The organism is Stenotrophomonas sp. YIM B06876 (assembly GCF_030711595.1).
Taxonomy (GTDB): Bacteria; Pseudomonadota; Gammaproteobacteria; order Xanthomonadales; family Xanthomonadaceae; genus Stenotrophomonas.
The window spans coordinates 1-54,847 of the sequence record NZ_JAUJUJ010000012.1 but is presented as its reverse complement, the minus strand read 5'-3'; the positions used below and the strand labels follow the sequence as shown (position 1 = coordinate 54,847).

Sequence of the window (54,847 nt, the reverse complement as noted above, 5' to 3'; positions counted from 1 at the left end):
CACCGGCGCAGTGCTGCCGGCACCGGCGCAGCCGCTGATCACCCGCAGCAGCGCGCCCCCGGACCCGGCCGCCGATGCGGCAGCCGACAACGGCCAACGCAGCCGGCCGCCGGCCGCGCAACCGGAGCCGGCGTTGCCGGCAATCCTGCTGCTGGCGCTGCTGGGCGGACTGGTGCTGAACCTGATGCCGTGCGTGCTGCCGATCCTGTCGTTGAAGGTGCTGGGCGTGGCGCAGAGTGGCGAAAGCCGGCAACGCGCGCGCCGCCATGCGCTCTGGTACACCCTTGGCGTGCTGGTGGCGTTCACCGCCATCGGCGCGGCGGTGATCGCGCTGCGTGCCGCCGGCCAGGCCGCCGGGTGGGGCTTCCAGTTGCAACAGCCGTGGTTTATCGCCGCGCTGGTGTACCTGATGTTCGCCGTGGGCCTGAGCCTGTCGGGCGTGTTCACCCTGGGCGGCAACCTGGGCGGGGTCGGCCAGTCGCTGGCCGGCCGCAGCGGTCCGCTCGGCGACTTCTTCACCGGAGTACTGGCCTGCGTGGTCGCCAGCCCGTGCATCGCCCCGTTCATGGGTCCGGCACTGGCGTACGCCTTCACCGCGCCGGCGGCACTGGCGATGCTGGTGTTCCTGGGGCTGGGGCTGGGACTGGCGCTGCCGTTCCTGCTGATCGGCTTCATGCCGGCGCTGGCCAGGCGCCTGCCCAAGCCGGGCGCGTGGATGGAAACACTCAAACAGGTGCTGGCATTCCCGATGTACCTCACCGCCATCTGGCTGCTGTGGGTGCTGGGCAAGCAGCGCGGCGTGGATGCGATCGCGATGCTGCTGGTCGGCGCCACCGCGCTGGCACTGGGCCTGTGGTGCTTCGAGCGCAGCCGCTGGCGCAACCAGCGTCCCGGCATGCTGTTCGGCGCGGTGCTGGTCGCGCTGGCGCTGGTGCCGGCCTGGGGCGTCACCCGGCTGGAAGCGCCCAGCGCCCGCGGCAGCGAAGGCGCGGTGCTGTATTCGCCGCAGATGCTGGACCGGCTGCGCGCCGACAACCGCGTGGTGTTCGTCAACATGACCGCCGACTGGTGTGTGACCTGCAAGGCCAACGAGCGCAGCGTGCTGGGCAGCGCCACCTTCCAGGACACGCTCAAGCGGGTCGATGCGGTGTATATGCGCGGCGACTGGACCAACGTCGACCCGCAGATCAGCGCCTTCCTCGAAGAGCACAAGGCGGTCGGCGTGCCGCTGTATGTGGTGTATGGCCCCGGCACGTCGCCCAAGGTGCTGCCGACGGTGCTCAACCAGGCCATCGTCGAGGACGCGCTGCTGCGCGCGGCGCGCTGACATGGCGGGCGGACGCAGGCTGTGGACGGTGGTGGTGCTCGCCGCGGCCGCCGGACTGGGCGCCGGCCTGTGGCTGTCGCAACCGCCGTGGCGCAGCAGCCCGCTGCCGGCACCGGCCGGCATGCCGACGGTGCACGCCGCCCAACCGGGCGAGCCGATGCCGGCGCTGACCCTGCCCGATCTGGACGGCACGCCCCTTGCGCTGCCGGGCCGGTTTGCCGGGCGTCCGCTGTTGATCAATGTGTGGGCCAGCTGGTGCGGCCCGTGCGTGGAGGAAATGCCGGAACTTGCCCGCTTCTCCGCCCAACAGGGCGACAACGGAATCCAGGTGGTTGGGCTGGCCCTGGACAGCGCCGAGGCCGTGCGTGAATTCCTGCAGCAGGTGCCGGTGGATTATCCGGTCGTGCTCGAGACGCCCGGTCCGGCCGATGCCAGCGTGGCGCTGGGCAATACCCGCGGCCTGCTGCCCTACAGCGTGCTGGTCGGTGCCGACGGCCGCATCGTGCGGCAGAAGCTGGGGGCGTTCGCGCCGGGCGAACTGGACCACTGGGCGCAGCCGGCACCGTAGCCGCGATCGCGTTGCGACGCCCGGCACAATTCAAACAATCGATTAAAACAGCGGCAACTTCGCCGAACTGGACAGCATCGCCAGCTTCCTTCAGACTGCCGCCCTTTCCTGCCAACCCTGCGGCACATGGCGAAACTGCTGGTCCTCCACGGCCCCAACCTCAATCTGCTCGGCAGCCGCGAACCGGACGTCTACGGGCACGCGACGCTGGCGCAGATCGACGCCGGCCTGCAGACCCAGGCGGCCGCGGCCGGCCATACCCTTGAGTGCCTGCAATCCAACGCCGAGCACACCCTGGTGGACCGCATCCAGGCCGCGCGCGAGGACGGCACCGGCTTCATCCTGATCAACCCGGCCGCGTTCACCCACACCTCGGTGGCGCTGCGTGACGCATTGGCCGCGGTGGCGATCCCGTTCATCGAAATCCACCTGTCCAATCCGCACCGCCGCGAACCGTTCCGCCACCACAGCTATCTCAGCGACAAGGCGGTGGGCGTGATCTGCGGCTTCGGCGCGGACAGCTACCGCTATGCCATGGACGCCGCACTGCAGCGGCTCTGACTCCCCGCACCCGGGCCGGCCGCACTGCGGCCGGTCATTCCAGACAACACCAAGAGGCACCTATGGACCTGCGCAAAATCAAGAAGCTCATCGACCTGCTCGAAGAATCGAACCTGACCGAGATCGAGATCAAGGAAGGCGAAGAATCCGTGCGTCTGTCGCGCAATCCGGTCGGCGGCTATGCCATGCCCGCGCCGGCCCCGGCCCACGCCGCGCCGGCCGCCGCGGCGATGCCGATGAGCTCGCCCACCGAGGCCTCCACCGGCGGCAGCGCCAAGCCGGGCAATGCCCTGCCCGAAGGCCACGTGCAGCGCGCGCCGATGGTCGGCACGTTCTATGCCTCCTCGTCCCCGGACAAGCCGGCCTTCGCCAGCGTCGGCCAGGCGGTCAAGGCCGGCGATACGCTGGCGATCATCGAGGCGATGAAGATGTTCAACCCGATCGAGGCCGAAGTGTCCGGCACCGTGGTGGCGATCCTCGGCGAGAACGGCCAGCCGGTCGAATTCGACCAGCCGCTGTTCGTGATCGCCTGAGGCGCCGGCCATGCTCGACAAGGTCGTTATCGCCAACCGCGGTGAGATCGCGCTGCGCATCCTGCGCGCGTGCCACACCCTGGGCATCCGTACGGTCGCGGTGCATTCCACCGTGGACCGCAACCTCAAGCACGTGGCCATGGCCGACGAGTCGGTCTGCATCGGCCCGGCACCGTCGGCGGAGAGCTACCTCAATATCCCGGCACTGATCGCCGCGGCCGAGGTCACCGACGCCCAGGCCATCCACCCCGGCTACGGCTTCCTGTCCGAGAACGCCGATTTCGCCGAGCGCGTGGAGCAGTCCGGCTTCATCTTCATCGGCCCGCGCGCGGAAACCATCCGCCTGATGGGCGACAAGGTCGAAGCGATCCGCGCGATGAAGGCCGCCGGCGTGCCGTGCGTGCCCGGCTCGGGCGGCCCGCTGGGCGAGGACATCGTCGCCAACACCAAGATCGCCCGCGAGATCGGCTACCCGGTGATCATCAAGGCCTCCGGTGGTGGCGGTGGCCGCGGCATGCGCGTGGTGCATACCGAAGGCTCGCTGAAGGCCTCCATCGAGACCACCAAGTCCGAAGCCAAGGCGGCCTTCGGCAACGGCGAGGTCTATATGGAGAAGTACCTGGAAAATCCGCGCCACGTGGAAATCCAGGTGCTGGCCGACGGCCAGGGCAACGCCATCCACCTGGGCGAGCGCGACTGCTCGATGCAGCGCCGCCACCAGAAGGTGGTGGAAGAAGCGCCGGCCCCGGGCATCTCGGCCGAACTGCGCGAACAGATCGGCAAGGTCTGCGTGGAAGCCTGCATCCGCATCGGCTACCGCGGCGCCGGCACCTTCGAATTCCTGTTCGAGGACGGCCACTTCTACTTCATCGAGATGAACACCCGCGTGCAGGTCGAACACCCGGTCACCGAGATGGTCACCGGCATCGACCTGGTCGCCGAGCAGCTGCGGATCGCCGCCGGGCAGAAGCTGGCCATCAAGCAGAGCGATGTGGTGCTGCACGGCCATGCCATCGAGTGCCGCATCAACGCCGAGGACGCCGAGACTTTCCTGCCCAGTCCGGGCCTGATCACCGGCTTCTACCCGCCGGGCGGCCCGGGCGTGCGTGTGGATACCCACATCTACGCCGGCTACAAGGTGCCGCCGAACTACGACTCGATGATCGGCAAGCTGATCGTGCACGGCCCGGACCGCGACACCGCCATCGCCCGCATGCGCGTGGCGTTGAGCGAGATGGTGGTGGACGGGATCAAGACCAACGTCGCGCTGCAGCAGCGCATCATGCGCGACAAGGGCTTCCAGGCCGGTGGCCAGAACATCCACTACCTGGAAAAGCGCCTGGCCGAACGCAAGAGCAAGTCGATCGCGCTGACCTGATCCCGGCCCGCGACAGACACGAAAAAGGCGGGGAAACCCGCCTTTTTCCATGCCTGCGATGAAACTGCGCGCATCACTCGTCCTGCGCGGTGCCCTGCAGCGGCTCGGTCCCCAGTGCCGAGGTCGGATCGACCACCACCACGGTTTCGCTGGATCCGTCGGGCCACACGATCTGGAAGCTGCTGCCCGGCGGCAGCGTCGAGAACGGCACCCCGCTCTGCGCGCGATAGATGGCCGCCACCTGGCTGGCGCCGGCGCGGCGCACATCGGCATCGGTATGCACACTGGTCAACTTGACCTGGGACAGGTTGCGGTAGCGGGTTTCGTAGGTGTCGATCAGCAGCAGCCCCACCGCGCCAGCCGAGTAGGCGACAAACAGCGCCACCCAGACCCAGAACTTCGCCCCATGCAGCAAACGTCGGTAGTTCATCGAGCAACTCCATGCCTGCGACGCAGGCGACTCACCAGTTCGTTCATTTTTTCTACACCCTGCCGCGGTACCGCAGCGTCAAACACGAAAGTCATGAAATCCTGGCCGGGATCGCGTGAACATACGCCGCCATTGGCGCAGTAGCTGTTCATCAACACACTGTCCGGGCCACACGCCAGGCCCAGTTCGCACGCGGCCAGCTGCCAGGCCAATTGGCTGAACTGGTCGCCGGCCACGAGCCCGCGATAGGCCTCGTCACTGGCGGCGGAGGCGCCCATCGCCGGCGACAGGGCCAGGAACGCTTCGGGGTCTTGCGATGCCACCACCCGTTCCACCAGACCGCGCCGGTAGCCGGCATCGGCATACAGCGGTTGGCCGGCGGCCAGCAGCGACGCTTCCGCGGCCAGGTTGCCGGCATCGGCCGCCTGCTTGCGCTGGGCCAACGTCAATCCACGCCCCAGCCCGTCGGCAGCGGTGAATCCGGCACAGCGGCGCCCGACCCGCGCGCGCGCGCGCGCAAGCCCAGGGACCGCATCCCGCCCCAGCCCGGCCAGCTGCTGGCTGTCCAGCGCATAGCCCGCCGGGTCCCGCGCATAGCCGGCGCAATAGTCGTAGACGCGGCTCAGCAGCCACGTCGCCTCGGCATTTCCCGCGTCCCCGGCCTGGTACAGCTGTTGCGCATACGCGTACAGATCCGACGTCGCTTCAAATCCGGCGCGCAGATCCAGCGGCAAGCCCGGTCCAACCGCCCCGGCCCGTTCGCGCTGCGGCGTGGGCAGTGCGGCGCTCGCGGTCGCCGGCAGACCCGGCGCGGCGTTCACCGCGATCGCGGCCGCAGCGGAATCCTGATCCACCGGCGCACCTCCGCGATCGCCCGCGCGATAGCCGACCGCCCCTAGCAACAGCACGGCAGGCAGGACCAGGTACCAGGATTTTCGGGCAAGCGTGGAGATCATCGAGCCGGGCGGAAAGCCGCAGGGCGGGCGCGGCGCAGTTTAGCAAGGCCGGCGCCGCCATGGCCGGGCCGGTTACCGGCGACGGTGCGAGCAATCCAGTTGCAGCTCGTCTAGCATGCGCGGTCTCTCCTGCGTTGCTGCGCCCGCCATGCCCTTTCTCGAACTGACGGTGCACTGCACCCAAACCACCCAGCCCCGCTACGAAAACGCGCTGGACGACGTCGGCGCCCTGGCGGTGACCCTGCTCGACGCCGATGCCGACACCAGCAACGAGCACGCCATCCTGGAACCGGGCGTGGGCGAGACGCCGTTGTGGAAGGAGCTGGTGCTGACCGCGCTGTTCCCGGCCGAAACCAATGCATTGGCGCTGCTGGCGGCGCTGGAAGCGTTCGATCCGGAGCTGGACTGGGCCGATGCCAGCTTCCGCGCGGTCGCCGACGAGGACTGGGAACGCGCCTGGCTGGACCAGTTCCAGCCGATGCAGTTCGGCCTGCGCACCTGGATCGTGCCGTGGAACCATGAACTGCCCGAAGCTGCCCAGCGCGCCGACGCCGCCATCGTGCGGCTGGACCCGGGCCTGGCGTTCGGCTCGGGCACCCATCCGACCACCGCGCTGTGCCTGCGCTGGCTCGATGAACTGGCCGCGCGCGGCGAGCTGGCCGGCCGCCCGGTGCTGGATTTCGGCTGCGGCTCGGGCATCCTCGCGCTGGCCGCGCTGAAGCTCGGCGCCGGCCGCGCGACCGGCGTGGACAACGATCCGCAGGCGTTGCTGGCCACGGCCGACAATGCCCAGCGCAACGGGCTGGGCAACGAACTGGCGGTGTATCTGCCGCAGGACGAACCGGTTGCCACCTACCCGGTGGTGGTGGCCAACATCCTGGCCTCGGCGCTGGACGCACTGGCCGAACTGCTGGCCGCGCGCGTGGCGCCGGGCGGGCGCATCGCCCTGTCCGGCATCCTCCACGGCCAGGAGGCCGAACTGCTGCAGCGCTACGCGCCGTGGTTCGAGCAGCTCAGCGCGGTGCAGGACGGTGACTGGATGCGCATCGATGGCATCCGCCGTGCTTGAATGGCCGCAGTCCCGCGTCCCGGCTGACAGATGACCGCTGAATCCCGCCCGCCCCGCCGCGCCCTGGCCACCTTCCTGCGTGGCGCCCCCAGCAGCAGCGATCCGGCGGTGCCGGAGCCACCCGCGCCGACGGTGACACCGGCCGACAGCGACAGCGTGGACCTTGCACAGACCGGGCTCGAGGACCTGCCGGCGGCGCACGCCGCCCCCCCGCCGTCGCCGCACGGGCATCGTGCCGCAGACGCGGTTGCGCTGGATGGATCCGCGGCCGTCGGCAGCGACATGCCGCGCCGGGAGCCGACGCCTGAAACCGATGCCGATGCCGATGCCGATGTCGATGTCGATGTCGATGTCGATGTCGATGTCGATGCGGATGCGGATGCGGATGCGGATGCCACCACAGCGGATCACCGCGTGCGGCCGGAACCCGTGTCGGCGGCCGCGCCCAGCTTCCTGCACCGCTCCCGCCACGCCCGTGCGACCCCACGCTGGCAATGGGCGCTGGTCGGCATCCTGGGACTGGCGCTGCTGCTCCAGGTCGCCATTGCCGACCGCGCCAACCTCGCGGCCGACGCCGCGACCCGGCCGCTGATCAGCGGCCTGTGCGCGGCGCTGCGCTGCCATGTGCCGGCCTGGCACGAACCGGCGGCGTTCACGATGCTGAGCCGCGACATCCGCCCGCTGCCGCAGCAACCCGGCGTGCTGCAGGTTCAAGCCAGCTTCCGCAACGATGCGCGCTGGGCGCAGGCGTGGCCGGCGCTGCAGCTGTCGCTGTCCGATGCCGATGGCCGCGTCATCGGCCGGCGTACGCTGGCCGCGGCGGACTATCTGGGCGACCGCTACGACCCCCGGCAGCGGCTGGAACCGCAGCAGAGTGCGCAGGTGTCGTTCCGCATCCGCGAGCCTGCTGCCACAACGGTCGCCTTCAGTTTCGAGTTCCAGTAACCGCCGCGCCAACGGTGGCGGCCGTGGCAGGCCCGGGTTTCACGCGCTAGACTCTGCACCCATCGCCGGATGCGCTCGCCCCCGGCATCGCCGAATCCTGGAATCCCATTGAACGCTGTCATTACCCGTCCTGACTCCAGTCGCGGCGCGCCGAAGCCGCCCCTGCGCGAACATGTCGCCCAGTCCGTGCGGCGCTATCTGCGCGATCTCGATGGCAGTGAAGCCGATGACGTGTACGAGATCGTGCTGCGTGAAATGGAAATTCCGCTGTTCGTGGAAGTGCTCAACCACTGCGAGGGCAACCAGAGCCGGGCGGCGGCAATGCTGGGCATCCACCGCGCCACCCTGCGCAAGAAACTGAAGGAATACGGGCTGGCCTGATCCAGGCCGGCCGTCGCCGGTGCCGGCGTGCCCCCGCGCAACAACCTGCGTCCGACCGCGCAGGCGCATCATTCGGCAAGCGCCTCGGCCTACAATATCGGCCCGCTCCGCTGATCCCCACGCCCCCATGTCTTCCGATTTGCTGCCCGTGCGCCGGGCCCTGCTGTCCGTTTCCGACAAGACCGGCCTGATCGAACTGGCCCGCGCCCTGGCCGCGCGCAACGTCGAACTGCTGTCCACCGGCGGCACTGCCAAGGCGCTCCGCGAGGCCGGCCTGGCGGTCAAGGATGTGTCCGAACTGACCGGTTTTCCGGAGATGATGGATGGCCGGGTCAAGACCCTGCACCCGATCGTGCACGGCGGCCTGCTCGGCCGTGCCGGCACCGACGATGCGGTGATGGCGCAGCACGGCATCGCGCCGATCGACCTGCTGGTGCTGAACCTGTATCCGTTCGAATCGGTGACCGCCAAGGCCGATTGCACCTTGGCCGAGGCGGTGGAAAACATCGACATCGGCGGCCCGGCGATGCTGCGCAGCGCCGCCAAGAACTTCGCCCGCGTCGCCGTAGCCACCCACCCGGACCAGTACGCCGCGCTGCTGGCCGAACTGGCCGCCAACGACGGCCAGCTCTCGGCCGCCAAGCGTTTCGCGCTGTCGGTGGCCGCGTTCAACCGCGTCGCCCAGTACGACGCGGCAATCAGCAACTACCTGTCGGCGGTGACCGACACCCGCGCCGCGGTGCCGGAGCGTGCCGAATTCCCGGCGCAGATGAACTCCACCTTCGTGAAGGTGATGGACCTGCGCTACGGCGAGAACCCGCACCAGAGCGGCGTGTTCTATCGCGACCTGTACCCGGTGGCGGGCACGCTGGCCACCTTCGTGCAGCTGCAGGGCAAGGAGCTGAGCTACAACAACCTGGCCGATGCCGATGCCGCGTGGGAATGCGTGCGCCAGTTCGACGTGCCGGCCTGCGTCATCGTCAAGCACGCCAACCCGTGCGGCGTGGCCGTGGCTGCCGATGTCGGCGCCGCCTACGAGATGGCCTACAACACCGATCCGACCAGCGCCTTCGGCGGCATCCTCGCCTTCAACCGCACGCTGGATGCGGCCACGGCCAAGGCCATCCTCGACCGCCAGTTCGTCGAAGTGCTGATCGCCCCGGACTACGAGCCGGCCGCACTGGAATATGCGACGAAGAAGGCCAACGTGCGCGTGCTGCGCATCCCGGCCGGCGAGGCGCGCAACAACTACGACACCAAGCGCATCGGCTCGGGCCTGCTGGTGCAGAGCGCCGACAACCGCGGCATGAGCATCGACGAGCTCAAAACGGTGACCCGGCGCGCGCCCAGCGCCGCCGAACTGCGCGACCTGCTGTTTGCCTGGCGCGTGGCCAAGTACGTCAAGTCCAACGCGATCGTCTACGCCCGGGACGAGCGCACCATTGGCGTCGGCGCCGGCCAGATGAGCCGCGTGTATTCGGCGCGCATCGCCGGCATCAAGGCCGCCGACGCCGGGCTGGGGGTGCCCGGTTCGGTGATGGCCTCGGACGCGTTCTTCCCGTTCCGCGACGGCCTGGATGCCGCCGCCGAAGCCGGCATCACCGCGGTGATCCAGCCGGGCGGTTCGATGCGCGATGCCGAGGTGATCGCCGCGGCCGACGAACACGGCATCGCCATGGTGTTCACCGGCGTGCGCCATTTCCGTCACTGAGGAACCGGTCCCGATGGCGTCCAGGAATTCCCCGCGGTGGCTGTGGCCGCTGCTCGCGTCGGCCGCACTGGCGGCCTGCAGTTCCGAAACGCCGCCGGCCGCTTCCAGCAAGGCCGTGCGCGTGCTCGACAACCGCGCTGCGCCCGCACCTGCGGCGGTACTGGAAGAGTCCGAGCGCCAGCGCCGGGTGCTGGCGTTCCTTTCCGGACGCTATGGCGCTGCGGCCTCGGGCAGCGACGCCTGGCGCGACCAGTGGCACGACAGCGAGGTCCAGGCGCTGCGACCGGTGCATCGGCACCTGTGCGGCAACCACGCGGTGATGGTGGACGGCGTGCAGCATTCGCTGCTGGCGGTGTGCGCCAATCTCGACGAAGCCGCCAGCCCGGAACCGGGCCGGATCGACTTCATCGTGCTGCGCGCCACTGCCGGCGATGGCCTGGAGGTGGTGATGGAACGCCTCAACGATGCCCATGGCAGCCACGGCGTGCCCGGCGAGGTGTCGGTACTGCAGCTGGGCGCGCAGCGCTACGGCTACCGTATCGACAGCGGCTGGTTCGGCCAGGGCTACTCGCTGCAGACCCAGTCATTGCTGGCGATGACCGGCGACGGCCTGCACGAGGCCGGCTCGCTGCGCCGCCACATCGACAATGGCGGCGCCTATGACTGCGCCAGCGAGGACTGCGCAGGCAAACTGTTCGACGTCGACTTCCGCCTGACTGCCGATGCCAGCCAACCGGACCTGGCGATCTGGCCATTGCAGGTGAGCGAGTCCGGCACCGACTGCGCCGGGCCGCTGGCCCGCGAACACCGGCTGGCGTTCGATCCGGTGCAGGGTCGCTATCGGATTCCCGAAACGCTGCAACGCGAGGGCTGTCTGTGATCCGTCATTTTCCGCGTCCGCTGTGGATGGTGGCGCTGCTGCCACTGCTGGCCGCCTGCGGCACCGGCGTACTGGCCGATGCCCAGCGCCAGGCCATCACCGTCCTTGGCAAGGACCTGCCCACGCCCTATCGCGACGGCCTGATCACCGATTCGGTCCATCGCCACGGCCGCGACCTGGTGCTGGTGGTGCGTTTTCCCGAGGCCACGGTGGCGATGGCCAAGGCCAAACCCGACCTGTTCGCCGCCCTGCAGCAGGACGAACAGGCATCGATGCGCGAGCTGTGCGCGGTCAAGGCGCTGGGCCCGGTGTTTGCCGCTGGCGGCGGCCTGCGCCGGCGCTTCGTCGACGCCGACAACCGGCTGTTCTTTGAAACCACGCTGGCCGCGAGCGACTGCTCCCCTCCTTGAGATTCCACAGGAACCGATCCCATGAAAATCCTTGTCATCGGCGCAGGTGGCCGCGAGCACGCCCTGGCCTGGAAGCTGGCGCAATCGCCACGCGTGGGCGAGGTGCTGGTCGCGCCGGGCAACGCCGGCACCGCCACCGAGGCCAAGTGCCGCAACGTGGCGGTGAAGGTCACCGACATCGCCGGGCTGCTGAAACTGGCGCAGGACGAGACCGTGGCCCTGACCGTGGTCGGCCCGGAAGTACCGCTGGTGGCCGGCGTGGTCGATACCTTCCGCGCCGCGGGCCTGCGCATCTTCGGGCCGACCGCCGCCGCCGCGCAGCTGGAAGGCAGCAAGGCGTTCGCCAAGGATTTCCTCGCCCGCCACGGCATTCCCACCGCGTTCTACGCGGTGCACACCGAAGTGGAGCCGGCGCTGGCCTACCTGCGCGAGAAGGGTGCGCCGATCGTGGTCAAGGCCGATGGCCTGGCCGCGGGCAAGGGCGTGATCGTGGCGATGACCCTGGCCGAGGCCGAGGACGCCGTGCGCGACATGCTCGGCGGCAACGCGTTTGGCGATGCCGGCGCGCGCGTGGTGATCGAGGAATTCCTCGACGGCGAGGAAGCCAGCTTCATCTCCATGGTCGATGGCGCCACCGCACTGCCAATGGCGACCTCGCAGGATCACAAGCGCGTGGGCGACGGCGACACCGGCCCCAACACCGGCGGCATGGGCGCGTATTCGCCGGCCCCGGTGGTCACCGCCGAAGTGCATGACCGCGTGATGCGCGAGGTGGTCAACCCGACCGTGCAGGGCATGATCAAAGACGGCGTGCCGTTCACCGGCTTCCTGTATGCCGGGCTGATGATCGACGCGGCCGGCGCGCCGAAGGTGATCGAATTCAACGTGCGCTTTGGCGACCCGGAAACCCAGCCGGTAATGCTGCGCCTGCAGTCGGATCTGGTCGACCTGCTCGAGGCCGCCCTCGACGGCAAGCTGCACGACACCACCGCGCAGTGGGACGAGCGCCCGAGCCTGGGCGTGGTGATGGCCGCCAGGCCGTATCCGGAAACCCCGATCACCGGCGATGTCATCACCGGCTTGGCCGATGTTCCCGCCAACGCCAAGGTCTTCCATGCCGGCACCGCACTGGACGCCGACGGCAACGTCATCAGCGCCGGCGGCCGCGTGCTATGCGTGGCCGCACTGGGCAACAGCGTGGCCGATGCCCAGGCCAATGCTTACGCCGGCGTGGCCAAGGTCAGCTGGACCAACGAGTTCCACCGCAACGACATTGGCTGGCGTGCCATCGCCCGCGAGGGGCTCCCGGTGTAAACGCAGCGGCCGGTCTTGCTACTCGTGCAACGCCGGCGGCAAACGCTTCGGGGGGCAGACTTACCATGCGCACATGCCGCGAAGCACCGCCGGCCCCGCAATAATGCGGTTTCCTTCCCAACCTGCCGCACATGTCCGTCCTTGAATCCCGCTTGAGCCAGTTGTGGGCCCACGAGAAGGCCAGCTACGGCCTGCGTGTGTTCATCGCCCTGTCCACGCTGATGGCGGTGTGCTGGTACCGCGGCGACCTGCAACCGCTGCCGGCGCTGTTCCTGGGCACGATTGCCAGTGCGATTGCCGAAACCGATGACAACGGCTGGGGCCGCAGCAAGTCGGTGACGCTGTCGTTGCTGTGCTTCTGCCTGGCCGGCGCGGCGATGATCCGGTTGTATCCGTATCCGGTGCTGTTCATTGCCAGCCTGGCGCTGGCCGCCTTCGCGCTGACCCTGCTCGGCGCCCTGGGCGAGCGCTACGCCTCCATCGGCCAGGCCACGGTGACCCTGGCCATCTACACCATGCCCGCCTTGCAGCCGCATCCGGCCGGCGGCAGCGACCCGGCCTGGCATTACCTGCTGCAGCTGCTGATCGGCGCGGCCTGGTATGGGGCGCTGTCGATCCTGTGGACGCTGATGTTCGCCAACCGCCCGGTGCGCGAGCGGCTGGCGCAGCTGTTCACCGAACTGGGCCAGTACCTGCAACTGAAGGCGGACCTGTTCGAGCCGGTGCGGCAGGGCGACCAGGATGCCCGCCGGCTGGCCCTGGCCGAGCAGAACGTGCGCGTGGTGGCCGCCCTCAACGCCGCCAAGACCGCGATCCTCAGCCGCTTCGGCCGTTCCGGCCGGCCGGGTGTGCAGTCGGGGCTGTACTTCCGCCTGTATTACATGGCGCAGGATTTCCACGAGCGCGCCAGCTCCTCGCACTACCCGTACGAAGCCCTGATCGAGACGTTCTTCCACAGCGACGTGCTGTACCGCTGCCGGCGCCTGCTGTCGCTGCAGGGCAAGGCCTGCACCGCACTGGGCAGCGCCATCCGCCAGCGACAGCCGTTCGACTACGGCGAACACACGCGCATGGCCAGCCTTGATCTGGCGCGGTCGTTGCAGCACCTGCGCGCGCAGGGCCAGCCTTGATCTGGCGCGGTCGTTGCAGCACCGGCGCGCGCAGGGCAAACCGGAATGGCCGCGGCTGCTGGGTTCGTTGCAGCTGCTGGCCGACAACCTGGCGCGTATCGAACGCCAGCTGTCCGAAGCGGCGCTGGCCGACACCCCGCTGGACAACATGGATACCCGCCTGCGCGACTCCTCGCCGCACACGTTCAAGGAAATGGCCACGCGCCTGCGCCAGCAGCTGACTCCCGGTTCACTGCTGTTCCGCCACGGCCTGCGCATCGCCATCGCGCTGGTCGTCGGCTGGACGCTGCTCAAGCTGATCCAGCCGGAAAACGGCTACTGGATCCTGCTGACCACCGTGTTCGTATGCCGCCCCAACTACGGTGCCACCCGGCTGCGGCTGGTGCAGCGCATTGCCGGCACCCTGCTCGGCCTGGGCGTGACCTGGGCGCTGATGCAGCTGTTCCCCGGTACCGAACTGCAACTGCTGCTGGCGCTGGCCGCCGCCCTGCTGTTCTTTGTCACCCGCACCGATCGCTACGTGCTGGCAACCGCCGCCATGACGCTGATGGCGCTGTTGTGTTTCAACCTGATCGGCAACGGTTACGTGCTGATCTGGCCGCGTCTGCTCGACACCCTGATCGGCTGCGCGATTGCCGCGGCCGCCTCGTTGCTGATCCTGCCCGACTGGCAGGGCCGGCGCCTGCATCTGGTGACGGCCAACGTGATCACCAGCAGCGTGCGCTATCTGGAGGAAGTGCTGGGCCAGTACCGCGGCGGCATGCGCGATGACCTGGCCTACCGTATCGCCCGGCGCGACATGCACAACGCCGATGCCGCACTGTCGGTGGCGCTGGCCAACATGCTGCGCGAGCCCGGCTATGCGCGCGGCAACCTCGATGCCGGCTTCCGTTTCCTGGCGCTGTCCAACACCCTGCTCGGCTATCTGTCGGCACTCGGCGCGCATCGCCCGCGGCTGGCGGGCGTCCCGGAGGACGGTCTGATCGAGCGCGGCCAGGCGCGCCTGCAACAGCAACTGCAACAGCTCGGCCAAGCGTTGACCACGCGCACGCCGCTGCCGCTGGCCGAGAGCGAACACGAAGCCCTGGCCGACACCCTGGAGCAGGTGCCCGACGATATCGATGACCCGCAGCGGCTGGTACGCACCCAGCTGGCCCTGATGTTGCGGCTGGTGCCCCAACTGCGCCGGGCCGCCAATGCGCTGGTGCGGGTACCGGCCTCCGCCGCGGCGCCGGCAAGGGCCTGAGCAGGCCTGCTCCATCGATGCGTGCGACGCACCGCCATGACCCGACGGTCTGCTAGGCTGCGGCGCACTACAAGGAGCACCGATGTCCGCGCACAACCAGTTCGCCCTGCTGCGGCAGCGCCGCTTCCTGCCGTTCTTCATCGTCCAGGCACTGGGTGCGTTCAACGACAACGTGTACCGCCAGGCGATCATCGGCCTGCTGTTCTATCTGGGCGTCAGCACCGAAGAGCGCTCGCTGTACACCACGCTGGCGCCGGCGATCTTCATCGCCCCCTACTTCCTGTTCTCCGCCCTGGCCGGGCAGATCGCCGAGAAGCTGGAAAAGCAGCGCCTGATCGTGATCACCACCACGATGGAAATCGTGATCATGTCGCTGGCCGCGATCGGCTTTTTGACCCAGAGCATGCCGGTGCTGCTGTTGGCGCTGTTCGCCACCGGCGTGCAATCGACCCTGTTCGGGCCGGTGAAATATTCGGTGCTGCCCTCGATCCTCAAGCCCGAAGAACTGACCGGCGGCAATGGCCTGGTCGAAATGGGCACCTCGATCTCGATCCTCAGCGGCATGATGCTCGGCGGGCTGATCTTCCAGGTCGCCGGCAGCTACGGCCCGGCCACGGCGGCGGCAACCGTGATCGCACTGGCGGTGGCCGGCAATGCCGTCGCGCGGCTGATTCCGCGAGTGGATGCCGGCGCGCCGGAGTTGAAGATCAACTGGAATCCGCTGCCCGAATCGCTGGCCGTGTTGCGCATGGCCAAAAAGCAGATCGCGGTGCGCAACGCCATCCTCGGCGTGTCCTGGTTCTGGTTCGTGGGCACCCTGCTGACCTCGCAGCTGCCGACCTACGCCGAAGTGAACCTGGGCGGCGGTTCGACCCTGTACCTGTTCGCGCTGGCGCTGTTTTCCCTTGGCACCGGCACCGGCTCGCTGCTGTGCGAGAAGCTGTCCGGGCGCATCGTCGAGATCGGCCTGGTGCCGCTGGGGTCGATCGGCATGACCGCCTTCATGCTGGATCTGTATTTCGCCCGCCCCGACGCCCCGCTGGCGGCCGGGCTGGATGTGGCCGGCTTCCTGCGGCAGCCCGGCAGTGGGCGCATCGTCATCGACCTGCTCGGCATCGGCCTGTTCACCGGCGTCTTCGTGGTGCCGCTGTTCGCGTTGATCCAGAGCCGCACGCCGAAGTCGGAGATGTCGCGCGTGTTCGCCGCGCTGAACATCCAGAACTCCGGCTTCATCGTGCTGGCGGCCGCCTGCGGGCTGGTGGCGCAGCGCGTGCTCGGCTGGAGCATTCCGCAGCTGTTCCTGGCGCTGGCCATCGCCAACGCGCTGGTGGCGCTGTGGATCTTCACCCTGGTGCCGGAATTCCTGATGCGCTTCCTCAGCTGGATCATGGTGCATGCGCTGTACCGGCTGCGCGTGCACGGGGTGGAGGCGCACGTGCCCGACGAAGGCGCGGCGTTGATCGTGTGCAACCACGTCAGCTACATGGATGCGCTGATCCTGTCGGCCACCATCCCGCGGCCGGTGCGCTTCGTGATGTATTACAGGATCTTCAATATCCCGGTGCTGCGCTGGATCTTCCGCACCGCCAGGGCGATCCCGATCGCCAGCCCCAAAGAGGACGCCGCGCTGATGCAGCGCGCCTTCGACGAAGTGGATGCCGCGCTGGCCGCCGGCGAGCTGGTCTGCATCTTCCCCGAGGGCGCCTTGAGTGTCGATGGCAGCATCGCGCCGTTCAAACCGGGCGTGGAGAAAATTCTCGCGCGGCGCCCGGTGCCGGTGGTGCCGATGGCCCTGCGGGGCATGTGGGCCAGCATGTGGAGCCGCCGCGACACCCGGCTCGGGCGCATGCGCGTGCCGCGGCGTTTCCGCGCCCATATCCAGGTCGCTGCCGCGCCCGCCGTGGATGGCGCCAGTACCGGTGCCACGCAACTGGAAGCACAGGTAAGCGGCTTGCGCGGCGAAGAGGCCTGAAAAATCGCCTTTGCAGATGGCAGACAACTGGCTACGCTGATGCCAGACGCATGGCAGGGGGAAACCTCCGTGCACACACTGCGCAAGGGGATCCATGGACAACGCCGTACCGCCGCTGCCGGTCATGCCGCCTGCGCCGCCTGCCGCTCCGCAGCAGGTGCACCACCACTACCACCCGCACAAATCCGGCGGTACCGCCGCGGTGCTGGAGGTGGTTCCGGGCCTGTTCCAGATCTTCGGCATTGGCCATCTGTACGCCGGCAACGTCGCCACCGGCCTGCTTTTCATGTTTGGCTACTGGGCCCTGGCGCTGGTCAATTTCCTGCTGTGCTTCGTGTTCATCGGCTTCATCACCTGGCCGCTGTGCTGGATCGCCACCATGATCCTTTCGCCGGTGGTCGCCGCCCGTTCCTGCACGTCCCGCTGAAATTCCTCACTCACCCCCGGAGATCTCCATGAGCAGCGTTCCACCCCTGAACACCGACACGGCCCCGGCGATCATTCCCAACCACCTGGCCTGGGCAATCATCGCCACGGTGCTCGCCACCTGTCTGTGCTGCCCGCTGGGTCTGGTCGGCATTGTTGCCATCGTGTTCTCCAGCAAGGTGAACTCCCTGTTGGCACAGGACGATGTCGCTGGCGCCCAGCGCGCGTCCAACAACGCCAAGACCTGGTGCTGGGTTGCCACCGCACTGGCCGTCGTCGGCCTGCTGCTCAACATTGTGCTGTTCGCCACCGGCGGCATGGCCGAGTATCTGCAGATGATGCAGAAATACCAGTAAGCCCCTTGCCGCTGTTGCTTAACACCAGCCACAAACTGCTGCTGGCCGGGACTGCACTGGCGGTTCCGGCCGGTGTTTTGCTGCTGTGGTCGTTCGATCCCAATGCCGCCGGCAACCCGTTTCCGCCGTGCATGTTCCACGCCTTCACCGGCTATTACTGCATCGGTTGCGGCCTCACCCGCGCCCTGCATGCGCTGCTCCACGGCGACCTGTTGCGCGCCTTCGCCCTGAATCCGCTGGGCCTGATCACGCTGGGGCTGATCCCGCTGATGACACTCAGTTCGGCCGGCTGGCAACCCCGTTGGCTGCAGCCGCTGATGGGGATCGTGATGGAGCCGAAACTGTGGCTGGTGCTGCTGCCCGCCTACTGGATAGCCCGCAACCTGCCGTGGTTTCCGTTCACGCTACTGGCACCAGGGTGACGATCCGGCGAGGGCATTGCCTGCACGCGCGGCAATCCGCATGCAGGTTTGCCCCTGGGCAGGGCGCAGGGCCCCCGCGCCCTGTGTTGGTACCCTGCTCACGCCTGGCTGAATACCGCTTGCCGGCGGTGCTACGGGATTTCGCCCGGATCAGCTGACCCAGCCGGCAATGATCAGCAGCGCCAGCACCACCAGCCACAGCAGCAGCATCCGCCAGATCAGGCTCATCGCATCGCGCAATTCGGGCAGCGGCAGATCGGCCGGAACCATTCCGACCTGACGGTACTCGTCGGCCTCGGCCCGCAGCTCGGCGCCGACGCTGGCTTTGCCGACCGCCCCCAGAAATCCGCTCGACAGCGCCCAGCGGCCGCCCTCCGCCGTGCGCCAGGCGGTGAACACGGTGTCGAAGTTCCCTGCCAGGGCCATCGACAGCACCATCAGCTGGGCGACCGGCCACTCCAGCAGCGCCAATGCCGTCCCGGCTCCGCGGCGGCTGTCGGTCGGCAGCAGCGCGGCGAACGGGCCTTCGGCCACCAGCGCCAGCAGCCGGTACAGCACCGCGCCCAGCGGCCCGAGCAACAGGAACCAGAACATCGGCGCGAACCAGCGCCGCATCGCATTGAACAGCGTGGCTTCGGCCAGCGATGCCACATCCGCGTGCACACTGCCGCCGGCCGCCTGCAGATGGGCGACCGCCGCACGGCGTGCGGTGGCATCGTCGGCATCGATCACCGCCTCCACATCGCGATCCAGATCGCGCGGGCCCCAGCACAGCACCAGGACCAGCACGCCAAAGCACAGCGCCGGCAAGCCGAACAGACGGCCGTGCAGCGCCCATTGCAGCAGTGCGACCAGCGCCACGACCGGCAGCACGGCCAGTGCCGCGCCATAGCGCCCGCGCCAGACCGCGGCCACGCCGGTACGCGCATCCAGCCAGCGCACCCAGTCGCCATACCAGTGGTAATTGCGTATTGCCCCTATCGCCGCGGGTACCAGGTGGCCCAGCACCAGTGCAACAATCACTGCGACCAGAGTCGTGAACATGTGATCCCCTCCTGCCCGCGATTGTAGGCGCTGACGACGCGGCCGACCCGCTGTCGGGGCCTGGCCTGTAAAAAATCCACCTCAGCGGCGATGGCGCTGGTACCAGTGCCCGATCAACGTCCGCGCGATGGAGATCTTCGGCGGCAGCAAAAAGCCGGCGCCATCGTCGGTGTGCTCGCGCCGCATCGCCGCGGCCACCTCGTCGGGCGTGAACCAGCGCGCGTCTTCCAGCTCGCCATCCACGGTCGGCACATCGTCCTCGGCACTGGCACAGAAACCGAGCATCAGCGCGCCGGGGAACGGCCAGGGCTGGGTGCCCACATACTGGCAGTGGCGTACCCGCACCCGGGTTTCCTCGAACACCTCGCGGGTCACGGTCTGCTCCAGCGATTCGCCCGGTTCGACGAACCCGGCCAGCACCGAATAGCGGCGCGCGGCCCAGTTGGATTGTCGGCCCAGCAACAGGCGCCCGTTGTTCTCGACCGCGACGATCACCGCCGGGTCCACCCGCGGATAGTGTTCGGTGGCGCACTGCGCGCACTGGCCAATGAAACCGGCACGGGCAAAGGCGATCGCGCCGCCGCAGACCCCGCAGAAGCGGTTGCGCGAATGCCAGTAGGACATGCCGCGCGCGTAGCAGAACAGGCTGGAGTCGGCGGCGGACCAGGAGACGGCGGCTTGCCGCAGGTCGACCCGTTGGGGCGCCTGCACCACCACGGTGGCCGCTTCCATCGAAAAACAGCCGCGGCCGTCGCGCACCCCCAGGAACGTGGCCGTGCCCGGTCCACCGCCCACCTGCGCTCCGGTCAGCGGCAGCGGCAGGCCCTGCGCATCGGCGAACGCGGTGCCGTCGGCGTCCAGCACCAGAATCCGCGCCTGCGGCCAGAGCCGGGCCAAGGCCTCGGGGTCATTGCGCAGCGCATCGGCGCGATCAAGCGGTTCGCCCACAAAGGCGTAACCGGGGGATTCCATCGGAAGATTCGACATCGGCCAAAGCGTGCCGGCAAAGCCCCGCTGCCGCAAGCGGCGCGGGGGTGGTGGATCAGACCGTGAAGCTGCTGCCGCACCCGCACGTGGTACGCGCATTGGGGTTGCGGATGACGAACTGGGCCCCGGTCAGGCTTTCGCTGTAATCCACTTCGGCACCCATCAGGTATTGCAGGCTCAGCGGATCGACCAGCAGGGTGACCCCGGCGGTTTCCACCGCCAGATCGTCATCGGCCCGGTTCTCATCGAATTCGAAGCCGTACTGGAAGCCGGAACAGCCGCCCCCCTGGATATAGACCCGCAGCGCCAGCGCGGCATTGCCTTCGTCCTGGATCAGTTCACGCACCTTGGCCGCCGCGGCGCCGGTGAAATTCAGCGGACGGTCCAGGGACTGGTAATCGGGCGCGGCGGGGGCGCCGGGCAGGGAAACTAGCGTACTCATGGGTCCAGCATGGGGGCGACAGGCACCCGATTCAAGCATTGGCGGCCTGCAGCGGGCGCGGTTCCTTGGGTTTCTGGTTCTGCGCCCCCGCCGCCGGCAGCGACGCCACGGCGGCGGCGTGGATCAGGCGCCCGGTCAGCTGCGCACCGGCGCTCATTTCCACCACCTGGTAGTGCACATTGCCGGCGACCCGCGCGCTGGGGGTCAGCTCGATCCGCTCGCTGGCGTGCACGTCCCCTTCCATGCGCCCGCTCAGCACCACCACCGCGGCCCGCACTTCGCCCTCGATATGGCCCTGCTCGGCCAGGGTCAGCGTTGCATTGCTGCCCTCCTCGGCAATCACCTTGCCCAGGATGCGACCTTCCACATACAGCCCGCCGCTGAACACCACGTCGCCGCGGATCACCACTTGCGGACCGATCAGCGCATCGACGACGAGATGGCCGTCACGGCCGGATTTTTTTCCGAACATTGTCATTCCCCTCTGCCGTTGCCGGCGAGTTTCCAATCGAAATTCTGGGTGGTGGCTCCCCCCGAGCCGGACAGAGAGACTCGCACACGTTGCGGGGTGAAATCCTTGGGCAGCATCACGCTGCCGCTGAGCTGCTGGAAATAGCGGAAGGAATAATCCTGGCCCGGCACCGTCTTGCGCTGGTGCAGCTCATCCCAGCTGACCGTGGTCAGCTTGCCATGTTTCACCCCTTCCACCGAAAAACGCATCTGCCCCTGGCTGATCGCGCCGCGGTTGAGGTTCTGGGTCAGCACCACGCTGTAATGCCAGGTGCCGGCAGCTTCGGGAGAAAACTCCACCGAATGCGCGTTGAGCCCCTTGCGCTGGCTGGTCGCGCCCACCAGCCGTTCATAGAACGCCACATCGGCACGCAGACCGGCGATTTCCTCGTCGCGTTCGGCCAGCGAGGCCTGCACTTCGGTGTTGGCGGCGCGGCTGATGCGGTCCGAAGCGGCCAGGGTGGCCTGGCGTTGCTTGAGGTCCTCGATCTGGCCTTTCTGCTCGGCCAGTTGGCGCTCGGCTTGACGCAGCTTCGCGCCCATCGCCCCCACATCCGGGGCGGCGAAACGGGTGGCAAACAGCCAGACCAGCAGCAATGACAGCAGCCACGGCACGGCGACGACGGCCACCCACCAGTGGCGATTGCGCTGCGCGCCCTTGAGGGTGACCTGGAAACGCGAGGGTCGATGGTTCATGGCGGCGATCCGGCGCTTCGTCTGTGGGACGGCAGCGCCACGGCTCCGGAAGAAACGACGCGATAGTGTAAGCCAGCCCGGCAGCCGCACCGCCGCGGGCCCGGAACTGGCAATCAGCACCGGCATGCTCGATAGTTGGGCCCTGTGCGCAGCGTCCCTGCAGAACCCGGCGGCCATGACTGAAGCCCACCTGTTCGTAATCGGCATCCTGCTGGCATGGCTGGCGGGCATCCGCGTCTATTTCACCGTGTTCGGGGTGGGCCTGGCCGGGCTGCTGGGCTGGGTCGACCTGCCACCGGCACTGCAGGCCACGCAATCGGGGTGGGTGCTGGGCACGTCCGGGGCGCTGGCGCTGACCGAGTTCTTTGCCGACAAGATTCCCGGGGTGGATTCGATCTGGGATCTGCTGCAGACCCTGGCGCGGGTACCGGCCGGTGCGTTCCTGGCCGCCGCGACGCTGTCACCCGACGGCCAGCTGGGGCCAGGGGTACTGGCGGCCGGCGCCGGCGTCGCGCTAGCCAGTCACGGCCTCAAATCCGGCACCCGCGCCCTGCTCAACACTTCGCCCGAACCGGCCAGCAACTGGATCGCCTCACTGGCTGAAGACGGCCTGGTGGTCGCGGGCCTGGCCCTGGCGCTGGCCCACCCGTGGCTGGCGCTGGTGCTCGTGGTGGGTGCCAGCGTGGCGGGTGCGCTGCTGGTGTGGCTGGTCTGGCGCCTGATGTGGCGCGGCCTGCGCCGCCTGTTTGCCGGCCCGCGCGCGCCGGTCGCCGCATCGGGGCAGTCGCTGCCGCCCTAGGCTTCATCGCATAATCCAACGCCTACGGGGAGTACCGATGGCCACCAACGACAATTCCACCCAGTCCGCCCGTGCGGTGCGCGCGGAAACGCCGCCGCCGCGCTACTGGCAACGCTGGGCCAACAACAGTGCCGCCGACGCCGGATCGGCGCAGGCGGTGATCGCCGCGGTGGAAGCCTCCGCAGCCCGCGCGCCGACGCCCTCTGCGGGCGACCCCGCGCAGACACCCGCCGCCGAATCGCCCTACCGGGTACTGATCGTCGAGGATGACCGTTCGCAGGCGCTGTTCGCGCAGAGCGTGCTGCATGGTGCCGGCATGCAGGCCATCGTGCAGATGGAAGCCGAAGGCGTGCAGCAGGCGATCGTCGAGCACCGCCCGGACCTGATCCTGATGGATCTGCACATGCCCGGCCTCGACGGCATGCGCCTGACCGCGTTGATCCGGCAGCAGCCGCAGCAGCAACTGCTGCCGATCGTGTTCCTGACCGGCGACCCCGATCCGGAACGCCAGTTCGAGGTGCTCGACAGCGGTGCCGACGATTTCCTCACCAAGCCGATCCGCCCGCGCCATCTGGTGGCGGCGGTGTCCAACCGTATCCGCCGCTCACGCCAGCAGGCGCTCAGCAGCGGCAGCGCTGCGCCGGCGTTGAGCAATCCGGAGACCGGCCTGCCGACCCGCCACCACATCATGCAGCAGCTCGGCGCCGCCCTGGCCGAGGGCGCAACGGGCGGGCTGATGTTCATCGAGATCGCCAGCGCCCTGGGGCTGCGCGAGCGCTATGGCTACGCGGCGTTCGAGCGTTTGATGATGCAGGCCGGGCGGCGCCTGGCCGAAGTCGCAACACCGCACCTGCTGGCCCGGCTGAATGACAACAGCTTCCTGCTGCTGGCCCGCGGCGCCGACGAGGACGCGCTTGAGCCGCTGGCCCGTGCGGTCCGCGAAGGCCTGTCCGCACAGCCACTGAGCGCCCGCGAGGAAGAACCGGTGCATCTGCGCTGCGCGATCGGCTATGCGCGGCTCTCGCTGGGCTTCAGTGATGCCGGCAGCGCACTGGAAGCGGTGGAGCGCACCACCTTGCAGGCCCGCCTGCTGCCCGAGGGAGCCGCCGCCTACCAGACCCGCGCGGACACCACCACCCGGGAACACCTCGCCCTGCTGGAAGGGCACCTGGAGCTGGCCTACCAGCCGATCGTGGCCGTGGCCGGCGGCGATACCGCGCAGTACCAGGTGCTGCTGCGCCTGCGCCAGAACGACGGCACCCTGCTCTCCGCCGGCCAGGTGATTCCGGCGGCCGAAGCGGCCGGCCGCATCGTCGATCTCGACCAGCAGGTACTGGACCATTCGCTGGGCCTGCTCAACCTGTACCAGCATTCGATCCCGCCGATGCGGCTGTTTGTCTCGCAATCGCTGCGCACGCTGGCGCGCGACGCCTTTGCCGAGTGGTTGCTCAACGCGCTGGCCGAACGCCAGGTGGCCGGCAGTTCGCTGGTGATCGACGTCCGCCTGCCCGATGCACTGGTGCACGCGGTCACCCTGCAGCAGTTCTGCGCCCGGCTGATGCCGGCCGGAGTGCAGTTCTGCCTGAGCCAGTTCGAACCGGGCGATGAAGCCAATGCGCTGCTCACGCAGTTGCCGCTGGGCTTCATCCGCATGGCTGGCCGCTTCGCCGGCAGCCACGCCAGCCCGGCCCTGCGCGATGAGCTGCGCGGCGCCATCGACGTGGCCCACCGCGCCGGCCTGCAGATCATCGGACAACAGATCGAGGACCCGCAGGCGGCCGCCGCGATGTGGATGGGTGGCGTCGACTTCATCCAGGGCAACATGGTGCAGTCGGTGGGCAGTGAACTGAACTTCGACTTCCAGAGCGCGGTTCTGTAGGCATGCCGCCAGAGCCGCGTGCATTGCTGCCCGCACGGATCGCCACCGCTGCCGCCGTGCTCGCCGCCCTGGGCAGCGGCTGGGCCTGGTGGCAGACCGGGTCGCCCTGGCCGCTGGTGGCGATGCTGGGCGCGCTGGTGGCCACCGCCGCCGGCATCCTGGCCATGCAGGCCACTCGACACCTGGCGAACCGATGCGATACGCGTGAGGCGAACATCCAGCGCCTGCAACGCGAATGCGAGCTGCTGCAACAGGAAAAGCGGCGCCACGACAAGCTTGAACAGCAGTTGCTGCAGGCCAAACAGAGCGCCGAGGCGGCGATGCTGGCCAAGGGCGAATTCCTGGCCACGATGAGTCACGAGATCCGCACGCCGCTCAACGGCATCATCCCGATGCTGGAGTTGATCGAGCAGGGCCGGCTCGACCCCGAACAACGCGAGATGCTGCATACCGCCGCCGAAAGCTCACGGCAGCTGTTCCGCATCGTCGACGACATCCTCGACTACTCCAAGCTGGAAGCCAAACGGCTGGAGCTGGAAATCACCACCTTCAACCTGCGCGAACTGCTCGATTCGATGCTGCAACTGATGCAGCGCTCGGCCGAGCACAAGGGCCTGCACCTGTCGCTGTCGATCGACCCGGCGGTGCGGCTGTCGGTGCGCGGCGACCCGGTGCGGCTGCGCCAGGTGCTCAGCAACCTGATCGTCAATGCGATCAAATTCACCGACCGCGGCGGCATCCAGATCCAGGTCCGGCGCCTGGGCGAAACCAACACCCAGCACCGGCTGCGCTTCGAAGTGCGCGACACCGGGATCGGCATCGACGACAGCCAGCAACAGCGGCTGTTCCACTCCTTCACCCAGGCCGACGCCTCCACCACCCGCCTGTATGGGGGGACCGGGCTTGGACTGGCAATCTGCAAGCGCATCATCGACCTGATGCACGGCCGCATCGGGGTCGAGTCGACGCCCGGTAGAGGGGCCACTTTCTGGTTTGAAATTGCGCTGCTCAAGGTCATTGGCGACCTGCGCCCACAAGAGCACCTGACCGCGCGCCGGGCATTGCTGGTCACCGCCGAGCCGCGCCTGCGCCAGCGGCTGGAATTGCTGCTGCCCAACTGGGGAATGTCCGTCCATTGCGTGGACACCGCACAGGAGGCTCTGGAACGGCTGCGCGCGTTCACCCCGCAGGACGGCAATCCACCAGCGTTCAGCATCGTCATCGGTGATCTGCAGTCGCTGCGCCACAGCGCCCATGCCCTGCACCGCGCCATTACCCGCACCGCAGGTGATCAGCCCGTCCGCCTGTTATGGCTGTACGGAGACGCGGCGGTCGCCGAGGAACTGCGCGCGGGCGCCGACCTGCTGCCCCGGCAATCGCCGGAAGCCGACCTGCGCAACCTGCTCACCACCGCACCGGGCGCCTGCCCGCCCCGCGACGTGGATGTAGACATGGCTGTGGACACAGCGGTGATCCCGCCCGCCAGCGTTGCCACCGGCCACACCGATGCCACCGCCGCCTTGACCGGGGCCCGCCTGCTGCTGGTCGAAGACAACCCCGTCAACCTGCTGGTGGCGCAAAAGCTGCTGGCGGTGATGGGCTGTCACGCCGACACCGCGACCAACGGCGAGATCGCCCTGGCAAAGATGGCGCAACAGAGCTATGAGCTGGTGTTGATGGATTGCCAGATGCCGGTGCTGGACGGCTATGCGGCCACCCGCCGCTGGCGCGAGGCCGAAGCACGCCTGGGCAGCGGGCGTACCCCGATCATCGCGATGACCGCCAACGCCATGGCCGGCGACCGGCAGCGCTGCCTGGATGCCGGCATGGACGACTATCTGTCCAAGCCGGTATCGCGCGAGCAGTTGCAGGCCTGCCTGCAGCGCTGGCGCGCGGACGCCAGCGGCGCCAATTCCGCACACGCGGCGCCAGTTGCCCCTCCGCTCACCGCGGCACAGGAAGAAACCAGTTCGCTGGCCACGCAGACCACCGCGCTGCCGGTACTGGACCAGGAAATACTGGACGAGCTGCAGGAAATCGCCGGAGCGGAGATCGCCCGCATCATCGGCTTGTTCCTCGATGACACGCCGGGATTGATCCTGCAGCTCCAGCAGGCTGCGCTGGTCCCGGACTTCGAGCAGCTGCGCGAACAGTCCCACATCCTCAAGTCATCCAGTGCCAACGTCGGTGCGCTGGCACTGTCGGCCGCGGCCCGCCGGGTCGAGCTGGGGGCCCGCGCCGGAACCCTCTACCAGCCTGCGGTAGCGGTAGCGCTGGTGATCGCCGAGTTCGCCCGCGCCCGCATCGCGCTCAATGGCTACCAGTCAAGCCTGACCAGCGACGCCGGCGCCTGATGCCGGCGCGTCCTCAGTCTTCGAGCTTGGTCAGCAGATAGTTCGGCTCGCCAATGCGTTCGATCAGGTCCAGCTGGGTTTCAAGCCAATCGATATGCTCTTCCTCGGACTCGAGGATCTTCACGAACAGCTGGCGGCTGACGTAGTCGCTGATGGAATCGGCATAGGCCACGGCTTCGCGCAACAGCGGCACCGCTTCGCTCTCCAGCGCAAGATCGCATTTCAGGATTTCCGTCGGGTTTTCGCCGATACGCAGCTTGCCCAGCGCCTGGAAATTCGGCAGACCTTCAAGGAACAGGATGCGATCGGAAAGCATGTCGGCATGCTTCATCTCCTCGATCGATTCCTTGTATTCGTGTTCGGCCAGCTCCTTCAAACCCCAGTTCTTCAGCATCTTGGCATGCAGGAAGTACTGGTTGATGGCGGTCAACTCGTTGTAGAGCGCCTTGTTGAGGAATTCGATGACCTTGGCGTCGCCTTTCATTGCGCTAGCTCCCGCAGTAAGAACAGGCGCACTTTACTCTTTCGCGGCGACCGCTGAGGGAACGCGAATCGTGATCATTGTCCTGATGCAGCGGAGGCTGACGCAGGCGGCCTCGTCACCGCACACTCACGCGGCCTGTGCCAATCCCAGCACCGGCAACGCCAGATCCCGGGTCATGCGCGCCTGTTCCAGCAAGCCCGAGGCCATCTCCAGACACGACCCGCAATTGGAGCCGCAACCGGTGCGCATGGTCAGTTCGGCCACGCTATGGCAGCCACTGAGGGCCGCTTCGCGGATCTGGTGGTCGGTAACCCCGTTGCAGATGCAGACGTACATAGGACGATGATCGTTGGCCGGTCGTGAGTGACCGGCCACTATTCAAACGCAAACGAGAATGGTTGTCAAACTCGTCTGTTAATCATTATTGATCTTTTTGGGCCAATTTCCACCTTGCCGCCGCGGACGCTTGCGCGGCCGTTCGTGGCCCACGCTGCTGCCCGGCAACCAGGCCTCCTGGGCGGCCGCCGGCATGGCCTGCACACCGCTCCCCGCGATCCCCCGGGCCAGCGGCGCCAGATGCCGCAGCGCGCGCGCATACACCCCACGCTTGAAGATGACCACATGCTCAACCGGGTACCAGAAATCCACCCAGCGCCAGTGGTCAAACTCCGGCGTGTCGGTCTGGTCAAGACTGACATGGGCCTCGTCGCCGGTAAGCCGCAACAGGAACCACACCTGCTTCTGGCCAATGCATACCTGCCGTTCGTTGCGACGGATCGCCCGTCCCGGCAGGCGATAGCGCAGCCACCCGGGCGTCGCCCCGAGCACTTCAACGTGCTCGGGCAACAGACCGGTTTCTTCCTGCAATTCGCGAAACATGGCTTCGACCGGCGTCTCGTCGGTATTCATCCCACCTTGCGGGAACTGCCAGCCATCCCGGCGCACCCGTCGTGCCCAGAACACCTGCCCGTCCTGCCGCATCAGCACAATGCCGACGTTCGGTCGATAGCCGTCCGGATCGATCACGATGCGGACTCCTGAAAAATCTACTGTCGAAGACTCTGACACGGCCGCGCCCGGGCCACAAGCGCGGTAAAAAAATGTTGACAGGATCCGGCTTTGCCTCCAGTATTACCGGCTCCCTAGGCTATGTAGCTCAGCCGGTTAGAGCACAGCACTCATAATGCTGGGGTCGGTGGTTCGAGTCCACCCATAGCCACCAAGGGAGCAGGGAAACAGCTCTCACAATTTTATAGCCCCGTCGCCAAGCGGTAAGGCACCTGACTCTGACTCAGGCATTCGGAGGTTCGAATCCTTCCGGGGCTGCCAGACAAGAAAGACCAGATCGAAAGATCTGGTCTTTTTTTGTGCCAGCTTAGCGTCAAGGCGGATCTTGGATTCCCACGGGGCCGCATGCGATACTTGCACCTGCACTTTGCCCCGTCGCCAAGCGGTAAGGCACCTGACTCTGACTCAGGCATTCGGAGGTTCGAATCCTTCCGGGGCTGCCAGACAAGAAAGACCAGATCGAAAGATCTGGTCTTTTTTTGTGCCAGCTTAGCGTCAAGGCGGATCTTGGATTCCCACGGGGCCGCATGCGATACTTGCACCTGCACTTTGCCCCGTCGCCAAGCGGTAAGGCACCTGACTCTGACTCAGGCATTCGGTGGTTCGAATCCATCCGGGGCAGCCAGATTCAAGAAGGCCAGATCCAACGATCTGGCCTTCTTTCTTTGCAAAATCCGATCCCGCGCAGGACTGAGCCAGGCCCAAGGCCGTCACCCGCTGGCGCAAACCGGCACAACGGCAACGCCCTCGGAGAGCCGCAGGGTTGGCCGAATCCGCCCGCCCCCTGTCAGTCTCCACATGCGCCGGAAAGACAACAGGCCCGTACCGGGATGGTCTTTCCGCCACCCATCCGGAGACATCACACCCCGGAAGCCTGGCAACCTTCCGCGCCACTGGAAAAACGCCGGCGACAGGCGCCACTTCAGGCCCGCCCAGCACCGGCCGCAAACCGCAAACCGCAAGCACTCAACTTCAACGGCCAGGAGCGGACCGGGCACCGGCAGCCCATACAAACAGGCGCGCCAGCACCACTCCGGCAGGATGTGCCTGGCGACACAACCGCCACCCCGGCCCACGCCAGAACGCCCTTTCCCCGATAAAGCCCTCGCCAGCGCAGCCAGCGGCCACAGCCAAAACCGGTGGCCGGAAACAACAAAAGCCCGGACAAGCCGGGCTTTTGTTTCGCAACCAGCCGGGCAACCGGAGTTGCCCGATCCAGCGCGCCGGATATCAGCGCTTGGAGAACTGGGTCGCGCGACGGGCCTTGTGCAGACCGACCTTCTTACGCTCGACTTCACGGGCGTCACGGGTCATGAAGCCAGCCTTGCGCAGCTCGGACTTCAGGGTTTCGTCGTACTCGACCAGCGCCCGGGCGATGCCCAGACGGATCGCACCGGCCTGACCGGTGGTGCCGCCGCCAGCGGCGGTGACCTTGATGTCGAAGCTTTCGGTGTTGTTGGTCAGCTCCAGCGGCTGGCGCACGATCATGCGCGCGGTCTCACGGCCGAAGAACTCGTCCAGCGGACGGTCGTTGACGGTGATGTTGCCGGTGCCCTTGCGCAGGAACACGCGGGCGGTGGAGGACTTGCGGCGGCCAGTGCCGTAGTTTTGAGTGATAGCCATGATTAGATATCCAGAACTTGCGGCTGCTGAGCGGCGTGCGGATGCTCGGAACCCGAGTACACCTTGAGCTTGCGGTACATGGCGCGGCCCAGCGGACCCTTCGGCAGCATGCCCTTGACGGCGGTTTCGATCACGCGCTCCGGATGGCGCTCAAGCGCCTGAGCCAGGCTCTCGCTCTTCAGGTTGCCGATGTAACCGGTGAAGCGGTGATACATCTTGTCCTGCAGCTTCTTGCCGGTGACGACAATCTTCTCTGCATTGATGACGACCAGATAGTCGCCCGTATCAACGTGGGGGGTGTAAACCGGCTTGTGCTTGCCGCGCAGGCGGCGGGCCAGTTCGGTTGCCAGGCGACCAAGGGTCTTGCCGTCGGCGTCAACGAGGTACCAGTCACGCTGGACGGTCTCGTTCTTTGCAGTGAAAGTGCTCATAAAGAACTCAGGTTAGGTCGGGCTCATTACGGCGAAAACACGACCGGAACTCTGCCACGCGTTGTGAAAATGGTGAAACACAAGACGACGGACTATACGGGAGACACCACTCGCGCGCAAGCCTGCGGCCTCCGTGCGCCCGGCCCGGCTTGGCAGGCCGGTAGCCACCGGCGAGAATCAGCGCACTGTCTTCATCCGCGAGCACCATGGCCGCTACCCGTGTAATCACTCCACTGGATCACCTGCTGACCGAGGTGCAACGCGCCTTGGATACGGCGTTGGGCAATCCGCCGGCCAGCCGCCCCAACCCGGCCCGCGATACTCCGGATGTGGTGCTTGAGGACGATGAACGCCGGCATGCCGCCGGACTGATGCGCATCAACCATGTCGGCGAAGTCTGCGCCCAGGGCCTGTATTTTGGCCAGGCCGCGGTGGCGCGCGATCCCTCCACCCGCGCCCATCTGCTGGAGGCGGCGCAGGAGGAGACCGACCACCTGAGCTGGTGCGCCGACCGCCTGCGCGAACTGGACAGCCGCCCGAGCCTGTTCAACCCGCTCTGGTATGCCGGCAGCTATGCGATCGGCACCCTGGCCGGACTGCGCGGCGATGGCTGGAACCTCGGCTTCGTGGTGGAGACCGAACGCCAGGTCGAGGCGCATCTGGACGAACACCTGCAGACCTTGCCCGCCGCCGATCAGCGCAGCCGCCAGATCCTGAAAGTGATGAAAATCGACGAGGCCCGCCATGCCGATCATGCCGAACAGGCCGGGGCACGCCGGCTGCCGTTTCCGATTCCGGCAGTGATGGCGCTGGCCTCCAGGGCGATGAAGGCCGTGGCCTACCGCCTGTAACCGCTCAGCCCGATACCAGTTTCAGGCCGACCACGCCGGCCACGATCAGGCCGATACAGGCCAGCCGCGGCCACGACGCGCTGTCGCCAAACAGCACGATGCCCAGCAAGGCCACGCCCAGCGCGCCGATTCCGGTCCAGACCGCATAGCCGGTGCCGACCGGAATGGTGCGCAGCGCCTGGGTGAGCAGCCACAGGCTGATGCCGGCGAACACCACCGTCACCACGCTTGGCCACAGCCGGGTGAAGCCTTCGCTGTACTTCAACCCCAGCGCGAAGCCGATCTCGAACAGCCCGGCCAACAGCAGATAGATCCAGGGCATCTGGACGCTCCTATGGTTCCAAAAACAAAACGGCCCGAAGCTTTCGCTCCGGGCCGCCGTCGGCACATGTCTGCGGATCGAACCACAGGGCGGGCCGTCCCGCCTTTGTTCAGCAGCGCAAACACAATCGTCCGCGCCAGCACCGCATGCAACCGTCACTCGGCCAGATTGCGCCCATGGAACAGCTCTTCGATCTCGCGGCGCAGCAGCGCCTCGATCTTCATGCGCTCCTTGAAGGACAGGTTCTTGGCCTTCTCCTCGAACAGGTACTGGTCCAGGTCGAAGTCCTTCAGGTGCATCTTCGTGTGGAAGATGTTTTCCTGATAGACATTGACGTCGAACATCTCGTAGCGCGACTTGATGTTCTTGGCCAGGAAGTTCTGGATCGAGTTGATCTTGTGGTCGATGTAGTGCTTCTTGCCTTTGACATCGCGGGTGAAGCCACGCACGCGGTAATCCATGATCACGATGTCCGATTCCAGACTCTCGATCAGGTAGTTCAGCGCCTTCAGCGGCGAGATCACGCCACACGTGGCCACGTCGATATCGGCGCGGAACGTGGCGATACCCTCCTGCGGATGCGTTTCCGGATAGGTATGGACGGTGATATGGCTCTTGTCCATATGCGCCACCACGGCATCGGAGATCAATTCCTTGCCGGCCTGCTTCTTGTCGATCACCGGCTCTTCGGAAATCAGGATCGTGACCGACGCCCCTTGCGGGTCGTAGTCCTGGCGGGCGATGTTGAGGATGTTGGCGCCGATGATCTCGGCCACATCGGTGAGGATCTGCGTCAGGCGGTCAGCGTTGTATTCTTCATCGATGTATTCGATGTAGCGCTGGCGCTCCTCTTCGGTGCGCGCATAGCAGACGTCGTAGATGTTGAAGCTCAGCGCCTTCGTGAGGTTGTTGAAACCTTGCAGCCTCAGGCGAGGCAACGGCTTGACCACGGCGGTCGATCCTGTAAATGGTGGGAAAGGATCAATTATGGGGCAAACCGCCCCACGGCGAAACGTGTCGTGGTACTCATGTTTGCCCCGGCCGACGCGCGTCGTTAAGCTTGGCTGTCAAGCTTACTCATCTCTGACGTGAAGCCTCCATGATTCCAGGGACTGCCAACATCGTGTCCAACGTGCGCCTTGCCACCAGTCCACTCACTCTGGATATCGCCACCATCGACCGCTTTCTGGCCCACAGCCACCGCCGCCGCTACCCGGCGCGCACGGATGTGTTCCGCCCGGGCGATGCCGCCGGCACCATGTATTACGTCATCAGCGGCTCGGTCAGCATCATCGCCGAGGAAGAAGAAGACCGTGAACTGGTGCTGGGCTATTTCGGCAGCGGTGAATTCGTCGGCGAGATGGGCCTGTTCATCGAATCGGACAAGCGCGAGGTCATCCTGCGCACCCGTACCCCGTGCGAACTGGCCGAGATCAGCTATGAGCGGCTGCACCAGCTGTTCCTGGGCCCGCTTTCCACCGACGCGCCGCGCCTGCTGTATGCCATCGGCTCGCAGATCTCCAAGCGCCTGCTGCATACCAGCCGCAAGGCCAGCCGCCTGGCGTTCCTGGATGTCACCGACCGGATCGTGCGCACCCTGCACGACCTGGCCAAGGAACCGGAGTCGATGAGCCACCCGCAGGGCACCCAGCTGCGGGTCTCGCGCCAGGAGATCGCCCGCCTGGTGGGCTGCTCGCGGGAAATGGCCGGCCGGGTACTGAAGAAGCTGCAGATCGACGGGCTCCTGCATGCACGGGGCAAAACCGTGGTGCTGTACGGTACCCGCTGACGCCGGCTGACTGCGGGCCCGGACACGGCTGTATCGATGGAGTTTGGCAGCGAGTTCTACTGGTTCATCCTGATTGGCCTGGGCGCGCAGCTGGTTGACGGCGCACTGGGCATGGCTTTCGGGCTGGTGTCCTCGTCGGTAATGCTGAGCATGGGCCTGCCACCGGCCGCGGTCAGCGCCAGCATCCACACCGCCGAAGTCTTCACCACGGGCGCCTCCGGCGTTTCCCATCTGGTGGCGGGCAATGTCGACCGCAGACTTTTCCTGCGCCTGGCCCTACCCGGCGCGGTGGGCGGCGCGCTGGGCGCCTACGTGTTGACGCAGCTGCCGGGCGAGCTGATCCGCCCGTTCATCTATGTCTATCTGCTGGTGCTGGCGGTCTTCATCCTGCTGCGCGCGGCCGGCAAGTTCATGCCCACCCACGAAGTGAAGCGGGTGCCGCTGCTGGGTTTCTTCGCCGGCCTGCTCGATGCCAGCGGCGGCGGCTGGGGACCGGTGGCCACCTCCACCCTGCTGGCCCGGGGCGGCCAGGCACGCACCACCATCGGCACCGTCAATGCGGCCGAGTTCATCGTGACGACCGCGATCTCGGCCACCTTCCTGCTGTCGATGGGCCTGCAATACGTGTCCATCGTGGCCGGCCTGCTGGTCGGCGGCATGATGGCCGCGCCGATCGCCGCGCTGCTGGTCAAGCGCGTACGCGAACGCTGGGTGCTGATCGCGGTCGGCACGCTGGTGCTGGCGATCAGCCTGTTCCATATCGGCACGGCCGTGTGGAAGTTGCACGGCGGCTGAGTCGGCTCAGGCCGGCGGCTCTCCGGCGCGATCGCGGCAGCCCCAGTTGAGGATCGGCGTACCGGGCGGCAGCACCTGCTGGAACATGCGCACGCGCGCGGCCTTGGGATTGACCACCACCGGCGCCTTGGCCGCCTTGAGCAGCGGCAGATCGGCGCTGCTGTCCGAGTACGCCACGTCGATGTCGCCGTAACCGCGCTCGCGCAGCATCCGCATCTTTTCTTCGTGGTGGCAGTGGCGCGTGGCCGTCACCGCCCCCAGGCGTGGACCGACCTGGCTGCCAATCACCGGTACATCCTGCTGGGCGACGAACGCAAGGATCGCGCGCGCCAGCTCCGGCGGTGCCCCGGTGGCCACCACCACCCGGTCACCGTCGGCGCGGTGCCGGGCGAATACGGCCAACGCATGCGGCAGCAGGCGGCGGCGGATCTCCGCCTCGTGGGTGAGCACGTAGCGGTCAATCACGGCGTTGAACTCGCGCGCCCGGTGCAGGCCGAACGTGGCAATCCACACATAGCCGGAAATGCCGCGGCGCCGGGTCGGCAGCAACGCCACCAGCGGCCCGAGGATCGGCGTGGCCAGCAGCGCCACCAGCAACCGCAGCGGATTGCCACGGATCAGCCAGGCGAACAGATGGCTGCCCGAATCGCCGTCGTAGAGGGTGTGATCGAAATCGAAAACAACCAGGGGCGCATCATCGCGCGGGGTCGGATAGGTCTCAGTCATTGGCGAAGAATAGCTGACGCAGCGCATCGCCCGGCTCGGCGGCGCGCATGAACGCCTCGCCGACCAGGAACGCGTTGACCCCCGCTGCTCGCATGCGCTGCACGTCGGCCGGGCCGAGGATGCCGCTCTCGGTCACCAGCAGGCGATCGCGCGGCACCGCCATGCGCATCTCCAGCGTGGTATCCAGCGACACCTCGAAGGTGCGCAGGTTGCGGTTGTTGATGCCCACCAGCGGCACCGGCACCTGGATCGCGCGCTCCAGCTCGTCGATGTCATGCACTTCCACCAGCACATCCATCTGCAACTGCATGGCCAGGTCCGACAGCTGCGCCAGCTGCCGGTCATCCAGCGCCGAGACGATCAGCAGCACGCAGTCGGCGCCGAGCACGCGCGCCTCATAGACCTGGTACGGATCGATGACGAAATCCTTGCGCAGCACCGGCAGCGAGCAGGCATCGCGCGCCTGCTGCAGATAAACATCCGCGCCCTGGAAGAAGTCCACGTCGGTCAACACCGACAGGCAACTGGCACCGCCGAGCTGGTAACTCACCGCGATCTCGGCCGGATTGAAGCCGGCGCGGATCACGCCCTTGGACGGGCTGGCTTTTTTCACCTCGGCAATCACCGCCGGATCGCCATTGGCAATGGCCACCTGCATGGCCTGCGCAAAACCGCGCACCGGCGGCGCATCGGCCACCCGGGCGATCAACTCGGCCAACGGCACCCGCGCACTGCGCTCGGCCACTTCCTGCGCCTTGCGCGCCAGGATCGTATTGAGAATGTCACTCATGGTGTCTGGATTCCTGAAGAGCCGGCCTCTGTCGAGCAGACCGGCGGATGACGGAAGAAGGGTCAGGGCGACGGCGCCAGGCGCCGGGTGGCCGCCACATACTCCTGCATGCGCGCGCGCGCACTGCCATCGGCGATCACCGCGCGCGCGCGCGCCAGACCATCGGCAATGCTGTCGGCCACCCCGGCCACATACAGCGCGGCGCCGGCATTGAGCGCGACGATATCCAGCGCCGGACCGGGCTGGTTGTCGAGCACGCCGCACAACATCGCGATCGACTCTTCCGGGCTGCCCACCTGGAGGTTGCGACTGGCGGACATGGCGATGCCGAAATCCTCCGGATGGATTTCGTATTCCCGCACCTTGCCATCGCGCAGCTCGCCGACCAGGGTGCCGGCCCCCAGCGAAATCTCGTCCATGTTGTCGCGGCCCCACACCACCAGTGCGCGCTCGGCGCCCAGTTCGCGCAGCACGCGTGCCTGGATACCGACCAGATCGGGATGGAACACGCCCATCAACACGTTGGTGGCGCCCACCGGATTGGTCAGCGGCCCGAGGATGTTGAAGATGGTGCGCACACCCATCTCGCGCCGCACCGGAGCCACCACCTTCATCGCCGGGTGGTGCATCGGCGCGAACATGAAGCCGATGCCGGTCTGCTCGATCGCCCGCGCCACCTGCTGCGGGTCCAGCTCGATCACCGCGCCCAGTGCCTCCATCGCATCGGCACTGCCGGACTTGGAGGACACGCTGCGGTTGCCATGCTTGGCCACCTTGGCACCTGCGGCGGCCGCCACGAACATGGTGCAGGTGGAAATGTTGAAGGTATGCGAACCGTCACCGCCGGTGCCGACGATATCCACCAGCCGGGTCTTGTCGGCCACCACCACCGGCAATGCGAACTCGCGCATCACGGTGGCGGCACCGGCGATTTCACCCACGGTTTCCTTCTTCACGCGCAAGCCGGTGAGGATCGCCGCGGTCATCACCGGCGACACTTCGCCACGCATGACCTGGCGCATCAGGTCGACCATTTCGTCGAAGAAGATCTCCCGGTGCTCGATCGTGCGTTGCAGCGCTTCCTGGGGGGTGAAGGTCATTGAAAAACTCCGGAATCAGTGCAGCAGGATGTAATCGCTTTGCGGATGCGCGGGCCGGTGCGGCCCTGGCACCAGGTGCACAAAACGGCCACCGACCACGTCGATGGGCAGACAGTCGTCCACGTCGAGCAGCGCGTCCTTGTGTGGCGCAAGCCAGCCCGGATCGATCCGGCTTTTGGCGGCGTGGCCGGCCTCGGCCGCATCGCCGGCGACCACCAGCAGGTAGCGGTGCGCCTCGCCGAAGTGCCCGGGCACATAGCCGCCGAGATTGACGAAGAACAGCCGCGGCTGGCCGGGTGCCGTGGCGCTGCCGGCAAAATGCAGCTGCCAGCCATCGACGCCTTCGACCTCCAGCCACGAGTCGATATGCACGCCCTTCTGCTCGCCGAACCACTGCTGCCGCAGCTGTGCATGGGTGGCATCAAGATTCGCGGCGACCGCGAAGGCGACGTCATGCACCTCGGTCCTGGCGCGGGCGTGGCGCCCGCCCAGCATCACCACGAACAGTCGCAGCGCGGTGGCGCCCCTCACGCCGGACGCTCCAGGAAATTCCTCAGCAACGCATGGCCATGTTCGGTGAGGATCGATTCGGGATGGAACTGCACGCCCTCGACCGGATGCCCGCGATGGCGCAGGCCCATGATCTCCTCCATCGAACCGTCTTCGTTCTCGGTCCACGCGGTGATTTCCAGGCACGCCGGCAAGGTGGTCTTGTCCACCACCAGCGAGTGGTAGCGCGTGGCCTGGTAACGGTCCGGCAGGCCGGCGAACACGCCCTTGCCTTCATGCCGGATCGCCGAGGTCTTGCCGTGCATGATGTTGCCGGCGCGGATCACGTCGCCGCCGTAGACCTGGCCGATGCCCTGATGGCCCAGACACACCCCCAGGATCGGCGTGGTCGGGCCCAGCCGCCGGATCAGCTCCAGCGACACGCCCGCCTCGTTGGGCGTACACGGGCCGGGAGATATCACGATGCGCTCGGGCGCGAGCGCGGCGATCTCATCGACGCTCATCGCGTCGTTGCGCACCACCTTGACCTCGGCCCCCAGCGTCTGCAGGTACTGCACGAGGTTCCAGGTGAAGCTGTCATAGTTGTCGAGCATCAACAGCATGGGATTTTCCTGCTTGGATTCGGTGGCCGCAACGCGGCGTTACAGGCCTTTGGCGGCCTGCGCGACGGCGCGGAACAGCGCACGGCCCTTGTTCATGGTCTCGTCCCATTCCTTGCCGGGATCGGAGTCGTAGACGATGCCGGCGCCGGCCTGCACATGCAGGCGGCCGTCCTTGATCACCGCGGTGCGGATCGCGATCGCGGTATCGGCATCGCCATGCCAGCCGATGTAGCCGATGCTGCCGGCATAGACGTTGCGCTTGATCGGCTCCAGTTCGCGGATCACTTCCAGTGCGCGGATCTTCGGCGCGCCGCTGACGGTGCCGGCCGGGAACGTGGCGCGCAGCACATCGGCATAGCTCAGGCCGGGCTGCAGCTTGCCGGTGACTTCGCTGACGATATGCATGACATGGCTGTAGCGCTCGATCACGAACTGCTCGCCCACTTCCACCGTGCCGGGCCTGGAGACGCGGCCGACGTCGTTGCGGCCCAGGTCGATCAGCATCAGGTGTTCGGCACGTTCCTTCGGATCGGCCAGCAGTTCGGCTTCCAGCGCGTTGTCTTCCTCCGCCGTGGCCCCGCGCGGACGGGTGCCGGCAATCGGGCGCACGGTGACTTCACCGTCCTGCAAGCGCACCAGGATTTCCGGCGAGGAACCGACCACCTGCACGTCGCCGACGTCGAGGAAATACATGTACGGCGACGGATTCAGCGCGCGCAGCGCACGGTACACATCGACCGGACGCGCGGTGAACGGCACGCTCAGGCGCTGGCTCAGCACCACCTGGAAGATGTCGCCGGCGCGGATGTAATCCCTGGATTTCTCGACCGCGGCGATGAAGCCTTCGCGGGTGAACCCGGAGACGAAGTCGTTCTCGTCCAGCACCTCGCGGGTGATCGGTGCCGGATAACCGGCGCCAGGGGCGCGCAGCTTGGCCACCAGCAGATCCAGCCGCGCCTGCGCGTCCTCCCAGGCGCCGGGCTGGCTGGGATCGGCGTGCACGATCAGGTACAGCCGGCCCTTGAGGTTGTCGAACACCGCCAGTTCTTCGGAATGCAGCAGCAGGATGTCCGGGGTGCCCAGCTCGTCGCGGCCGCACGGCGGTGCCAGGCGCGGTTCGATGTAACCGATGCACTCGAATCCGAACCAGCCGACCAGGCCGCCGGTGAAACCCGGCAGACCGGCCAGTTTCGGCACCGAGTGGGCGCTGCGCAGCGCCTCGACCTCGGCGAACGGATCGGCCACCTCGCGGGTTTCCACCACCGCACCGTGATCGCTGACGGTAAGCGTATGGCCGTGGAAGGCATACACCCGGCGCGCTGGCAGACCGATGATGGAATAGCGGCCGAAGCGTTCGCCGCCTTCGACCGATTCAAACAGGTAGGTATGCGGGCCGTCGGCGAGCTTCAGATACACCGAAAGCGGCGTGTCCAGGTCGGACAGCACTTCGCGGACAACGGGGATGCGGGTGTGGCCTTCAGCGGCCTGCTGCTGGAACTGCTCGAACGTGTTCAAGACGACTTTCCTTCCGGGAAACGGCGATGGCGGTACGGACGACGGCTACAGGCCACCATCGCCACCAGCGGCGAACGGAAGAAGGAATATGCGGGGTCGTCAGAGTGGGCACCGTCCAACTTTACCGCAACTGCCCGGTGGCGTGGGCAGGTGCGGGCAAAGGATCTGATGGCCTGTACCCGGCCGACCTGCGCCGTTGCGTCATGAACGCGGAGTAGCCGCCTCGCCGGAGTTGCGACGATGGCCGCCTTTGCGCGGCCACCTGGAAAATGCCGGGAAGCGCCGGAAGAACCAACGCCAGCCGTATGCCGCAGCCTCAGCCCGCGGCGAACTTGCGCAGCGCCTCGCCTTGCATCCGGTACACGGTCCACTCGCTCTGCGGCTTCGCGCCGACCGCCTCGTAAAAAGCGATGGCCGGGGCGTTCCAGTCCAGGACCGACCACTCGAAACGACCGCAATCGTTGTCCATCGCGATCCGCGCGATGTGCTGCAGCAGCGCCTTGCCGGCCCCCCGACCGCGATGCCCGGGGCTGATGTACAGGTCTTCCAGGTACAGGCCGTTGCGGCCGAGCCAGGTGGAATAGTTGAAGAAATACACCGCGTAGCCGACCGGCTCCCCGGCCACTTCGCAGACCAGCGCGAACGCCTTGGCATCGGGGGCAAACAGGCTGGCGCGGATGCCGGCTTCATCGGTCTGCACCGATGATTCGGCTTTTTCGTAGATCGCCAGTTCGCGGATGAAACGCAGGATCAGCGCCGCATCCGCAGCAGTGGCCGGGCGGATGTGCATGGCGCCCGTACTCATGACGGCGTCACCGGAAGGCGCCGGACGCTGTCGCCGGCATCGCATACAGACCACCGCTCCCCGCGCAGGACCAGGCCTGCACCGCGAGTGCGCCGGCGCACCATGCAACTCACCCCCGCACCGCGGCGACGTTGGCGCGCATCTGCGCGATCACTGCGGCGTAGTCGGGCGCGTTGAAAATCGCCGAGCCGGCGACAAAGGCATCGGCCCCGGCCGCGGCAATCGCGCCGATGTTGTCGGGCTTGACCCCGCCATCGACTTCCAGCCGTACCGGCTTGCCGAGCGTGTCGATCATCGCCCGCACCGTGCGCAGCTTGTCCAGGGTGGCCGGAATGAACGTCTGCCCACCGAAGCCCGGGTTGACCGACATCAGCAGCACCAGGTCCAGGTCTTCCAGTACCCAGTCCAGCAGGTCGACCGGCGTGGCGGGATTGAGCACCAGTCCGGCCTGGCAGCCGTGCGATCTGATCAGCTGGATGGTGCGATGCACGTGGCGACTGGCTTCGGGGTGGAAGCTGATGATGCTGGCACCGGCCTCGGCGAAGTCCGGCACGATGCGGTCCACCGGCTCGACCATCAGATGCACGTCGATCGGCGCGGTCACGCCGTGCGTGCGCAGGGCCTGGCACACCATCGGGCCGATGGTCAGGTTGGGCACGTAATGGTTGTCCATCACATCGAAGTGCACCCAGTCGGCACCGGCGGCGATCACGTTGTCCACCTCCTCGCCCAGCTTGGCGAAGTTGGCCGACAGGATGGACGGGGAAATGATGCAGTTGGACATGGCGATGGCCTTCAGCGCTTGCGCAGGGTTCTGATGCGGTCGTAGGCGGCGTTGATCTGCCGCGCCCTCTTTTCGGCCTGTGCGCGCAGCTCCGGCGCCGCACCGATGACCTTGTCCGGATGGTATTGCGACATCAGCCGGCGGTAGGCCAGATCGACCTCGTCATCGGTGGCGTCGCGGGTCAGGCCCAGCTCGCGATAGGGCAGGTCCTTGCCCAGCTGGAACCAGTCGCTGTCAAAGGCATGCCCGAGCAACAGGCCGATGACCGCACCGAACAGCGGATTGGGCCTGAAAAGCAGGGCACCAGCGATGAATCCGAGCAGCTTTCCGTACCAGCGCATGGACAAGTGGCCAGCCTTGATGAAATTGGACCGCCATTTTACGCCACGGCGGCCCCGGACGGCCTTACACTAGGCCGCCCGCCGTCCAGCCGCGGGCCCCCCGGGTCCCGAGCCGACGGCATCATCGCCAAGTCCCAGGAGTGCCCGTGCCCACCACGCTGTTGCAATCCGATCTCCCCGGCCTGCCCTTGCGCCATCGCGGCAAGGTGCGCGACGTTTTTGATATCCCGCGCGAACGCCTGCCTGCCGACACCCCTGCCGGGGACTACCTGCTGATGGTCGCCACCGACCGTCTTTCCGCCTTCGACGTGGTGCTGCCCGACCCGATCCCGGGCAAGGGCGAGATGCTGTGCCAGGTGTCCAACTTCTGGTTCAAGCTGACCGAGAACCTGATGCCCAACCACCTGACCGGGATCGACGTGGCCAGCGTGCTGCCCGCCGGTGTCGACCCGGCGCTGTATGCCAAGCGCGCGGTGGTGACCCGCCGGCTCAAGCCGGTGCCGGTGGAGGCGATCGCCCGCGGCTACCTGATCGGCAGCGGCTGGAAGGATTACCAGCGCACCGGCAAGGTCAGCGGGATCGAGCTGCCCAACGGCCTGCAGCAGGCGCAGAAGCTGGCCGAGCCGATCTTCACCCCGTCCACCAAGGCGGCGGTCGGCGATCACGACGAGAACATCGACTTCGATGCGATGGTCCGCAGTGTCGGCGCCGATCTGGCCGAGCGCGTGCGCGATGCCACGCTGCGCCTGTACCGGTTCGCCAGTGACTATGCGGCCGAACGCGGCATCCTGCTGGCCGACACCAAGTTCGAATTCGGTACCGACGCCGACGGTCGGCTGTACATCATGGATGAGATGCTGACCCCGGATTCATCGCGCTACTGGCCGGCCGACGAGTACCAGGTGGGCACCAGCCCGCCCAGCTACGACAAGCAGTTCGTGCGCGACTACCTGGAAACGCTGGACTGGAACAAGACCGCGCCGGGCCCGTCGCTGCCGGCCGAGGTGATCGAGCGCACCCGCGCCAAGTACGCCGAAGCGCTGCAGAAGCTGGCCGGCATCCATCTCGACTGAGCCAGGGGCGGCGCTGCGGGCCGCCCCGCCTTCCCGCGCGGCCTCCCCTGCTGCGCGGCATGCGGCGCCGGGCGTCGCGCTATGCTGCGCCGATTGATGGGAGGGAGCCATGGACATCCGCGCCGCGCGGCCGATCGACCGCTATTTCGCCAGTTATTCCAACGACCACCGCAATGAAACCAACCAGGCCGTGCATGTGGTCGCGGTGCCGGCCATCCTGTGGTCGGCGGTGGCGCTGCTGTGGTGCCTGCCGCCGCTGATCACCTGGTTCCAGAACGGCATCTGGGCGGCGCTGGCGATGTTCGCCGCGTGGATGTTCTACAACCGGCTGTCACGGCCGCTGGGCCTGGGCATGCTCGCCATCTTCTTCGTCTTCGCCTGCAGCTGCCGCCTGCTGGAGGCCGAGCTGGGCCTGCGCAGCCTGATGTGGCTGGCGTTGGGCGTGTTTGTGCTGGCATGGATAGCGCAGTTTGTCGGCCACCGGATCGAGGGCCGCCGCCCCAGCTTCCTGACCGACCTGGTGTACCTGCTGATCGGCCCGGTCTGGGTGCTGGCCAAGCTTTACCGGCATCTGGGCTGGCGTTACTGAGCGGGCTTTTCCGGGGCAATGAACATCGCCGCTTCCGGCAGGAATGGACGCGGCGCATAACCGAAGTCCCGGCGTGCCGGCTCCAGGTCGAACACCAGCGGCGCACGCATACGCTGCACGGTGGCGCCATTCATTCCGGGTAATTTTCCCGCCGCCTGCGCGATGCGCACCGCCCATGCGAAAACCCCCGCCGGCACCTGCAGCAGGCGCGGGCGCGGGGACAGCGACGCCAGCACCCGGCGTACCATTTCGCTGTAGGCCAGCATCTCCCCGCCGCCGACGGCATAGGCCCGGCCTGCCGTTGCCGGATGCTCGAGCACGGCCAGCGCCGCATCGGCCAGATCCTGCACGTGCACCGGCTGACGCAGGCCGTTGGCGTTGGCGGGAAGCACAAAGAAACCGCTGCGGCGGGCCAGCGCCGCGATCGCGCTCAGGCTCTGGTCGCGCCCGGCGCCGTATACCAGGGTCGGCCGCAGCACCGTGGCGGCGACATTGCGCGCAGCGGCGGCAGCGAACAATTGCGTTTCGGCCTGGCGCAGGCGCTGGGCGACATCGCGCTCGGCCGCTTCGGCCGAAGCCTGCTTGACCTCGACACTGGTCGATCCAAACGCCACCACGCGCGGCGCATCGACGGCGGAACGCGTATACCAGCGCGCGAAGTGATCCAGTGGACCGCAACTGAACACCGCATCGAAGTGCCCGACCTCCGCGCCCCAGGGTTGCGACAGATCCCCCCGTCGCCACTGCAGCCCCGGCTGTGACGGGTGCGCGCGGCGCGAGACGGCCAGCACCTGCCAGCCGGCGGCCCGCAGGTTGGCCAGCAGCCGCTCGCCGATCTGGCCGCTGCCGCCAAATACCAGCGCGTGCGGCCGCAGGGGGGTGTTTTCAGGCTGGACATCCATGTCCCTAGGATAGGCGATACGGCCAAGGCGGCCGGCGCCAACGCGTGTGGACCGCTGATGTGCGCCGTGTTCCCGGCCCTCAAAGGGGCGCCCTCCACCGGGCGGCCATGCGCTCGCGCGGATCCGCGAGCCGGCGCATGCCGCAGCCAAGTGGCGGTGTGGCGGCGCCAGCCAGATCCCACGGCGGCGCGGCTCGCCCCCTGCCGGCCATGCCCTGGCCTGGGCAGCGCCAGCTGCGGGCAGTCCATCGATCACGGAAAACCCCCGATCCATGGCCAGCCCACGGCAAGCTGTCACCTTCCGCACCGCGGCACCCTCGCCGGCGCCCGCTGCGCTGATTGGCACCCTAATCCGACATAAAACAACGGGTTCCAAGCGCAGGTCAGGGTATCTGTGGAGAAAAGCCGCCTGCTAGACTGACCGGCCTGCTCGCGAATCGCGCATTCCCTGCATGACCTGGTTTCTGGAAATCCTGCTCGCCTTGCCCTTCCTGATGGCAACGGCCGTGGCGTTGTCACCCCGTCTGTCCCGTTCCGCGATTGCGTGGATCGCCGCCTGCGCGCCCCTGCTGGGCCTGGGCCTGCTGGCGATGATGAGCCCGGCGGTCCTGGCCGGCGAGGTCATGCGCAGCAGCCACCCGTGGCTGCCGCAGATCGGGCTGGCGTTCTCGCTGCGGCTGGACGGACTGGCCTGGATGTTTGCCGGGCTGGTACTGGCGATCGGCGCACTGGTGGTGATGTACGCGCATTACTACCTGTCGGCCAGGGACAGCGCGCGGCGCTTCTTCTGCTACCTGTTGCTGTTCATGGGCGCGATGCTGGGCATGGTGCTGTCCGGCAACCTGCTGTTGCTGATGGTGTTCTGGGAGCTCACCAGCATCAGCTCGTTCCTGCTGATCGGTTTCTGGTCGCACCGCCAGGATGCCCGCGACGGCGCCAGCATGGCGCTGGTCATCACCGGCGGCGGCGGTCTGGCGCTGCTGGGCGGGGTGCTGCTGATCGGCCGCATCGTCGGCAGTTTCGAGCTGGATGCAGTGCTGGCCTCGGGCGAGCTGATCCGCGCCAGTGCGCTGTACCCGTGGGCATTGGGACTGGTGCTGGTGGGCATCTTCACCAAGAGCGCGCAGTTTCCGTTCCACTTCTGGCTGCCGCACGCGATGGCCGCCCCGACCCCGGTGTCGGCCTACCTGCACTCGGCCACGATGGTGAAGGCCGGCGTGTTCCTGCTGGCGCGGCTGCATCCGGCGCTGGCCGGCAGCGACCTGTTCTTCTACACCGTCAGCGGCATCGGCGCGCTGACCCTGCTGATCGGCGCATGGAACGCGATCTTCCAGCACGACCTCAAAGGCCTGCTGGCCTATTCGACGATCTCGCATCTGGGCCTGATCACCCTGCTGTTCGGGTTGTCCACGCCGATGGCGGTGGTGGCCGGGGTGTTCCACATCCTCAACCACGCCACCTTCAAGGCCTCGCTGTTCATGGCCGCCGGCATCATCGACCACGAGACCGGCACCCGCGACATGCGCAAGCTCGGCGGCCTGCGCCGGCTGATGCCGGTCACCAGTGCGCTGGCGATCATCGCTTCGCTGGCGATGGCCGGCATCCCGCTGCTCAACGGCTTCCTGTCCAAGGAAATGCTGTTCGCCGAAGCGCTCGGCACCCAGGGCCCGGACCCGATGCGCTGGGCGATCTCCCTCACCGCGCTGCTGGCCGGTGTGCTCGGCGTGGCCTACAGCCTGCGCTTCGTGCACGACACCTTCTTCGGCGCCGGTCCGCGCGCTATCGCCGTGGTGCCGCATGAGCCGCCGCGCTGGATGAAGATTCCGGTCGAGGTGCTGGTGCTGGTATGCGTGCTGGTCGGCATCCTCCCGGCGGTGACCGTCGGCCCGGTGCTGCATGCCGGCGCCGCAGCCATCCTCGGCGCGGCCATGCCCAGCTACAACCTGGCGCTGTGGCACGGCTGGAACCTGCCGCTGGCGATGAGCCTGGTCGGGGTGATCGGCGGCATCGGCCTGTATTTCGGCCTGCGCCGGCTGCTGGATCTGTACGCCGTGCGCGAGCGCCCGGTAGGCAAGCAGCTGTTCATGCAGGTGATGGAGGCGCTGTTCGGCTTTGCCCACCGGCTCAGCCAGCGGCTGGCCAATGGCAGCCTGCAACGCATGCTGCTGGCGCTGGTGGTGGTGGCGATCGTGGCCGCCGCCGCGCCGTTCGTGGCCCAGCCGGCATGGCCGGCCTGGGCGGCGCCGCAGCCGATGCCGCTGCTGGGCTGGATGCTGTGGCTGGTGATGCTGGCCTGTGCGCTGGCCTGCCTGTTCCTGTACCGGCAGCGCCTGCTGGCGGTGATCGTCACCGGCGGGGCCGGGCTGATGGTCGCGCTGGTGTTCGTGTTCCTGTCGGCACCGGACCTGGCGTTGACCCAGCTGCTGGTGGAAATGGTGACGCTGGTGCTGCTGCTGCTGGGCATGAACTACCTGCCGGCGCAGTCGCCACCGGAACGCTCGCGCTGGCGCCAGCGCCGCGATGCGTTGATCGCCATCGTCGCCGGCACCGGCCTGGCGGCGCTGGCCTACACCGCGATGACGCTGCCGCCCGACACCATGGCCGGGGAAATGCTGGCCCGGGCGCTGCCTGAAGCCTATGGCCACAACGTGGTCAACGTGATCCTGGTCGACTTCCGCGGGTTCGACACCTTTGGCGAAATCACCGTGTTCGGCATCGCCGCACTGGTGGTGCACGCGATGCTGCGGCGCTCGCGGATGGCGCCGGAGCAGGTCATGCCCGGGCCGCCGATCAAGCTGCCGGTGCCGGCCGATCTGGCGCAGATCATGTTCCCGTTGACGCTGACGGTGTCGATCTTCCTGTTCCTGCGCGGCCACAACGCGCCCGGCGGCGGCTTCATCGCCGGGCTGGTGCTGGCGGTGCCGCTGCTGATCCAGTACGTCATCCAGGGCACGGTGTCGGTGGAGTCGCGTTTCGGCTTCGACTACATCCGCTGCATCGGCCTGGGCCTGCTGATCGCCATCGCCAGCGGCTGCGCCTCGATGCTGTTCGGCGTGCCGTTCCTGACCAGCGGGCACCTGGAGCTGCAGCTGCCGCTGATTGGCGACGTGCCGCTGGCCAGTGCCATGGGCTTTGATACCGGCGTGTATCTGGTGGTGTTTGGCGGCGCGATGCTGATGCTGTCGATGATGGGCACGATCAAACCCTTGCGCACCGGCACCGCCCGCCACGGCGAGATCGACCCCACCCGCCGTTCGGCCCGCACCGGAGAGATGCACTGATGGAACTGGCACTGGCTTCGGCCATCGGCGTGCTCGCCGCGATCGGCGTGTACCTGCTGCTGCGCGCACGCAGCTTCGACGTGATCCTGGGCATGACCTTCCTGTCGTATGCGACCAACCTGCTGATCTTCGCCGGCGGCCGGCTGGTCTCGGGCAAGGCGCCGGTGCTGAGGGACGGCATCGACAGCACCCTGGCCCACTACACCGACCCCTTGCCGCAGGCGCTGGTGCTGACCGCGATCGTGATCGCCTTCGCGATGACCGCCGTCAGCATCGTGCTGGCGATGCGCAGCCGCAGCGACAACCGCAGCGACCATGTCGACGCCTGCGAGGCGCCAGCGCCCAGCGCGGCCGGGCAGCGCCGGGAACGCGCATGAACCATCTGGTGATCCTGCCGGTCCTGATCCCGGCGCTCGGTGCCGCGCTGTCGCTGTTTGTCGAACACCGCCGCTACGGGCCGCGGGTCCAGCGTTCGGTGGCCTGGGTCACGATGACGCTGCTCGGCGCCGCGGTGGCGCTGCTGTTCGCGCAGGCGGCGCACGGCGATATCCATGCCTATCTGCTGGGCGACTGGCCTTCGCGGCTGGGCATCGCGCTGGTCGCCGACCGCCTGTCGGTGTGGATGCTGGCCACCACCACGCTGCTGGCCGGCGCCTGCCTGCTGCATGCCTGTTCGGGCTGGGACCGGCGCGCGCCGCACTTCCACGCGCTGTTCCAGTTCCAGCTGGTGGGCCTGAACGGGGCCTTCCTGACCGGCGACATCTTCAACCTGTTCGTGTTCTTCGAGGTGATGCTGATCGCCTCCTACGGCCTGCTGCTGTCCGGTGGCCGCGGCCTGCGCATGCGCATCGGCCTGCACTACGTGGTGTTCAACGTCACCGCCTCGACCGTGTTCCTGATCGCCCTGGGCCTGCTCTATGCCAGCCTGGGCACGCTCAACATGGCCGAACTGGCGCAGCGCATCGCCGAGGTTCCGCCTTCGCACCTGAAGCTGGTGAAGGCGGCCATGGGCCTGTTGCTGCTGGTGTTCTGCTCCAAGGCCGCGCTGCTGCCGCTGTACCTGTGGCTGCCCGAAGCCTATGCCCGCGCGCCGGTGGCGGTGGCGGCGCTGTTCACGGTGATGACCAAGGTCGGCCTGTATGCGGTGCTGCGGGTCAGCGCGCTGTGGTTTGGCGAGCCGGCCGGCGCCATGGCCGGCTATGGCAGCCAGTGGCTGCTGTGGGCCGGTATTGCCACCTTGGTAGTGGGCGCGCTGGGGGTGCTGGCGGCGACCCGGCTGCGGGTGCTGATCTCGTACCTGGTGATCGTCTCGGCCGCCACGCTGTTCATCGCCTTCGCGCTGGGCAACGCGCAGGTACTGTCGGCCGGGCTGTACTACCTGCCGCACAGCACCTTCGTAGCCGCCGCGCTGTTCCTGATCGCCGACCTGATCCGCCGCCGTCGCGGCAGTGGCGAGGCCCGTCGCGACACCATCGCGCCACTGCCCGGCAAGGCCGGCCCCGCCCTCCTGTTCCTGGTCGCGGCGGTCTCGGTGGCCGGGCTGCCGCCGCTGTCCGGCTTCCTGGCCAAGGCCGCGCTGCTGGCCGGGGTGCCGGCCGGCGCCACCGCCGTGGTGTGGACCGCCGTGCTCGGCAGCAGCCTGCTGGTGATCATGGGCCTGCTGCGCAATGGCGTCCGCCTGTTCTGGCGGGTGCCCGACGGCCTGCCGGCGCAACCGGCGACCGCGGTGCGGATTCCGCGCGTGGAAACCCTCGCGGTGCTGCTGCTGCTCGGCTTTGGCGTCGCCATGACGCTGGCGGCCGGCCCGTTGATGCGCTTCACCGATGCGGCCGCCGCGCAGCTGCTGCAGCCAGGCCAGTATGTGGAAGGACTGCGGGCCACCCTGCCGGAGATGCGCCAGCCATGAGCTCCAAGCGCCCCCTGTTGCGACGGCTGTTTCCGTCCACACCACTGAGCTGCACGGTGCTGCTGTTCTGGCTGCTGCTGTCGGACAGCTTCAGCGCCGGCACGATCGTCACCGGTCTGCTGCTGGGGCTGGTGATCCCGCTGTTCGCCGCGCGGCTGGACCGCGAGTTTGCCCGCATCGGCTCGCTGCGACCGTTGCCGGGGCTGGTGGCGGTAATGCTGTGGGACATCCTGGTGTCCAACATCCGCGTGGCGATCCAGGTGCTTGGCCCGGAAAAGCGGCTGCATCCGGGCTTCATCTGGGTGCCGCTGGATATCGGCAACATCCACGGCATCGCCGCGTTGACCAGCCTGATCACGTTGACCCCCGGCACGGTGTCGGCGGCGCTGTCCGATGACCGCAGGTACCTGCTGGTGCACGTGCTGCACCTGCATGACGCCGAGGCGCTGATCGCCGAGATCAAGGCGCGCTACGAGGCGCCGCTGATGGAGCTCTTCCCGTGACCGGACACATGTTCATCCACCTCACCATCGGCGCGTGCATGCATGTGGTCGGCCTGGCGATGCTGCTGGCGCTGTGGCGGCTGCTGCGCGGCCCCACCCTGCCCGACCGCATCCTGGCGCTGGATACGCTGTCGGTGACGGCGATCGCCGAGCTGATGCTGTTCGGCATGTACCTGGATTCGCCGATCTATTTCGAGGCCGCGCTGATCATCGCCATGCTCGGCTTCGGCAGCACCGTGGTGCTGAGCAAATACGTGCTGCGCCGGGACATCGTCGAATGATCACCTTCATCCAGATCAGCCTGTCGATCCTGCTGATGATCGGCTGCTTCTTCATCCTGGTCGGTGCGCTCGGGCTGGTGCGGCTGTCGGATTTCTTCAAGCGCCTGCATGCCCCGACCAAGGCCAGCACGCTCGGCGTGGGCTGTGTGCTGGCCGGCTCGGTGGCATACCACATCCTGCTGGGCGAGGACCCACAGCCGCGCGAACTGCTGATCACCGTGTTCCTGTTCATCACCGCGCCGGTCAGCGCGCACCTGATGGCCAAGGCGGCGCTGTCGCTGATGATGGAAAGCCGGCCCAAGCTGCCGGGCAGCGAGGCCGCCAAGGACGAGGCCTTGCCGCCGCCGGCAGCGGACCCCGACAGCCACGCCTGAGCGCTGGCCGGCCAATGCCCTTGCCAGTGCATCCGGCCGGGTAGCACCGGCCACCGGTCGCCACGGCCCGGCCGCGACGCCAGACAAAACGGATTCCGCGGCGCTGCAACGCTTCCGGAAACGCCGATCCGTTGCCGGCGACCTCGGCGCGGCGCCTCACACCAGCAGCGCCAGCTCCAGCGCGACCCAGGCCAGGAACGCGAGCAGCAGCACCGCGCCCTCGCGCCGGCTGATGCGCAGGTCGCCGCGCAGCATCGGGTAGAGCATCAGCACGAACACGATCGCCGCCGGCAGTTCCAGCCGCACGAACGAAGCCGGCAACGGCATCGGCCGCAGCGCCGCCATGCCCCCAATGATCACCAGCACATTGAACAGGCTTGAGCCGATCACATGGCCCACCACCATGTCGCCCTGGCCGCGCCGCGCCGCGGCGATCGCCGCGGCCACTTCCGGCAACGCGGTGCCGATGGCCACCGGCAACAGGCCGGCCAGCAGCGGCGACATGCCCCAGCCGGCGCCGATCACCGGCGCCGCCTGCACCACCCAGCGCGCGCCGTAATACAGCAGCACGCTGGCGACCAGCAGACGGAACAGGTTCAAGCCCAGCAGCGTGCGCGTGGCCGCATAACCGGCGATCGTGGCCTGCAGTTCAACCGGTTCGCGCCGGGCGCGCCGGAGCAGAAACACCAAGACCGCGACAAAGCCCAGCAGCAGCACGAGGCCTTCGCCGCGACTGATCACCCCGTCCAGTCCAAATGCGATCAACGCCAGCGTGGCGACCGCCAGCAGCACCAGCAGCGGCGGCAGCAGACGCGTGCGTACCAGCAGCGGCGCGGCGAGGGCCGCCAGCGCCAGGGTCAGGCCGACATTGACGATATTGCTGCCAACCGCATTGCCCAGCGCCAGCTCCTGCGCACCGACCGCGAAGGCGCGCGCGTTGACCGCCAGTTCCGGCAGCGAGGTACCGAAGGCCACCAGCAGCAGGCCGGCCACGAAGGGCGAGGCGCCGAAGCGCTGCGCCAGTCCCGAGGCCGCCTTGACGATGGAGTCGCCGCCCAATGCCAGCAGCAGCAGGCCCAGCAGGAACAGTCCGATAGCTTCCAGCATGTCATTTCACGTTTGGCGGTGGTGCCGCGATTCTAGTGCGCGCACGTGCGCCGTGCGGGCCTGACCGCACGCTGCCACATCATCCATCTGCGGCGGCAGCTATCCGGCCGCCGGCACGCTGAAGTTGCCGCGCAGGCCGTTCCAGCAGGCCTGGTAGGCCGACTGTCGATGGCCGGCGGCCATCGCCTGGGCTGTGGGACGGATCACCGCGCGGGTCTCGAACATGAAGGCCATGGTGTCGCGGATCACATCGGGCCTGGACAGATCGGCCGCCGAGGCCTTGTCGAAGGTGGCCGCGTCCGGGCCGTGGCCGCTCATGCAGTTGTGCAGCGAGGCGCCGCCGGGCACGAAGCCTTCGGCCTTGGCGTCGTAGGCGCCGTGGATCAGGCCCATGAATTCACTGGCGATGTTGCGGTGGAACCACGGCGGACGGAACGTGTCCTGCGCCACCAGCCAGCGCGGCGGGAAGATCGCAAAGTCCATGTTGCTGGTACCGGGGGTATCGCTGGGCGAATGCAGCACCAGGAAGATCGACGGATCCGGATGGTCGTAGCTGATCGAGCCGATGGCGTTGAAGCGGCGCAGGTCGTAGCGGTATGGCGCGTAGTTGCCGTGCCAGCCGACCACGTCCAGCGGCGAGTGGCCGATATCGGCGCGCCACAGCCGGCCACCGAACTTGGCGACCAGTTCGAACTCGCCCTGCCGGTCCTCATAGGCGGCATGCGGGGTTTCAAAATCGCGCGGGTTGGCCAGGCCGTTGCTGCCGATCGGGCCCAGGTCGGGCAACTTCAGCAGCGCGCCGAAGTTCTCGCAGATATAGCCGCGCGCCTGCCCGTCCGGCAGTTCGACCCGGAAGCGCACGCCCCGCGGAATCACCGCGATCTGCTGCGGCTCGATCTCGACCACGCCCAGCTCGGTGAGCAGCCGCAGCCGCCCCAGCTGCGGCACGATCAGCAGCTCGCCGTCGGCGTTGTAGAAATAACGGCCACGCATGTCGGCATTGGCCGCATACAGATGGATGCCGACGCCGCCGTGCGCATCGGGCGAGCCGTTGCCGCCCATCGTGTACAGCCCCTCGATGAAATCGGTGGGCGTGGCGGGCAAGGGCAGCGGATTCCAGCGCAGCTGGTTGGGCGAGACCTCGGCCCGGCTGAAATCGCCCTGCAGCTGCGGCTGCGCGAACGGGGTGAACTGGCCATGCATCACCGCCGGGCGGATGCGGTACAGCCAGCTGCGGCGGTTGCTGCCACGCGGCGCGGTGAACGCGGTGCCGGTCAGCTGTTCGGCATACAGGCCATGGGCCACGCGCTGCGGCGAGTTGCGCCCCACCGGCAAGGTGCCGGGCACCGCCTCGGTGGCGAACTCGTTGCCGAAGCCGGATTGATAACCGTTGCTGACCATCGCAGACCTGCCTGTGTGTGTTCTTTGGGCCCCACTCCGCAAGGGAGCGGGCCTGCCAGTGTTTTCCTTCAAGCCCCCCGCCGGGAGAAGGGCTTCAGCACGTCGGCTTACAGCACGCCGCGCTTGATCTGGTCGCGCTCGATCGACTCGAACAGCGCCTGGAAGTTGCCTTCGCCGAAGCCTTCATTGCCCTTGCGCTGGATGATCTCGAAGAAGATCGGGCCGATCGCGTTCTGGGTGAAGATCTGCAGCAGTTTGCGCTGCTTGGTTTCCGGGTCGGCGTCGATCAGGATCTTGTTCTGGCGCAGCCGCGGCACATCCTCGCCATTGTCGGGAATACGCAGATCGATCACGTCGAAATAGCTGTCCGGCGTGTCGAGGAATTCCACGCCCTGGGCGCGCATCGCCTCGACGGTGTCGTAGATGTTGTTGGTGAAACAGGCGATGTGCTGGATGCCCTCGCCCTTGTAGGCGTCCAGGTATTCGTTGATCTGGCTCTTCGGATCGGAGGATTCGTTGAGCGGGATGCGCACGATGCCATCCGGTGCGGTCATCGCCTTGGACACCAGCCCGGTCTTGGCGCCCTTGATGTCGAAGTAACGGATCTCGCGGAAATTGAACAGGCGCTCGTAGTAGTCCGACCACTGCTGCATGTTGCCCAGGTACAGGTTGTGGGTCAGGTGGTCGATGAAGGTCAGCCCGAACCCGCTCGGGTTCTGGTCGGCGCCGGGGATCGGCGCGTAATCGGCGTCATAGATGCTGCCGGCCGCGCCATAGCGGTCCACCAGATACAGCATGCAGTCGCCGATGCCCTTGATCACCGGCGCGGGTACGGCGCGGGTGTCGGCCAGCTCGGTGGCCTGTTCGGCGCCATTGTCCAGCGCCGTGGCCAGCACCTCGGCGGCCGGTTTCTGGAAGCGGATGGCGAAGCCGCAGGCGCTCGGGCCGTGGGCCTGGGCGAACTGCGCGGCGAACGAATCCGGTTCTTCGTTTACCAGGAAGTTGACGCCGCCCTGACGGTAGACGGTAATAGCACGCTGCTTGTGGCGGAGCACGGCAGTGAACCCCATGCTTCGGAAGTAGTCGTGCAACCGGGCGCCCTGCCCGGCCGGCGCGGCGAACTCGACAAACTCGAACCCGTCGATGCCCATCGGGTTTTCGAACGTGGTCACCTGCATACCCGGATCGGGTGCGTGGGAGGCGGTGCTGAGTGGGGTATTCATCGATTGTCTCCAGAAACGTGGCCGTGTCCGCGACGCGGATGCGGGGCAAGAAGACACGCGCCTTGGGTGCGGGTCGAACCTGAGGTTATAGTTTCACATGAAACCACCATCAAGGTGCACTGCAGCATGAGTCCTTCCGAATACCACCCTTCCAGCCCGGTTCGCACCTCGCGCGTGCTGCTCGACCTGGAACAGTTCCTGCCCTACCGCATCAGCGTCCTGTCCAACCGGGTCAGCGGCAATATCGCCAAGCTCTACGGCGACCGCTATGGCCTGTCGATCCCCGAGTGGCGGGTGATCACGGTGCTGGCGCTGTACCCGGGGCTGTCGGCCAGCGAGGTGTCCGACCGCACCGCCATGGACAAGGTGGCGGTCAGCCGCGCCGTGGCCAGACTGCTGGAGCGCGGCTTCATCAAGCGTGAAACCCACGGTGATGACCGGCGCCGTTCGGTGCTGGCGCTGTCGGCGGCGGGCTTCGAGGTGTACGAGACCGTGGCGCCACTGGTGATGGAAGTCACCCGCAAGCTGATGTCGGTGCTGACCGAGGAAGAGGAACAGACCCTGGAAAAGCTGATCACCCGCCTGGCCGATGCCGGGCTGGTGCAGATGGCGACGATGGACTGAGCGTCCCCGTGTGGAGCGCCATTGGCGCTCAGCTCAGATGCTTGCGCCGGGCATAGATCCACGGCGCCGACAATGCGGCGATCGCTCCACCGGCAAAACCCAGCGCGGCGGCCACGGCGGCCGCTTCAACCCGCCCCGGCAGGGCCAGCGCGGCGATCAGCAGCAACGTCGCCGGCAGGCCGATGAACGAGGCCAGGAAGAAGCGCCAGCGCGGCACCCAGGTGTGCAACTGCATCAGGCTGGCGCCGGCCCAGGCTTCGCCGGCCTGCTCGCGGCGGACGCCCTCGGCCACCCGCGCCAGATCCACCTCGACCGCGCCCGG

Annotated in this window: 58 protein-coding genes, 3 tRNA genes and 2 pseudogenes (1 of these 63 cut by a window edge); 35 read left to right on the top strand and 28 right to left on the bottom strand. The window is 67.4% G+C overall.

Annotated features, from left to right (window positions below; all coding sequences use genetic code 11):
- The 5 genes from QZH66_RS07270 to accC all read left to right on the top strand — a co-directional run.
- Positions 1–1,327 carry the 3' portion of a protein-disulfide reductase DsbD gene (locus QZH66_RS07270; RefSeq protein WP_305805281.1) on the top strand. It extends 974 nt beyond the left edge of the window, so the window shows 1,327 of its 2,301 coding nt (coding positions 975–2,301); its start codon lies off the left edge, out of view; the stop codon is at positions 1,325–1,327.
- A gap of 1 nt (position 1,328) precedes the next feature.
- Positions 1,329–1,895, top strand: coding sequence for a TlpA disulfide reductase family protein (locus QZH66_RS07265; protein ID WP_305805280.1), 567 nt, complete (start codon positions 1,329–1,331; stop codon positions 1,893–1,895).
- A 126-nt stretch (positions 1,896–2,021) separates the two neighbouring features.
- The gene (aroQ, locus tag QZH66_RS07260; RefSeq protein ID WP_305805279.1) at positions 2,022–2,456 is read left to right on the top strand and encodes a type II 3-dehydroquinate dehydratase; all 435 of its coding nucleotides are present in this window, start codon (positions 2,022–2,024) and stop codon (positions 2,454–2,456) included.
- Positions 2,457–2,518: 62 nt separating this feature from the next.
- Positions 2,519–2,989, top strand: a complete 471-nt coding sequence (gene accB, locus QZH66_RS07255) for an acetyl-CoA carboxylase biotin carboxyl carrier protein (RefSeq protein WP_305805278.1) — start codon at positions 2,519–2,521, stop codon at positions 2,987–2,989.
- A gap of 10 nt (positions 2,990–2,999) precedes the next feature.
- Entirely contained in the window at positions 3,000–4,367 is a 1,368-nt protein-coding gene (accC, locus tag QZH66_RS07250; protein ID WP_305805277.1) for an acetyl-CoA carboxylase biotin carboxylase subunit, read from the top strand.
- 73 nt (positions 4,368–4,440) lie between these two features.
- Here the strand turns inward: accC and QZH66_RS07245 are convergent, their stop codons facing one another.
- Positions 4,441–4,797 (bottom strand): hypothetical protein, encoded by a 357-nt coding sequence (locus QZH66_RS07245; RefSeq protein ID WP_305805276.1) that lies wholly within the window; start codon positions 4,795–4,797, stop codon positions 4,441–4,443.
- Positions 4,794–5,753 (bottom strand): hypothetical protein, encoded by a 960-nt coding sequence (locus QZH66_RS07240; protein ID WP_305805275.1) that lies wholly within the window; start codon positions 5,751–5,753, stop codon positions 4,794–4,796. The genes QZH66_RS07245 and QZH66_RS07240 overlap by 4 nt, the downstream gene beginning before the upstream one ends.
- A gap of 148 nt (positions 5,754–5,901) precedes the next feature.
- Between QZH66_RS07240 and prmA the strand changes: the two genes are divergently transcribed.
- From prmA to QZH66_RS07180, 12 genes and pseudogenes are all read left to right on the top strand, one after another.
- Positions 5,902–6,822, top strand: coding sequence for a 50S ribosomal protein L11 methyltransferase (prmA, locus tag QZH66_RS07235; RefSeq protein ID WP_305805274.1), 921 nt, complete (start codon positions 5,902–5,904; stop codon positions 6,820–6,822).
- Between the two features lie 30 nt (positions 6,823–6,852).
- Entirely contained in the window at positions 6,853–7,767 is a 915-nt protein-coding gene (locus QZH66_RS07230) for a DUF3426 domain-containing protein (protein ID WP_305805273.1), read from the top strand.
- 108 nt (positions 7,768–7,875) lie between these two features.
- The gene (gene fis, locus QZH66_RS07225; RefSeq protein ID WP_305805272.1) at positions 7,876–8,148 is read left to right on the top strand and encodes a DNA-binding transcriptional regulator Fis; all 273 of its coding nucleotides are present in this window, start codon (positions 7,876–7,878) and stop codon (positions 8,146–8,148) included.
- A 127-nt stretch (positions 8,149–8,275) separates the two neighbouring features.
- Positions 8,276–9,859, top strand: a complete 1,584-nt coding sequence (gene purH, locus QZH66_RS07220) for a bifunctional phosphoribosylaminoimidazolecarboxamide formyltransferase/IMP cyclohydrolase (RefSeq protein ID WP_305805271.1) — start codon at positions 8,276–8,278, stop codon at positions 9,857–9,859.
- A 13-nt stretch (positions 9,860–9,872) separates the two neighbouring features.
- Entirely contained in the window at positions 9,873–10,739 is an 867-nt protein-coding gene (locus QZH66_RS07215) for a hypothetical protein (protein WP_305805270.1), read from the top strand.
- The gene (locus QZH66_RS07210) at positions 10,736–11,149 is read left to right on the top strand and encodes a hypothetical protein (RefSeq protein WP_305805269.1); all 414 of its coding nucleotides are present in this window, start codon (positions 10,736–10,738) and stop codon (positions 11,147–11,149) included. The genes QZH66_RS07215 and QZH66_RS07210 overlap by 4 nt, the downstream gene beginning before the upstream one ends.
- Positions 11,150–11,170: 21 nt before the next feature.
- Positions 11,171–12,463: a phosphoribosylamine--glycine ligase gene (gene purD / locus QZH66_RS07205; RefSeq protein WP_305805268.1), complete on the top strand. Its 1,293-nt coding sequence runs from the start codon at positions 11,171–11,173 to the stop codon at positions 12,461–12,463.
- Positions 12,464–12,594: 131 nt separating this feature from the next.
- A pseudogene (yccS, locus tag QZH66_RS07200) lies at positions 12,595–14,839 on the top strand (YccS family putative transporter).
- Positions 14,840–14,921: 82 nt separating this feature from the next.
- The gene (locus tag QZH66_RS07195) at positions 14,922–16,811 is read left to right on the top strand and encodes an MFS transporter (protein ID WP_305805267.1); all 1,890 of its coding nucleotides are present in this window, start codon (positions 14,922–14,924) and stop codon (positions 16,809–16,811) included.
- A 94-nt stretch (positions 16,812–16,905) separates the two neighbouring features.
- The gene (locus QZH66_RS07190) at positions 16,906–17,238 is read left to right on the top strand and encodes a hypothetical protein (protein WP_305805266.1); all 333 of its coding nucleotides are present in this window, start codon (positions 16,906–16,908) and stop codon (positions 17,236–17,238) included.
- A 28-nt stretch (positions 17,239–17,266) separates the two neighbouring features.
- Positions 17,267–17,593, top strand: a complete 327-nt coding sequence (locus QZH66_RS07185) for a CD225/dispanin family protein (protein WP_305805265.1) — start codon at positions 17,267–17,269, stop codon at positions 17,591–17,593.
- Positions 17,594–17,604: 11 nt separating this feature from the next.
- On the top strand, positions 17,605–18,015 hold the full coding sequence (locus tag QZH66_RS07180) for a DUF2752 domain-containing protein (RefSeq protein ID WP_305805302.1): 411 nt from the start codon (positions 17,605–17,607) through the stop codon (positions 18,013–18,015).
- Positions 18,016–18,165: 150 nt separating this feature from the next.
- Here the strand turns inward: QZH66_RS07180 and ampE are convergent, their stop codons facing one another.
- From ampE to QZH66_RS07155, 5 genes are all read right to left on the bottom strand, one after another.
- On the bottom strand, positions 18,166–19,059 hold the full coding sequence (gene ampE / locus QZH66_RS07175) for a regulatory signaling modulator protein AmpE (RefSeq protein WP_305805264.1): 894 nt from the start codon (positions 19,057–19,059) through the stop codon (positions 18,166–18,168).
- Positions 19,060–19,140: 81 nt separating this feature from the next.
- Positions 19,141–20,031 (bottom strand): NAD(+) diphosphatase, encoded by an 891-nt coding sequence (gene nudC, locus QZH66_RS07170; RefSeq protein WP_305805263.1) that lies wholly within the window; start codon positions 20,029–20,031, stop codon positions 19,141–19,143.
- A gap of 70 nt (positions 20,032–20,101) precedes the next feature.
- Positions 20,102–20,488, bottom strand: a complete 387-nt coding sequence (gene erpA / locus QZH66_RS07165; RefSeq protein ID WP_305805262.1) for an iron-sulfur cluster insertion protein ErpA — start codon at positions 20,486–20,488, stop codon at positions 20,102–20,104.
- 31 nt (positions 20,489–20,519) lie between these two features.
- Entirely contained in the window at positions 20,520–20,960 is a 441-nt protein-coding gene (locus QZH66_RS07160) for a polymer-forming cytoskeletal protein (RefSeq protein ID WP_305805261.1), read from the bottom strand.
- Between the two features lie 2 nt (positions 20,961–20,962).
- Positions 20,963–21,694, bottom strand: coding sequence for a DUF6776 family protein (locus QZH66_RS07155; RefSeq protein ID WP_305805260.1), 732 nt, complete (start codon positions 21,692–21,694; stop codon positions 20,963–20,965).
- 175 nt (positions 21,695–21,869) lie between these two features.
- Between QZH66_RS07155 and QZH66_RS07150 the strand changes: the two genes are divergently transcribed.
- From QZH66_RS07150 to QZH66_RS07140, 3 genes are read left to right on the top strand one after another with little or no spacing between them, the layout of a single operon-like run.
- Positions 21,870–22,493, top strand: a complete 624-nt coding sequence (locus QZH66_RS07150) for a DUF4126 domain-containing protein (protein WP_305805259.1) — start codon at positions 21,870–21,872, stop codon at positions 22,491–22,493.
- 37 nt (positions 22,494–22,530) lie between these two features.
- Positions 22,531–24,372, top strand: coding sequence for an EAL domain-containing response regulator (locus tag QZH66_RS07145; protein ID WP_305805258.1), 1,842 nt, complete (start codon positions 22,531–22,533; stop codon positions 24,370–24,372).
- 38 nt (positions 24,373–24,410) lie between these two features.
- On the top strand, positions 24,411–26,726 hold the full coding sequence (locus QZH66_RS07140) for an ATP-binding protein (RefSeq protein ID WP_305805301.1): 2,316 nt from the start codon (positions 24,411–24,413) through the stop codon (positions 26,724–26,726).
- A 13-nt stretch (positions 26,727–26,739) separates the two neighbouring features.
- On the opposite strand, the gene bfr is transcribed toward QZH66_RS07140, so the two are convergent.
- The 3 genes from bfr to QZH66_RS07125 form a co-directional block, all read right to left on the bottom strand.
- Positions 26,740–27,210, bottom strand: coding sequence for a bacterioferritin (gene bfr, locus QZH66_RS07135; protein WP_305805257.1), 471 nt, complete (start codon positions 27,208–27,210; stop codon positions 26,740–26,742).
- A 126-nt stretch (positions 27,211–27,336) separates the two neighbouring features.
- Positions 27,337–27,546 (bottom strand): (2Fe-2S)-binding protein, encoded by a 210-nt coding sequence (locus QZH66_RS07130; protein WP_305805256.1) that lies wholly within the window; start codon positions 27,544–27,546, stop codon positions 27,337–27,339.
- Positions 27,547–27,624: 78 nt separating this feature from the next.
- Positions 27,625–28,236, bottom strand: coding sequence for an RNA pyrophosphohydrolase (locus tag QZH66_RS07125; RefSeq protein ID WP_305805255.1), 612 nt, complete (start codon positions 28,234–28,236; stop codon positions 27,625–27,627).
- A gap of 119 nt (positions 28,237–28,355) precedes the next feature.
- Between QZH66_RS07125 and QZH66_RS07120 the strand changes: the two genes are divergently transcribed.
- From QZH66_RS07120 to QZH66_RS07110, 3 genes are all read left to right on the top strand, one after another.
- A tRNA-Met gene (locus tag QZH66_RS07120) sits at positions 28,356–28,432 on the top strand.
- A 32-nt stretch (positions 28,433–28,464) separates the two neighbouring features.
- A tRNA-Gln gene (locus QZH66_RS07115) sits at positions 28,465–28,539 on the top strand.
- Between the two features lie 289 nt (positions 28,540–28,828).
- Positions 28,829–28,903: transfer RNA gene (locus QZH66_RS07110), tRNA-Gln, on the top strand.
- Between the two features lie 605 nt (positions 28,904–29,508).
- Here QZH66_RS07110 and rpsI read toward each other — a convergent pair.
- Positions 29,509–29,901, bottom strand: a complete 393-nt coding sequence (rpsI, locus tag QZH66_RS07105) for a 30S ribosomal protein S9 (RefSeq protein ID WP_305805254.1) — start codon at positions 29,899–29,901, stop codon at positions 29,509–29,511.
- Positions 29,902–29,903: 2 nt separating this feature from the next.
- A complete protein-coding gene (gene rplM, locus QZH66_RS07100; RefSeq protein ID WP_305805253.1) occupies positions 29,904–30,332 on the bottom strand; it encodes a 50S ribosomal protein L13 in 429 nt (142 codons plus the stop codon).
- A 206-nt stretch (positions 30,333–30,538) separates the two neighbouring features.
- On the opposite strand from rplM, the gene coq7 reads away from it, so the two are divergent.
- Positions 30,539–31,183, top strand: a complete 645-nt coding sequence (gene coq7, locus QZH66_RS07095) for a 2-polyprenyl-3-methyl-6-methoxy-1,4-benzoquinone monooxygenase (RefSeq protein ID WP_305805252.1) — start codon at positions 30,539–30,541, stop codon at positions 31,181–31,183.
- 4 nt (positions 31,184–31,187) lie between these two features.
- Here the strand turns inward: coq7 and sugE are convergent, their stop codons facing one another.
- Both sugE and speD read right to left on the bottom strand, forming a co-directional pair.
- On the bottom strand, positions 31,188–31,505 hold the full coding sequence (gene sugE / locus QZH66_RS07090; RefSeq protein ID WP_305805251.1) for a quaternary ammonium compound efflux SMR transporter SugE: 318 nt from the start codon (positions 31,503–31,505) through the stop codon (positions 31,188–31,190).
- Between the two features lie 155 nt (positions 31,506–31,660).
- Positions 31,661–32,455: an adenosylmethionine decarboxylase gene (speD, locus tag QZH66_RS07085; protein WP_305805250.1), complete on the bottom strand. Its 795-nt coding sequence runs from the start codon at positions 32,453–32,455 to the stop codon at positions 31,661–31,663.
- A gap of 149 nt (positions 32,456–32,604) precedes the next feature.
- On the opposite strand from speD, the gene crp reads away from it, so the two are divergent.
- A complete protein-coding gene (gene crp, locus QZH66_RS07080) occupies positions 32,605–33,294 on the top strand; it encodes a cAMP-activated global transcriptional regulator CRP (protein ID WP_305805249.1) in 690 nt (229 codons plus the stop codon).
- Between the two features lie 36 nt (positions 33,295–33,330).
- On the top strand, positions 33,331–34,089 hold the full coding sequence (locus QZH66_RS07075; RefSeq protein WP_305805248.1) for a sulfite exporter TauE/SafE family protein: 759 nt from the start codon (positions 33,331–33,333) through the stop codon (positions 34,087–34,089).
- 6 nt (positions 34,090–34,095) lie between these two features.
- Here QZH66_RS07075 and QZH66_RS07070 read toward each other — a convergent pair whose 3' ends face one another.
- From QZH66_RS07070 to QZH66_RS07030, 9 genes are all read right to left on the bottom strand, one after another.
- On the bottom strand, positions 34,096–34,815 hold the full coding sequence (locus QZH66_RS07070) for a haloacid dehalogenase-like hydrolase (RefSeq protein WP_305805247.1): 720 nt from the start codon (positions 34,813–34,815) through the stop codon (positions 34,096–34,098).
- Positions 34,808–35,605: an indole-3-glycerol phosphate synthase TrpC gene (trpC, locus tag QZH66_RS07065; protein WP_305805246.1), complete on the bottom strand. Its 798-nt coding sequence runs from the start codon at positions 35,603–35,605 to the stop codon at positions 34,808–34,810. The genes QZH66_RS07070 and trpC overlap by 8 nt, the downstream gene beginning before the upstream one ends.
- Before the next feature lie 62 nt (positions 35,606–35,667).
- Complete coding sequence (gene trpD, locus QZH66_RS07060) at positions 35,668–36,705, bottom strand: anthranilate phosphoribosyltransferase (protein ID WP_305805245.1); 1,038 nt, start codon at positions 36,703–36,705, stop codon at positions 35,668–35,670.
- A gap of 15 nt (positions 36,706–36,720) precedes the next feature.
- Complete coding sequence (locus QZH66_RS07055; RefSeq protein ID WP_305805244.1) at positions 36,721–37,236, bottom strand: DUF1543 domain-containing protein; 516 nt, start codon at positions 37,234–37,236, stop codon at positions 36,721–36,723.
- A complete protein-coding gene (locus QZH66_RS07050; RefSeq protein WP_305805243.1) occupies positions 37,233–37,817 on the bottom strand; it encodes an aminodeoxychorismate/anthranilate synthase component II in 585 nt (194 codons plus the stop codon). The genes QZH66_RS07055 and QZH66_RS07050 overlap by 4 nt, the downstream gene beginning before the upstream one ends.
- A gap of 39 nt (positions 37,818–37,856) precedes the next feature.
- Positions 37,857–39,332, bottom strand: coding sequence for an anthranilate synthase component I (trpE, locus tag QZH66_RS07045; RefSeq protein ID WP_305805242.1), 1,476 nt, complete (start codon positions 39,330–39,332; stop codon positions 37,857–37,859).
- Positions 39,333–39,648: 316 nt separating this feature from the next.
- On the bottom strand, positions 39,649–40,137 hold the full coding sequence (locus QZH66_RS07040; RefSeq protein ID WP_305805241.1) for a GNAT family N-acetyltransferase: 489 nt from the start codon (positions 40,135–40,137) through the stop codon (positions 39,649–39,651).
- Between the two features lie 109 nt (positions 40,138–40,246).
- Positions 40,247–40,921 (bottom strand): ribulose-phosphate 3-epimerase, encoded by a 675-nt coding sequence (gene rpe / locus QZH66_RS07035; RefSeq protein WP_305805240.1) that lies wholly within the window; start codon positions 40,919–40,921, stop codon positions 40,247–40,249.
- Positions 40,922–40,932: 11 nt separating this feature from the next.
- A complete protein-coding gene (locus QZH66_RS07030) occupies positions 40,933–41,262 on the bottom strand; it encodes a DnaJ domain-containing protein (RefSeq protein ID WP_305805239.1) in 330 nt (109 codons plus the stop codon).
- Positions 41,263–41,408: 146 nt separating this feature from the next.
- On the opposite strand from QZH66_RS07030, the gene QZH66_RS07025 reads away from it, so the two are divergent.
- Entirely contained in the window at positions 41,409–42,335 is a 927-nt protein-coding gene (locus QZH66_RS07025; RefSeq protein WP_305805238.1) for a phosphoribosylaminoimidazolesuccinocarboxamide synthase, read from the top strand.
- 109 nt (positions 42,336–42,444) lie between these two features.
- The gene (locus tag QZH66_RS07020) at positions 42,445–42,924 is read left to right on the top strand and encodes an Mpo1-like protein (RefSeq protein ID WP_305805237.1); all 480 of its coding nucleotides are present in this window, start codon (positions 42,445–42,447) and stop codon (positions 42,922–42,924) included.
- Here QZH66_RS07020 and QZH66_RS07015 read toward each other — a convergent pair.
- On the bottom strand, positions 42,918–43,826 hold the full coding sequence (locus QZH66_RS07015) for an NAD-dependent epimerase/dehydratase family protein (RefSeq protein ID WP_305805236.1): 909 nt from the start codon (positions 43,824–43,826) through the stop codon (positions 42,918–42,920). The two genes, QZH66_RS07020 and QZH66_RS07015, sit on opposite strands and share 7 nt — an antisense overlap.
- A 451-nt stretch (positions 43,827–44,277) precedes the next feature.
- Between QZH66_RS07015 and QZH66_RS07010 the strand changes: the two genes are divergently transcribed.
- Genes QZH66_RS07010 through QZH66_RS06985 form a run of 6 tightly spaced genes read left to right on the top strand, consistent with a single transcriptional unit; the run spans position 44,278 to position 50,170 of the window.
- Positions 44,278–47,106, top strand: a complete 2,829-nt coding sequence (locus QZH66_RS07010) for a monovalent cation/H+ antiporter subunit A (RefSeq protein ID WP_305805235.1) — start codon at positions 44,278–44,280, stop codon at positions 47,104–47,106.
- Positions 47,106–47,483 (top strand): Na+/H+ antiporter subunit C, encoded by a 378-nt coding sequence (locus QZH66_RS07005; RefSeq protein WP_305805234.1) that lies wholly within the window; start codon positions 47,106–47,108, stop codon positions 47,481–47,483. Before QZH66_RS07010 ends, QZH66_RS07005 begins: the two co-directional genes overlap by 1 nt.
- Positions 47,480–49,012, top strand: a complete 1,533-nt coding sequence (locus tag QZH66_RS07000) for a monovalent cation/H+ antiporter subunit D (protein WP_305805233.1) — start codon at positions 47,480–47,482, stop codon at positions 49,010–49,012. Before QZH66_RS07005 ends, QZH66_RS07000 begins: the two co-directional genes overlap by 4 nt.
- Positions 49,009–49,515, top strand: coding sequence for a Na+/H+ antiporter subunit E (locus QZH66_RS06995; protein ID WP_305805232.1), 507 nt, complete (start codon positions 49,009–49,011; stop codon positions 49,513–49,515). The genes QZH66_RS07000 and QZH66_RS06995 overlap by 4 nt, the downstream gene beginning before the upstream one ends.
- Positions 49,512–49,796 (top strand): K+/H+ antiporter subunit F, encoded by a 285-nt coding sequence (locus QZH66_RS06990; protein ID WP_305805231.1) that lies wholly within the window; start codon positions 49,512–49,514, stop codon positions 49,794–49,796. Before QZH66_RS06995 ends, QZH66_RS06990 begins: the two co-directional genes overlap by 4 nt.
- Positions 49,793–50,170, top strand: coding sequence for a Na+/H+ antiporter subunit G (locus QZH66_RS06985; RefSeq protein WP_305805230.1), 378 nt, complete (start codon positions 49,793–49,795; stop codon positions 50,168–50,170). The genes QZH66_RS06990 and QZH66_RS06985 overlap by 4 nt, the downstream gene beginning before the upstream one ends.
- Before the next feature lie 156 nt (positions 50,171–50,326).
- Here the strand turns inward: QZH66_RS06985 and QZH66_RS06980 are convergent, their stop codons facing one another.
- The 3 genes from QZH66_RS06980 to hppD form a co-directional block, all read right to left on the bottom strand.
- On the bottom strand, positions 50,327–51,277 hold the full coding sequence (locus tag QZH66_RS06980; protein ID WP_305805229.1) for a calcium/sodium antiporter: 951 nt from the start codon (positions 51,275–51,277) through the stop codon (positions 50,327–50,329).
- Between the two features lie 99 nt (positions 51,278–51,376).
- Entirely contained in the window at positions 51,377–52,678 is a 1,302-nt protein-coding gene (gene hmgA / locus QZH66_RS06975) for a homogentisate 1,2-dioxygenase (RefSeq protein WP_305805228.1), read from the bottom strand.
- A gap of 107 nt (positions 52,679–52,785) precedes the next feature.
- Positions 52,786–53,901, bottom strand: a complete 1,116-nt coding sequence (hppD, locus tag QZH66_RS06970; protein ID WP_305805227.1) for a 4-hydroxyphenylpyruvate dioxygenase — start codon at positions 53,899–53,901, stop codon at positions 52,786–52,788.
- Positions 53,902–54,027: 126 nt separating this feature from the next.
- On the opposite strand from hppD, the gene QZH66_RS06965 reads away from it, so the two are divergent.
- A complete protein-coding gene (locus QZH66_RS06965; RefSeq protein ID WP_305805226.1) occupies positions 54,028–54,525 on the top strand; it encodes a MarR family transcriptional regulator in 498 nt (165 codons plus the stop codon).
- Between the two features lie 28 nt (positions 54,526–54,553).
- Here the strand turns inward: QZH66_RS06965 and QZH66_RS06960 are convergent.
- Positions 54,554–54,847, bottom strand: a pseudogene (locus tag QZH66_RS06960) (hypothetical protein); the annotation flags it as partial.

Bases quoted from the DNA above. Each gene is read 5' to 3' on its own strand.
- QZH66_RS07265 (WP_305805280.1), top strand. From the start codon at position 1,329: ATGGCGGGCGGACGCAGGCTGTGGACGGTGGTGGTGCTCGCCGCGGCC.
- aroQ (WP_305805279.1), top strand. From the start codon at position 2,022: ATGGCGAAACTGCTGGTCCTCCACGGCCCCAACCTCAATCTGCTCGGC.
- accB (WP_305805278.1), top strand. From the start codon at position 2,519: ATGGACCTGCGCAAAATCAAGAAGCTCATCGACCTGCTCGAAGAATCG.
- accC (WP_305805277.1), top strand. From the start codon at position 3,000: ATGCTCGACAAGGTCGTTATCGCCAACCGCGGTGAGATCGCGCTGCGC.
- QZH66_RS07245 (WP_305805276.1), bottom strand. From the start codon at position 4,797: ATGAACTACCGACGTTTGCTGCATGGGGCGAAGTTCTGGGTCTGGGTG.
- QZH66_RS07240 (WP_305805275.1), bottom strand. From the start codon at position 5,753: ATGATCTCCACGCTTGCCCGAAAATCCTGGTACCTGGTCCTGCCTGCC.
- prmA (WP_305805274.1), top strand. From the start codon at position 5,902: ATGCCCTTTCTCGAACTGACGGTGCACTGCACCCAAACCACCCAGCCC.
- QZH66_RS07230 (WP_305805273.1), top strand. From the start codon at position 6,853: ATGACCGCTGAATCCCGCCCGCCCCGCCGCGCCCTGGCCACCTTCCTG.
- purH (WP_305805271.1), top strand. From the start codon at position 8,276: ATGTCTTCCGATTTGCTGCCCGTGCGCCGGGCCCTGCTGTCCGTTTCC.
- QZH66_RS07215 (WP_305805270.1), top strand. From the start codon at position 9,873: ATGGCGTCCAGGAATTCCCCGCGGTGGCTGTGGCCGCTGCTCGCGTCG.
- purD (WP_305805268.1), top strand. From the start codon at position 11,171: ATGAAAATCCTTGTCATCGGCGCAGGTGGCCGCGAGCACGCCCTGGCC.
- QZH66_RS07195 (WP_305805267.1), top strand. From the start codon at position 14,922: ATGTCCGCGCACAACCAGTTCGCCCTGCTGCGGCAGCGCCGCTTCCTG.
- QZH66_RS07190 (WP_305805266.1), top strand. From the start codon at position 16,906: ATGGACAACGCCGTACCGCCGCTGCCGGTCATGCCGCCTGCGCCGCCT.
- QZH66_RS07185 (WP_305805265.1), top strand. From the start codon at position 17,267: ATGAGCAGCGTTCCACCCCTGAACACCGACACGGCCCCGGCGATCATT.
- ampE (WP_305805264.1), bottom strand. From the start codon at position 19,059: ATGTTCACGACTCTGGTCGCAGTGATTGTTGCACTGGTGCTGGGCCAC.
- nudC (WP_305805263.1), bottom strand. From the start codon at position 20,031: ATGGAATCCCCCGGTTACGCCTTTGTGGGCGAACCGCTTGATCGCGCC.
- erpA (WP_305805262.1), bottom strand. From the start codon at position 20,488: ATGAGTACGCTAGTTTCCCTGCCCGGCGCCCCCGCCGCGCCCGATTAC.
- QZH66_RS07160 (WP_305805261.1), bottom strand. From the start codon at position 20,960: ATGTTCGGAAAAAAATCCGGCCGTGACGGCCATCTCGTCGTCGATGCG.
- QZH66_RS07155 (WP_305805260.1), bottom strand. From the start codon at position 21,694: ATGAACCATCGACCCTCGCGTTTCCAGGTCACCCTCAAGGGCGCGCAG.
- QZH66_RS07150 (WP_305805259.1), top strand. From the start codon at position 21,870: ATGACTGAAGCCCACCTGTTCGTAATCGGCATCCTGCTGGCATGGCTG.
- QZH66_RS07145 (WP_305805258.1), top strand. From the start codon at position 22,531: ATGGCCACCAACGACAATTCCACCCAGTCCGCCCGTGCGGTGCGCGCG.
- bfr (WP_305805257.1), bottom strand. From the start codon at position 27,210: ATGAAAGGCGACGCCAAGGTCATCGAATTCCTCAACAAGGCGCTCTAC.
- QZH66_RS07130 (WP_305805256.1), bottom strand. From the start codon at position 27,546: ATGTACGTCTGCATCTGCAACGGGGTTACCGACCACCAGATCCGCGAA.
- rpsI (WP_305805254.1), bottom strand. From the start codon at position 29,901: ATGGCTATCACTCAAAACTACGGCACTGGCCGCCGCAAGTCCTCCACC.
- rplM (WP_305805253.1), bottom strand. From the start codon at position 30,332: ATGAGCACTTTCACTGCAAAGAACGAGACCGTCCAGCGTGACTGGTAC.
- coq7 (WP_305805252.1), top strand. From the start codon at position 30,539: ATGGCCGCTACCCGTGTAATCACTCCACTGGATCACCTGCTGACCGAG.
- sugE (WP_305805251.1), bottom strand. From the start codon at position 31,505: ATGCCCTGGATCTATCTGCTGTTGGCCGGGCTGTTCGAGATCGGCTTC.
- crp (WP_305805249.1), top strand. From the start codon at position 32,605: ATGATTCCAGGGACTGCCAACATCGTGTCCAACGTGCGCCTTGCCACC.
- QZH66_RS07075 (WP_305805248.1), top strand. From the start codon at position 33,331: ATGGAGTTTGGCAGCGAGTTCTACTGGTTCATCCTGATTGGCCTGGGC.
- QZH66_RS07070 (WP_305805247.1), bottom strand. From the start codon at position 34,815: ATGACTGAGACCTATCCGACCCCGCGCGATGATGCGCCCCTGGTTGTT.
- trpC (WP_305805246.1), bottom strand. From the start codon at position 35,605: ATGAGTGACATTCTCAATACGATCCTGGCGCGCAAGGCGCAGGAAGTG.
- trpD (WP_305805245.1), bottom strand. From the start codon at position 36,705: ATGACCTTCACCCCCCAGGAAGCGCTGCAACGCACGATCGAGCACCGG.
- QZH66_RS07050 (WP_305805243.1), bottom strand. From the start codon at position 37,817: ATGCTGTTGATGCTCGACAACTATGACAGCTTCACCTGGAACCTCGTG.
- QZH66_RS07040 (WP_305805241.1), bottom strand. From the start codon at position 40,137: ATGAGTACGGGCGCCATGCACATCCGCCCGGCCACTGCTGCGGATGCG.
- rpe (WP_305805240.1), bottom strand. From the start codon at position 40,921: ATGTCCAACTGCATCATTTCCCCGTCCATCCTGTCGGCCAACTTCGCC.
- QZH66_RS07030 (WP_305805239.1), bottom strand. From the start codon at position 41,262: ATGCGCTGGTACGGAAAGCTGCTCGGATTCATCGCTGGTGCCCTGCTT.
- QZH66_RS07020 (WP_305805237.1), top strand. From the start codon at position 42,445: ATGGACATCCGCGCCGCGCGGCCGATCGACCGCTATTTCGCCAGTTAT.
- QZH66_RS07015 (WP_305805236.1), bottom strand. From the start codon at position 43,826: ATGGATGTCCAGCCTGAAAACACCCCCCTGCGGCCGCACGCGCTGGTA.
- QZH66_RS07010 (WP_305805235.1), top strand. From the start codon at position 44,278: ATGACCTGGTTTCTGGAAATCCTGCTCGCCTTGCCCTTCCTGATGGCA.
- QZH66_RS07005 (WP_305805234.1), top strand. From the start codon at position 47,106: ATGGAACTGGCACTGGCTTCGGCCATCGGCGTGCTCGCCGCGATCGGC.
- QZH66_RS07000 (WP_305805233.1), top strand. From the start codon at position 47,480: ATGAACCATCTGGTGATCCTGCCGGTCCTGATCCCGGCGCTCGGTGCC.
- QZH66_RS06995 (WP_305805232.1), top strand. From the start codon at position 49,009: ATGAGCTCCAAGCGCCCCCTGTTGCGACGGCTGTTTCCGTCCACACCA.
- QZH66_RS06985 (WP_305805230.1), top strand. From the start codon at position 49,793: ATGATCACCTTCATCCAGATCAGCCTGTCGATCCTGCTGATGATCGGC.
- QZH66_RS06980 (WP_305805229.1), bottom strand. From the start codon at position 51,277: ATGCTGGAAGCTATCGGACTGTTCCTGCTGGGCCTGCTGCTGCTGGCA.
- hmgA (WP_305805228.1), bottom strand. From the start codon at position 52,678: ATGGTCAGCAACGGTTATCAATCCGGCTTCGGCAACGAGTTCGCCACC.
- hppD (WP_305805227.1), bottom strand. From the start codon at position 53,901: ATGAATACCCCACTCAGCACCGCCTCCCACGCACCCGATCCGGGTATG.
- QZH66_RS06965 (WP_305805226.1), top strand. From the start codon at position 54,028: ATGAGTCCTTCCGAATACCACCCTTCCAGCCCGGTTCGCACCTCGCGC.